General features: G+C 62.6%; 51 protein-coding genes and 1 tRNA gene (2 of these 52 running past the window's edge). 30 read left to right on the plus strand and 22 right to left on the minus strand.

Annotation, left to right across the window (positions count from 1 at the left end):
* Positions 1-506, minus strand: partial view of a MurR/RpiR family transcriptional regulator gene (locus tag AC0L26_RS05405; RefSeq protein WP_473631635.1) — the 5' portion only. Its footprint begins 448 nt before the window's first position; the window shows 506 of its 954 coding nt (coding positions 1-506); the start codon lies at positions 504-506; its stop codon lies beyond the left edge, outside the window.
* A 146-nt stretch (positions 507-652) separates the two neighbouring features.
* Here AC0L26_RS05405 and AC0L26_RS05410 point away from each other — a divergent pair, with 146 nt between their 5' ends.
* The 10 genes from AC0L26_RS05410 to AC0L26_RS05455 all read left to right on the plus strand — a co-directional run bounded on the left by AC0L26_RS05410 (position 653) and on the right by AC0L26_RS05455 (position 16,235).
* Complete coding sequence (locus tag AC0L26_RS05410) at positions 653-1,819, plus strand: NAD(P)/FAD-dependent oxidoreductase (RefSeq protein ID WP_473631636.1); 1,167 nt, start codon at positions 653-655, stop codon at positions 1,817-1,819.
* Positions 1,819-3,711 carry a branched-chain amino acid ABC transporter ATP-binding protein/permease gene (locus AC0L26_RS05415; RefSeq protein WP_473631637.1) on the plus strand — a complete coding sequence of 631 codons (1,893 nt, stop codon included), beginning with the start codon at positions 1,819-1,821 and terminating at the stop codon, positions 3,709-3,711. Before AC0L26_RS05410 ends, AC0L26_RS05415 begins: the two co-directional genes overlap by 1 nt.
* A 32-nt stretch (positions 3,712-3,743) precedes the next feature.
* Positions 3,744-4,910, plus strand: coding sequence for an ABC transporter substrate-binding protein (locus AC0L26_RS05420; protein ID WP_473631638.1), 1,167 nt, complete (start codon positions 3,744-3,746; stop codon positions 4,908-4,910).
* Positions 4,911-4,914: 4 nt separating this feature from the next.
* Positions 4,915-5,619: an ABC transporter ATP-binding protein gene (locus AC0L26_RS05425; protein WP_354493813.1), complete on the plus strand. Its 705-nt coding sequence runs from the start codon at positions 4,915-4,917 to the stop codon at positions 5,617-5,619.
* 3 nt (positions 5,620-5,622) lie between these two features.
* A complete protein-coding gene (locus AC0L26_RS05430) occupies positions 5,623-6,504 on the plus strand; it encodes a branched-chain amino acid ABC transporter permease (protein WP_352932808.1) in 882 nt (293 codons plus the stop codon).
* A 65-nt stretch (positions 6,505-6,569) separates the two neighbouring features.
* On the plus strand, positions 6,570-7,199 hold the full coding sequence (locus AC0L26_RS05435; protein ID WP_473631639.1) for an FMN-binding negative transcriptional regulator: 630 nt from the start codon (positions 6,570-6,572) through the stop codon (positions 7,197-7,199).
* 29 nt (positions 7,200-7,228) lie between these two features.
* Complete coding sequence (locus tag AC0L26_RS05440; RefSeq protein ID WP_473631640.1) at positions 7,229-8,296, plus strand: ornithine cyclodeaminase; 1,068 nt, start codon at positions 7,229-7,231, stop codon at positions 8,294-8,296.
* Between the two features lie 113 nt (positions 8,297-8,409).
* Positions 8,410-12,219 (plus strand): methionine synthase, encoded by a 3,810-nt coding sequence (gene metH / locus AC0L26_RS05445; RefSeq protein WP_473631642.1) that lies wholly within the window; start codon positions 8,410-8,412, stop codon positions 12,217-12,219.
* Positions 12,220-12,470: 251 nt separating this feature from the next.
* Positions 12,471-13,343 (plus strand): class I SAM-dependent methyltransferase, encoded by an 873-nt coding sequence (locus tag AC0L26_RS05450; protein WP_352932820.1) that lies wholly within the window; start codon positions 12,471-12,473, stop codon positions 13,341-13,343.
* Positions 13,344-13,655: 312 nt separating this feature from the next.
* The gene (locus AC0L26_RS05455) at positions 13,656-16,235 is read left to right on the plus strand and encodes a bifunctional diguanylate cyclase/phosphodiesterase (protein WP_473632132.1); all 2,580 of its coding nucleotides are present in this window, start codon (positions 13,656-13,658) and stop codon (positions 16,233-16,235) included.
* Positions 16,236-16,408: 173 nt separating this feature from the next.
* Here AC0L26_RS05455 and AC0L26_RS05460 read toward each other — a convergent pair.
* Together AC0L26_RS05460 and AC0L26_RS05465 are read right to left on the minus strand one after the other, a co-directional pair.
* Positions 16,409-16,482 (minus strand) — tRNA-Gln (locus AC0L26_RS05460).
* Between the two features lie 139 nt (positions 16,483-16,621).
* Complete coding sequence (locus AC0L26_RS05465) at positions 16,622-17,554, minus strand: lysylphosphatidylglycerol synthase domain-containing protein (RefSeq protein ID WP_473631643.1); 933 nt, start codon at positions 17,552-17,554, stop codon at positions 16,622-16,624.
* Positions 17,555-17,842: 288 nt separating this feature from the next.
* Between AC0L26_RS05465 and AC0L26_RS05470 the strand changes: the two genes are divergently transcribed.
* Positions 17,843-19,207, plus strand: coding sequence for a Ppx/GppA phosphatase family protein (locus AC0L26_RS05470; RefSeq protein ID WP_473631644.1), 1,365 nt, complete (start codon positions 17,843-17,845; stop codon positions 19,205-19,207).
* Positions 19,208-19,265: 58 nt separating this feature from the next.
* Positions 19,266-20,003 carry an RlmE family RNA methyltransferase gene (locus AC0L26_RS05475; protein WP_473631645.1) on the plus strand — a complete coding sequence of 246 codons (738 nt, stop codon included), beginning with the start codon at positions 19,266-19,268 and terminating at the stop codon, positions 20,001-20,003.
* A 197-nt stretch (positions 20,004-20,200) separates the two neighbouring features.
* Here AC0L26_RS05475 and AC0L26_RS05480 read toward each other — a convergent pair whose 3' ends face one another.
* A complete protein-coding gene (locus AC0L26_RS05480; protein ID WP_473631646.1) occupies positions 20,201-21,619 on the minus strand; it encodes a DHA2 family efflux MFS transporter permease subunit in 1,419 nt (472 codons plus the stop codon).
* A 482-nt stretch (positions 21,620-22,101) separates the two neighbouring features.
* Here AC0L26_RS05480 and guaB point away from each other — a divergent pair, with 482 nt between their 5' ends.
* Entirely contained in the window at positions 22,102-23,604 is a 1,503-nt protein-coding gene (gene guaB / locus AC0L26_RS05485) for an IMP dehydrogenase (RefSeq protein ID WP_473631647.1), read from the plus strand.
* Between the two features lie 25 nt (positions 23,605-23,629).
* Positions 23,630-24,175: a hypothetical protein gene (locus AC0L26_RS05490; RefSeq protein ID WP_473631648.1), complete on the plus strand. Its 546-nt coding sequence runs from the start codon at positions 23,630-23,632 to the stop codon at positions 24,173-24,175.
* An 18-nt stretch (positions 24,176-24,193) separates the two neighbouring features.
* Here the strand turns inward: AC0L26_RS05490 and rnd are convergent, their stop codons facing one another.
* The 3 genes from rnd to AC0L26_RS05505 all read right to left on the minus strand — a co-directional run bounded on the left by rnd (position 24,194) and on the right by AC0L26_RS05505 (position 27,356).
* Complete coding sequence (rnd, locus tag AC0L26_RS05495; protein ID WP_473631649.1) at positions 24,194-25,345, minus strand: ribonuclease D; 1,152 nt, start codon at positions 25,343-25,345, stop codon at positions 24,194-24,196.
* A 94-nt stretch (positions 25,346-25,439) separates the two neighbouring features.
* Positions 25,440-26,687, minus strand: coding sequence for an MFS transporter (locus AC0L26_RS05500; RefSeq protein WP_473631650.1), 1,248 nt, complete (start codon positions 26,685-26,687; stop codon positions 25,440-25,442).
* 162 nt (positions 26,688-26,849) lie between these two features.
* On the minus strand, positions 26,850-27,356 hold the full coding sequence (locus tag AC0L26_RS05505; RefSeq protein WP_354493798.1) for a DUF3280 domain-containing protein: 507 nt from the start codon (positions 27,354-27,356) through the stop codon (positions 26,850-26,852).
* Between the two features lie 251 nt (positions 27,357-27,607).
* Here AC0L26_RS05505 and AC0L26_RS05510 point away from each other — a divergent pair, with 251 nt between their 5' ends.
* Together AC0L26_RS05510 and aspS are read left to right on the plus strand one after the other, a co-directional pair.
* Positions 27,608-28,402 (plus strand): GNAT family N-acetyltransferase, encoded by a 795-nt coding sequence (locus AC0L26_RS05510; RefSeq protein ID WP_473631651.1) that lies wholly within the window; start codon positions 27,608-27,610, stop codon positions 28,400-28,402.
* Between the two features lie 192 nt (positions 28,403-28,594).
* Entirely contained in the window at positions 28,595-30,391 is a 1,797-nt protein-coding gene (aspS, locus tag AC0L26_RS05515) for an aspartate--tRNA ligase (RefSeq protein WP_473631652.1), read from the plus strand.
* Positions 30,392-30,471: 80 nt separating this feature from the next.
* Here the strand turns inward: aspS and AC0L26_RS05520 are convergent, their stop codons facing one another.
* Complete coding sequence (locus AC0L26_RS05520) at positions 30,472-31,662, minus strand: hypothetical protein (protein WP_473631653.1); 1,191 nt, start codon at positions 31,660-31,662, stop codon at positions 30,472-30,474.
* Between the two features lie 286 nt (positions 31,663-31,948).
* On the opposite strand from AC0L26_RS05520, the gene parC reads away from it, so the two are divergent.
* Positions 31,949-34,201 (plus strand): DNA topoisomerase IV subunit A, encoded by a 2,253-nt coding sequence (parC, locus tag AC0L26_RS05525; RefSeq protein WP_473631654.1) that lies wholly within the window; start codon positions 31,949-31,951, stop codon positions 34,199-34,201.
* 251 nt (positions 34,202-34,452) lie between these two features.
* Positions 34,453-35,673 (plus strand): AI-2E family transporter, encoded by a 1,221-nt coding sequence (locus AC0L26_RS05530; RefSeq protein ID WP_473631655.1) that lies wholly within the window; start codon positions 34,453-34,455, stop codon positions 35,671-35,673.
* Here the strand turns inward: AC0L26_RS05530 and AC0L26_RS05535 are convergent.
* The 3 genes from AC0L26_RS05535 to AC0L26_RS05545 form a co-directional block, all read right to left on the minus strand.
* Entirely contained in the window at positions 35,661-36,557 is an 897-nt protein-coding gene (locus AC0L26_RS05535) for a DMT family transporter (protein ID WP_473631656.1), read from the minus strand. The two genes, AC0L26_RS05530 and AC0L26_RS05535, sit on opposite strands and share 13 nt — an antisense overlap.
* A 126-nt stretch (positions 36,558-36,683) precedes the next feature.
* A complete protein-coding gene (locus AC0L26_RS05540) occupies positions 36,684-37,448 on the minus strand; it encodes an arginyltransferase (protein WP_354493793.1) in 765 nt (254 codons plus the stop codon).
* A 138-nt stretch (positions 37,449-37,586) separates the two neighbouring features.
* Positions 37,587-38,057 carry an RDD family protein gene (locus tag AC0L26_RS05545; protein WP_473631657.1) on the minus strand — a complete coding sequence of 157 codons (471 nt, stop codon included), beginning with the start codon at positions 38,055-38,057 and terminating at the stop codon, positions 37,587-37,589.
* 264 nt (positions 38,058-38,321) lie between these two features.
* On the opposite strand from AC0L26_RS05545, the gene sthA reads away from it, so the two are divergent.
* The gene (sthA, locus tag AC0L26_RS05550; RefSeq protein WP_473631658.1) at positions 38,322-39,710 is read left to right on the plus strand and encodes a Si-specific NAD(P)(+) transhydrogenase; all 1,389 of its coding nucleotides are present in this window, start codon (positions 38,322-38,324) and stop codon (positions 39,708-39,710) included.
* Between the two features lie 12 nt (positions 39,711-39,722).
* On the opposite strand, the gene AC0L26_RS05555 is transcribed toward sthA, so the two are convergent.
* Positions 39,723-40,394 (minus strand): alpha/beta hydrolase, encoded by a 672-nt coding sequence (locus AC0L26_RS05555; RefSeq protein ID WP_473631659.1) that lies wholly within the window; start codon positions 40,392-40,394, stop codon positions 39,723-39,725.
* A gap of 255 nt (positions 40,395-40,649) precedes the next feature.
* Here AC0L26_RS05555 and AC0L26_RS05560 point away from each other — a divergent pair, with 255 nt between their 5' ends.
* Positions 40,650-41,858, plus strand: a complete 1,209-nt coding sequence (locus AC0L26_RS05560) for an OpgC family protein (RefSeq protein WP_473631660.1) — start codon at positions 40,650-40,652, stop codon at positions 41,856-41,858.
* 10 nt (positions 41,859-41,868) lie between these two features.
* Here AC0L26_RS05560 and AC0L26_RS05565 read toward each other — a convergent pair whose 3' ends face one another.
* Positions 41,869-42,951: a LacI family DNA-binding transcriptional regulator gene (locus tag AC0L26_RS05565; protein ID WP_473631661.1), complete on the minus strand. Its 1,083-nt coding sequence runs from the start codon at positions 42,949-42,951 to the stop codon at positions 41,869-41,871.
* Between the two features lie 142 nt (positions 42,952-43,093).
* On the opposite strand from AC0L26_RS05565, the gene AC0L26_RS05570 reads away from it, so the two are divergent.
* Complete coding sequence (locus AC0L26_RS05570) at positions 43,094-43,237, plus strand: hypothetical protein (protein ID WP_473631662.1); 144 nt, start codon at positions 43,094-43,096, stop codon at positions 43,235-43,237.
* 57 nt (positions 43,238-43,294) lie between these two features.
* Positions 43,295-43,459 (plus strand): hypothetical protein, encoded by a 165-nt coding sequence (locus AC0L26_RS05575; RefSeq protein ID WP_473631663.1) that lies wholly within the window; start codon positions 43,295-43,297, stop codon positions 43,457-43,459.
* A 72-nt stretch (positions 43,460-43,531) separates the two neighbouring features.
* Here the strand turns inward: AC0L26_RS05575 and AC0L26_RS05580 are convergent, their stop codons facing one another.
* Entirely contained in the window at positions 43,532-43,906 is a 375-nt protein-coding gene (locus tag AC0L26_RS05580) for a DUF423 domain-containing protein (RefSeq protein ID WP_473631664.1), read from the minus strand.
* Between the two features lie 41 nt (positions 43,907-43,947).
* A complete protein-coding gene (locus AC0L26_RS05585) occupies positions 43,948-45,207 on the minus strand; it encodes a multidrug efflux MFS transporter (RefSeq protein ID WP_473631665.1) in 1,260 nt (419 codons plus the stop codon).
* A 177-nt stretch (positions 45,208-45,384) separates the two neighbouring features.
* Between AC0L26_RS05585 and AC0L26_RS05590 the strand changes: the two genes are divergently transcribed.
* Positions 45,385-46,050 (plus strand): GntR family transcriptional regulator, encoded by a 666-nt coding sequence (locus tag AC0L26_RS05590; RefSeq protein WP_473631666.1) that lies wholly within the window; start codon positions 45,385-45,387, stop codon positions 46,048-46,050.
* An 85-nt stretch (positions 46,051-46,135) separates the two neighbouring features.
* Entirely contained in the window at positions 46,136-46,369 is a 234-nt protein-coding gene (locus tag AC0L26_RS05595) for a DUF982 domain-containing protein (RefSeq protein WP_435528775.1), read from the plus strand.
* A gap of 54 nt (positions 46,370-46,423) precedes the next feature.
* On the opposite strand, the gene AC0L26_RS05600 is transcribed toward AC0L26_RS05595, so the two are convergent.
* Positions 46,424-46,582, minus strand: coding sequence for a hypothetical protein (locus tag AC0L26_RS05600; protein WP_023798419.1), 159 nt, complete (start codon positions 46,580-46,582; stop codon positions 46,424-46,426).
* Positions 46,583-46,787: 205 nt separating this feature from the next.
* On the opposite strand from AC0L26_RS05600, the gene AC0L26_RS05605 reads away from it, so the two are divergent.
* The gene (locus AC0L26_RS05605; protein WP_473631667.1) at positions 46,788-47,759 is read left to right on the plus strand and encodes a glycosyl transferase family 90; all 972 of its coding nucleotides are present in this window, start codon (positions 46,788-46,790) and stop codon (positions 47,757-47,759) included.
* A gap of 33 nt (positions 47,760-47,792) precedes the next feature.
* On the opposite strand, the gene AC0L26_RS05610 is transcribed toward AC0L26_RS05605, so the two are convergent.
* Positions 47,793-48,836, minus strand: coding sequence for an aldo/keto reductase (locus AC0L26_RS05610; RefSeq protein WP_473631668.1), 1,044 nt, complete (start codon positions 48,834-48,836; stop codon positions 47,793-47,795).
* A 277-nt stretch (positions 48,837-49,113) separates the two neighbouring features.
* On the opposite strand from AC0L26_RS05610, the gene ppk2 reads away from it, so the two are divergent.
* Positions 49,114-50,034, plus strand: a complete 921-nt coding sequence (gene ppk2 / locus AC0L26_RS05615) for a polyphosphate kinase 2 (protein ID WP_352938840.1) — start codon at positions 49,114-49,116, stop codon at positions 50,032-50,034.
* Between the two features lie 184 nt (positions 50,035-50,218).
* On the opposite strand, the gene AC0L26_RS05620 is transcribed toward ppk2, so the two are convergent.
* The 5 genes from AC0L26_RS05620 to AC0L26_RS05640 form a co-directional block, all read right to left on the minus strand.
* Positions 50,219-50,863 carry a dihydrofolate reductase family protein gene (locus AC0L26_RS05620; protein ID WP_473631669.1) on the minus strand — a complete coding sequence of 215 codons (645 nt, stop codon included), beginning with the start codon at positions 50,861-50,863 and terminating at the stop codon, positions 50,219-50,221.
* Between the two features lie 160 nt (positions 50,864-51,023).
* Positions 51,024-51,305 carry a HepT-like ribonuclease domain-containing protein gene (locus AC0L26_RS05625; RefSeq protein WP_473632133.1) on the minus strand — a complete coding sequence of 94 codons (282 nt, stop codon included), beginning with the start codon at positions 51,303-51,305 and terminating at the stop codon, positions 51,024-51,026.
* Positions 51,306-51,375: 70 nt separating this feature from the next.
* On the minus strand, positions 51,376-51,672 hold the full coding sequence (locus AC0L26_RS05630; RefSeq protein WP_473631670.1) for a nucleotidyltransferase family protein: 297 nt from the start codon (positions 51,670-51,672) through the stop codon (positions 51,376-51,378).
* A gap of 53 nt (positions 51,673-51,725) precedes the next feature.
* The gene (gene hemB / locus AC0L26_RS05635; RefSeq protein WP_473631671.1) at positions 51,726-52,757 is read right to left on the minus strand and encodes a porphobilinogen synthase; all 1,032 of its coding nucleotides are present in this window, start codon (positions 52,755-52,757) and stop codon (positions 51,726-51,728) included.
* 92 nt (positions 52,758-52,849) lie between these two features.
* Positions 52,850-53,422 carry a pyridoxamine 5'-phosphate oxidase family protein gene (locus AC0L26_RS05640; protein WP_473631672.1) on the minus strand — a complete coding sequence of 191 codons (573 nt, stop codon included), beginning with the start codon at positions 53,420-53,422 and terminating at the stop codon, positions 52,850-52,852.
* Positions 53,423-53,562: 140 nt separating this feature from the next.
* Between AC0L26_RS05640 and AC0L26_RS05645 the strand changes: the two genes are divergently transcribed.
* From AC0L26_RS05645 to AC0L26_RS05660, 4 genes are all read left to right on the plus strand, one after another.
* Positions 53,563-54,606 (plus strand): enoyl-CoA hydratase/isomerase family protein, encoded by a 1,044-nt coding sequence (locus AC0L26_RS05645; RefSeq protein ID WP_473631673.1) that lies wholly within the window; start codon positions 53,563-53,565, stop codon positions 54,604-54,606.
* The gene (locus tag AC0L26_RS05650; RefSeq protein ID WP_354493490.1) at positions 54,603-55,025 is read left to right on the plus strand and encodes a DUF6163 family protein; all 423 of its coding nucleotides are present in this window, start codon (positions 54,603-54,605) and stop codon (positions 55,023-55,025) included. The genes AC0L26_RS05645 and AC0L26_RS05650 overlap by 4 nt, the downstream gene beginning before the upstream one ends.
* 252 nt (positions 55,026-55,277) lie before the next feature.
* Positions 55,278-55,793, plus strand: a complete 516-nt coding sequence (gene ldtR / locus AC0L26_RS05655) for a transcriptional regulator LdtR (protein WP_095485756.1) — start codon at positions 55,278-55,280, stop codon at positions 55,791-55,793.
* Between the two features lie 335 nt (positions 55,794-56,128).
* Positions 56,129-57,267, plus strand: partial view of a L,D-transpeptidase family protein gene (locus AC0L26_RS05660; RefSeq protein WP_473631674.1) — the 5' portion only. It continues 115 nt past the right edge of the window; only the first 1,139 of its 1,254 coding nucleotides appear in the window; its start codon is at positions 56,129-56,131; its stop codon lies off the right edge, out of view.

The raw sequence follows: 57,267 nt of genomic DNA on the forward strand, positions 1-57,267 counted from the left end.
GCCGACAACGTGCCGAGGTCGCACACCTCAGGCCTGAACTGCAGCATGTAGCCGGCGAACATGCTGGCGATGTGACGGCTGAAACGGCCGCCGAGCATGACCACCTCGCCCTTGGTCTCCATCAGCAAACGGGCGGCGCGCTCATAGCTCTGCAACGGCGTCAGGCTGATAGATTTCTCGAGCGCGGCACCGACGGAGCCGAGATAGGCGAGGATGGCGCTGTCTTCCGCGCCTGTCGGCCGCTTGGCCTCCATCATCAGCAGCGGCGAATGCAGCCTGGCCTCGACTTCGGCCAGAAGCTTGGCCTGGAAGTCCGGAAAGCCATCATAGCCGAGCTTCACCACCAGCCTAACCACGGTCGGGTCGCTGACGCCGGCGCGCCGGGCGAGTGATGAAGCGGTGCCGAGGCCGGAGGTCGGATAGTCGGTCAGAAGCAGCCGGACGATCTTTTCCTCCGACGGCGTCAACGCAAGATCCCCGCGCATCAGAACGTCGCGTATCGCCATTGGCCTCCCCGAAATCCGTGTTCTCTCGTTGTGTGGAGTTTATTACAGAGATTTTAATTTCGGTCAACAATGAAGAGATGTTGACATAGCCAGACGACTGGTCTTAGCTTTGACGGAAAGCAGCCAAGAGACTGTGGGGAACAGCCATGCGGAATGGAAACGACGTCATTGTCGTCGGTGCGGGTATCGTTGGATCGAGCGCTGCCTATCATCTGGCCGCGGCCGGCGTGGCGGTGACGCTTGTCGAGCAGACGCATCCCGCCGGCGGCCCGTCCGGCAAGTCTTCTGCGCTGCTGCACGCCTTCTATCTGATACCGGAACTGTCGCAGCTTGCCATCCGTGGCCGCGAGATATTGGTGTCACTGCCGGAGATCGCTGGCGAAGGCTCCTTCGTCACCGAAGTCGGCATGATGTGGGTCTGCGGCAACGACAATGAAGCGAGCTGGAAGGCTGCCGCCGAACGGATTCGCGGCGAGGGCGCATTGATCGAGACGCTGTCGCCGCAAGCCTTCGCCGATGCCGCGCCGGGCTTTGCGCTGGACAATGTCGCGCTGGCGCTATGGGAGCCAGAATACGGCTATGCCGACGCCTTCGGCGCCACCAATGCAATTGCCCGCGCCGCCAAGGCACGCGGTGCCAGGATCATGCAGAACAGCCTCGTCGAACGGCTGGTGAAAGAGGACGATCGTATCAGCGGCGTCGCGCTGGCCGACGGGACCGTGCTGAAGGCCGATGCCGTGGTGCTTGCCGCCGGACCATGGACGCGCCGCTTGCTGGCGACGGTCGGTCTCGATCTGCCGCTCCATGTCGAGCGTCATCCGATGGCCGTGCTCGACGCCGCCGGCAAGGCGCGCCAGGTCATGCCTTTCGCCTGGTGCGACGACATCTCCTGCAATTATGCACGGCCCGACAATGACGGCGTCATCCTTGCCGGCACCTGGGCCGGCGGCGGCACCGGCTTGCGTCATGAGCACGCGGGCCGTCCGCGTTTCGTCGAAAATCCCGACGACTACATGGAAGGCGTCGAGGAATCGGAATCGGTCGAGATCCTCGAGACCTTTGCGACGCGCGTGCCGGCGATGGCCGATCTCGGCATCCGCCCCGGCTATGCCGGGCTTTACGACATGAGCCCCGACGACCTGCCGGTGATCGGCGCCATGCCTGATATCGACGGGCTGTTCGTTTCGGCCGGCTCCTCGGGCCACGGCTTCAAGACCGGCCCGGCGGTCGGCGAGGCGGTGGCAAGACTAGTCACCGAAGGCGCCCAGCCGATCCTGGCGCCGTTTTCGCCCAGCCGCTTCAAGGCCGCCTGATGGCATCGGCGGCGATGAGCGAGGGCAGGGCGCGGTCGTTGATGCCGGCCGCGTTTCGCAACGCCTCAGCCGATGCCCTCTGTATGGTGGCGGTGTTGCTGCTGGGGGCGCTCATTGTCTTCTTCTTCAGTGGCGTCGCCATGCAGCGCGTCGTCACTTATGCCGCGATCATGCTGACGGCGGTGCTCGGCCTGCAGATATTTTCCGGCAACAGCGGCATCGTCTCCTTCGGCCACGCGGCCTTTGTCGGTCTAGGTGCCTATGCCACCGGCATCCTGACCATGCCGGCCGCACTTCAGCGCACCGCGCTGCGCGATCTGCCGCAGTTTCTCGCCGGTTATGAACTCTCCTTCTTCGCTGCACTCGCCGTCGTCATTGTCCTTGCGATCGTCATCGGCCTGCTAACCGGCACGCCTCTGCTCAGGCTGTCCGGGTCGAGCGCCTCTATCGCCACGCTTGCCATGCTGATCATCGTCTACACGCTGCTGGTTGCCGGGCGCGAGATCACTCGCGGCAGTCAGCCCTTCTACGGCGTACCGCGCGAGGTCGGGCTGTGGACCGCTATCGGCGTCGCTTCGGTGACGCTTGTGGCGGCAAGGCTTTTCCGGGAAACCGGCTTTGGCCTTGCCACCCGCGCCGCTGCCAATGACGAGCGGGGTGCCGCCGCTGTCGGCATCGACCAGCGCACCTCGCGTCTGGCCGCCTGGGTAGTGGGCGCGGTCGCCGCCATGGCCGCCGGCGCCATGATGGCGCAGTTCCTCGGCGCCTTTTCGCCGCGCGACTTCTATTTCGACCTCGGCTTCACCTTGCTTGCCATGCTCATCGTCGGCGGCATGAGCTCCTCGCTCGGCGCTTTTGCCGGTGTTGTCGTCACCATCGTCGTGATCGAGGTGGTGCGTCGCTTCGAGGGTGGCGGCGAGGTGTTCGGCCTGCATCTGCCGGTGCTGTTCGGTCTGACCCAGGGCGTGCTCGCCATCGCCATGATCCTGGTCATCTGGCGGCGGCCGACCGGCCTGTTCGGCGAGCGCGAGCTGAACCTTTTGCGCCGGCCCGGCCGCCAAGCCGCAACGGTCCCGGCTGCGCCTCTGGTATACGCCAAGCACGACCGGCTGTCTGCCGACCATCTGTCGCGGCGCTATGCCGGCGTTGTTGCGGTAGACGACGTCACGCTCGCTTTCGAAACCGACAGCATCACCGGCATCATCGGCCCAAATGGGGCCGGCAAGACGACCCTGCTCAACATGCTGGCCGGCGACGTCGAGCCGAGTGCCGGCAGCGTGTCGATCGGCGGCTCGGTGAAACGAGCCTCGGCCTTCCGCTTCGCCCGCTCGGGCGTTGCTCGCACCTTCCAGAACATCCGCGTCTTCCCGCAGATGACCGTGCTGGAAAATGTCGTGGTCGCCGCCCGCTCGGTCGAGCCCGACCTTGCCAGTGCCGAGGCAGCCGCCATGCGCGAGCTTTCGCGCATGGGCCTGGAAAAATTTGCCGACCAGCCCGCGGCCAGGCTCGCCTATGGCCAGCGCCGCCGGCTGGAGGTGGCGCGGGCGCTGGCATTGAAGCCGCGCTTCCTGCTGCTCGACGAGCCCGCCGCCGGCATGAACGCGGTCGAAACCGCCGAGCTGGTTTCGATTCTCTCTGCCGTCCGCACCGAGCGGCGCATCGGCGTCGTCCTGATCGAGCACGACATGCGGCTGGTGATGAACCTGTGCGAACGCATCGTCGTCATCGACCATAGCCGCGTCATCGCCGATGGCACGCCGGCCGAGGTGCAGAAGAACCCTGCCGTCATCGCCGCCTATCTCGGCAGCCGCACCGCCCGCGCCAAGACCGGAAAAGAAACGCCTGCCAACGAAACGCCTGCCAACGAAACGCCCACAAGTGAAACCGCATAGCCAACGATAACAAATCCAGAAGGAGAACCGACATGCCAAAGCTTTATCGCCTTCACCGCGCCGCCCTCTATGCGGCCGTGTTCGGCATCGCCGCCATTTCGACCGCCAGCGCCGAGGAGATCATCATTGGCGCCGCAACCGCGCAGACCGGCGGCCTTGCTCCCTACGACCAGCCGGCGCTTGCCGGCCTGCGCATGGCACTGGACGAACTCAACGCCAAGGGCGGACTTGGCGGCAAATACACCGTCAAGCTGATGATCAAGGATACCCGCTCCGACACGGCGCAGACCGCCACCGTCGCCCAGGAGCTGATTGACGCCGGTGCCAAGATCATGATCACGCCGTGCGACGCCGATCCGTCGATTTCGGCCGGCCAGCTCACTCAGCCGCTCGGCATTCCGACATTGACGCTGTGCGGCTCCGCTCCGGTGCTGACTGGCGCTGTCGGCGACGTCATGTTCGGCACCTATCCGGCCGACAATGTGCAGGCCACTGCGGTCGCCGACTTTGCCATCGCCGAGGGCAAGAAAAAAGTCTTCCTGCTGACCTCGCCGGATTCCACCTACACAGCCAATTTGCCGGAATATTTCGGTAAGGTGTTCGAGAAAAAGGGCGGCGCCATTGCCGGCCGCGGCACCTACACCGTGGGCCAGCCGGACTTCTCTGCCGAGATCACCAACATCAAGGGCCTCGCCGACCAGCCAGACCTGATCATGACGGCCGCCTACGAGCCTGATTTCCCGGCGTTCATTCAGCAATTGCGTGGCGCCGGCGTCACCATTCCGGTCTATGGCGCCGATGCCATCGGCACGCCGACCATCAAGGGATTGGGCAAGCTGGTCGATGGCGTCGTCTACACGGCGGCCGGCTATGCCGAGCCGGGCAGCAAGCTGGAGGCTTTCAACGCCGCCTTCACCAAATTTGCCGGCCACGCGCCGGAATCGACCTATGAGGTGAACGGCTACGAGATCGGGCTGATCCTTGATCAGGCGGTCAAGACGGCCGGTTCCGACGACCCGAAGGCGATCCGCGACGCGATTGCCGGCCTCAAGGATTTTGAAGGCATCACCGGCAAGATCACCTATGCCGGCACCGATCGCATGCCGCTGAGGCCCGTGGCGCTGATGCGCTATGAGGGCGGCGAGGGCAAGCATATCAAGACCATGATTCCCGACGCAGCCGACGTGCCGGCGCCGTGACATCATGCTGAGCGTCGAGGCCCTGAAGATACGCTATGGCGAAGTCGAGGCGGTGCGCCGTGTCGACCTCGCCGTCGACAGCGGCGAGATCATCGCGCTGGTCGGCGCTAATGGCGCCGGCAAGAGCTCGACGCTCGGTGCCATCGCCGGGCTGGTTCCTGCAGTATCAGGCAAAGTGGTCTTCGACGGCGTCGACATCACTGGCATGGCGCCGGAGGCGATCGCCCGCAAGGGCGTGTCGCTGGTGCCGGAAGGCCGGCGCATCTTCGCCGGCCTGACCGTTGCCGACAATCTGCGTCTCGGCGGTGCGATGCACCTGCCGGCGGTGGAGGCGAGGGCGCGCGAAGAGGAGATGCTGGAGCTGTTCCCGATCCTGCGGCGCTATCACCGCGTCAAGGGCGGCAATCTCTCCGGCGGCGAGCAGCAGATGCTGGCGATTGCCCGCGCCCTGATGGGCAAGCCGCGCATGGTGCTGCTCGACGAGCCGTCGCTCGGCCTCGCGCCGCAACTGATCGACACGGTCTTCGACCTGATCGCCGAACTGCGTCGCACCGGCCTCACCATCCTTCTGGTCGAACAGAACGTGGCGCTTGCGCTGGAGATCGCCGACCGCGCCATCGTGCTTGCCAATGGCGAGGTGGTGCTGTCGGGCACCGCTAGGGAACTCGCCAGTTCGGACCTCGTCCGCCAAGCCTATCTTGGAGCCTGAACCATGATCGCGCAGCAGATCATCAATGCGGTGAGCCTCGGCGGCGTCTATGCGCTGCTGGCGCTGGGGCTGGCGATCGTTTTTTCCATCGTCGGCCTGATCAACTTCGCCCATGGCGAGCTGATGACGCTGTCGGGCTATGCCTTGCTTGCCGCGCTGGTTTTCGGCCTGCCGTTTCCGGCGGCGGTGCTCGTTGCGGTGTCCTGCGGTGCGCTGGCAGCGGTTGCCATGGAGCGCGTCGCCTTCCGGCCGATGCGCGGCGCCAGCGTCACCAGCCTGCTTCTGACCAGCTTCGCCGTTTCGAGCCTGCTGAAGGTCGTCTTCCAGAACGGCATCTCGGCCCGGCCGCAGGCCGTCGCCATGCCCAGCTGGATGACCGGCGCCTTCTCGTTCGGCGACTTCACCATCGGCGTCGGCCCGAGCATCTCCATCGTCGTCTCGGCATTGGCCCTGATCGCGCTGGAACTCTTCCTGCGCCGCACCGTCACCGGCACGGCGATGCGCGCGGCCGCGGAGGATTTCAACGTCGTGCGCCTGATGGGCATTCCGGCGAGCCGCATCATCGCCACCGCCTTCCTGCTGTCCGGTCTGCTGGCCGGACTGGCGGCGATGCTGTGGGTGGCGCAGCGGGCCTCCGTCGATCCGCTGATGGGTTTCACGCCGGTGCTGAAGGCCTTCATCGCCGCTGTCGTCGGTGGACTGGGCAGCCTGCCGGGTGCCGTTGCCGGCGGTTTCCTGCTCGGCATCATCGAGGTGCTGCTGCAGGCGACGCTGCCTGGGGCAGTCGCACCCTATCGCGACGCCATCGTGCTGTCGGGCGTCATCGCCGTGCTGCTGATACGGCCGCAAGGTCTGATCCCGGCGGTTCGCGTGCAGAGAAGTTAGAGCATGATCCCGAAAAGTGGGAACCGGTTTTCGGAAAAAGATCATGCTTAAACAAGAAGGATAGAATGTATAGCAAGCCCGAATTCGCACCGTTGTCCCTAAGCGAGGTGTTCGGCCTGATCGAGGCGGCGGCCTTCGCCACGGTGGTGACATCGGGTCCGCAGGGGCTGGTCGCCTCGCATCTGCCCTTCGTGCTCGACCGTGAACGGGGACCGAACGGCACGCTGGTGTCGCATCTTGCCAGGCAGAACCAGCACAGTGCGCTGATAGCAGAGGGCAGGGAGACGATCGCCATCTTCCACGGCCCGCATGGCTATATCTCGCCGTCCTGGTATCCGCGCAACCCGGTGCGCGACAGCGCGCCGACCTGGAATTTCGCCGTCGTCCACTGCCACGGCCGGCCGGTTCAGCTCGACGATCACGCCACCGCCCGTCATCTCTTGCAGCTCGTCGACGTGCTGGAAAAGGACCGCGACGACCGTTGGCGCATGCGCGAGCTCGGGCCGGGCGGCATGGAGCGGCGCGTGCCGCACATACTCGGCTTCGACCTGCCGATCGAGCGGCTCGAGGCCAAGTTCAAGATGGGGCAGGACGAACGGCTCTACGACACCAATGCGGCGATTGGCATGTTGGAGCAGAGCGATCCTGCGCTGGCGACGATGATGAAGGCGCACAACGCGCATCGCAAGGACTGACCATCGCAGGAATGCGGGCAAGGACAAAAATGATCCCCAATCTCAACATCGTCCCTTTCGTCAGCGTCGACCACATGATGAAGCTGGTGCTGAAGATCGGCGTCGAGCGCTTCCTCACCGAGCTCGCCTTCTACATCGAGGACGATTTCCGTCGCTGGGAGCTGTTCGACAAGTCGCCGCGCGTCGCCTCACACAGCGCCGAGGGCGTGATCGAGCTGATGCCGACCAGCGACGGCGAGGTCTATGGCTTCAAATATGTCAACGGCCACCCGAAGAACATGCGCGAAGGTCGCCAGACGGTGACCGCCTTCGGCATGCTCGCCGACGTCCACAACGGCTACCCCGTGCTGCTCTCGGAAATGACCATCCTGACCGCGCTGCGCACGGCGGCGATGTCGGCGCTGGCGGCCAAGCACCTGGCGCCGCCAGGCGCCGACTGCATGGCGCTGATCGGCAATGGCGCTCAGGCCGAATTCCAGGCGCTGGCCTTCAAGGCCTTGCTCGGCGTGCGCAAATTGCGGTTCTTCGACATCGACCGTTCGGCGACGGAAAAATGCATCCGCAATCTGGCTGGCTTTGGCTTTGATATGGTTGCCTGTCGCGCTACCGAAGAAGCCGTCGAGGGCGCTCAGATCATCACCACCGTCACCGCCGACAAACAGTATGCCACCATCCTCACTGACAACATGGTCGGCTCGGGCGTCCACATCAACGCGGTCGGCGGCGACTGTCCGGGGAAGACCGAACTGCATCGCGACATCCTGCTGCGCTCCGACATCTTCGTCGAATACCCGCCGCAGACCCGCATCGAGGGCGAGATCCAGCAGCTTGCACCGGACCATGAGGTGACCGAGCTGTGGCAGGTCATCACCGGCGTCGCACAAGGCCGGCGCGACCCGACCCAGATCACGCTGTTCGATTCCGTCGGCTTCGCCATCGAGGATTTCTCGGCGCTGCGCTATGTCAGGGATCAGTTGCGATCGACCGGCCTCTATCAGGAACTCGACATGCTGGCCGATCCCGACGAACCGCGCGACCTATTCGGCATGCTGCTGCGGGCTGCGGTGGTGGCGAACACAGGGCGGGTGGCGGTGTAGTGCCAGCAGGCACTGCCCCATCGACAGGGGTGACAGCAGCAGCCGAATAGCGTATATTGACATAAAGATGTCTTTATGTGACTTAGGCGCGACTGTCGCGCCGAGGACGAAATATGTCGCAAAAACCATCATCGCTGGACGACCTGTTCGGCCCCGTCGCGGCCAAGCCCGACGGCTCGGAAGTCCTTGCGGCGCTCACGGCGGCGGCGCGCGAACGCATCCTCATCCTCGACGGCGCCATGGGCACGCAGATCCAGGGCCTGGGCTTCGACGAAAACCACTTCCGTGGCGATAAATTCGCCGAGTGCGCCTGCCATCAGCAGGGCAACAACGACCTTTTGATCCTGACGCAGCCCAAGGCGATCGAGGAGATCCACTATCAGTACGCCATATCAGGCGCGGACATCCTTGAAACCAACACCTTCTCCTCGACCGCCATCGCCCAGGCGGATTATGGCATGGAGGACGCGGTCTATGCGTTGAACCGCGACGGTGCGCGGCTGGTGCGCCGGGCAGCGCTGCGGGCCGAGCAGGAGGACGGCAGGCGTCGGTTCGTCGCCGGTGCGCTGGGGCCGACCAACCGCACCGCCTCGATGTCGCCGGATGTCAACAACCCGGGCTACCGCGCCGTGACCTTCGACGAATTGCGCCTTGCCTATGGCGAGCAGCTGCGCGGTCTCATCGACGGCGGCGCCGACATCATCCTGATCGAGACCATCTTCGATACGCTGAACGCCAAGGCGGCGATCTTCGCTTGCAACGAGATATTCATCGAAAAGGACGTGCACCTGCCGGTGATGATATCCGGCACGATCACCGACCTGTCCGGCCGCACGCTGTCCGGCCAGACGCCGACGGCTTTCTGGCACTCGGTTCGTCACGCCAACCCGTTCACGATAGGCCTTAATTGCGCGCTGGGCGCCAAAGCCATGCGCGCGCATCTGGACGAAATATCAGGCGTCGCCGACACCTTTGTCTGTGCCTATCCGAATGCCGGCCTGCCCAATGAATTCGGCCAGTATGACGAGAGCCCGGAATTCATGGCCGCGCAGATCGAGGATTTCGCGCGTGACGGTTTGGTCAATATTGTCGGCGGTTGCTGCGGCTCGACGCCGGACCACATCCGCGCCATCGCAGCGGCGGTGAAGAAATATCCGCCGCGCGCCATCCCCCACATCGAGCCGAAGATGCGCCTGTCGGGGCTCGAGCCGTTCACGCTGACCGACGAGATTCCGTTCGTCAATGTCGGCGAGCGCACCAATGTCACCGGCTCGGCCAAGTTCAGGAAGCTGATCACGGCGGGCGACTATGCCGCCGCGCTCGATGTCGCGCGCGACCAGGTCGCCAATGGCGCGCAGATCATCGACATCAACATGGACGAAGGCCTGATCGATTCGAAGCAGGCGATGGTCGAATATCTCAACCTGATTGCCGCCGAGCCTGACATCGCCCGCGTGCCCGTGATGATCGACAGCTCCAAATGGGAGATCATCGAAGCCGGCCTGAAATGCGTGCAGGGCAAGCCGCTGGTCAACTCCATCTCGATGAAGGAGGGCGAGGACGCCTTTCTGCACCATGCGAAGCTCGTCCGCGCGTATGGCGCGGCGGTGGTCGTCATGGCCTTCGACGAGGACGGCCAGGCCGACACCAAGGCGCGCAAGGTCGAAATCTGCACCCGCGCCTACAAGCTTTTGACCGAGCAGGCCGGATTCCCGCCCGAGGACGTCGTTTTCGATCCGAACATCTTTGCCATCGCCACCGGCATCGACGAGCACAACAATTACGGTGTCGACTTCATCGAGGCAGCCAGGCAGATCACTGCGACGCTTCCCCATGTCCACATATCGGGCGGCGTGTCGAACCTGTCCTTCTCGTTCCGCGGCAACGAGCCGGTGCGCGAGGCCATGCATGCCGTGTTCCTCTATCATGCCATCCAGGCCGGCATGGACATGGGTATCGTCAACGCCGGACAGCTTGCCGTCTACGACACCATCGATGCGGAACTGCGCGAAGCCTGCGAGGACGTCGTCAACAACCGCCAGCCGAAGGGTGGCGGCACCGCGACCGAACGCATGCTGGAACTTGCCGAACGTTTTAAGGGCACGGCGGGCAAGGAGGCGCAGGAACGCGATCTGGCCTGGCGCGACTGGCCGGTCGAGCAGCGCATCTCGCACGCACTGGTCAACGGCATCACCGAATTCATCGACCAGGACACGGACGAAGCGCGACTTGCCGCCGAGCGCCCGCTGCATGTCATCGAAGGTCCTTTGATGGCAGGAATGAATATCGTCGGTGACCTGTTCGGCGCGGGAAAAATGTTCTTGCCGCAAGTCGTGAAATCCGCCCGCGTCATGAAGCAGGCCGTTGCCGGACTGCTGCCGCACATGGAGGCGGAGAAGCTGGCGAACGCCGCCAACGGCGTCGACACCGGCGAACGCCAGACCGCCGGAAAGATCCTGATGGCGACGGTCAAGGGCGATGTCCACGACATCGGCAAGAACATCGTCGGCGTGGTTCTCGCCTGCAACAATTACGAGATCATCGACCTCGGCGTCATGGTGCCGGCGGCGAAGATCCTGCAGACGGCGCGCGAGCAACAGGTCGACATTATCGGCCTGTCCGGCCTGATCACGCCCTCGCTCGATGAAATGGCGCATATGGCCGCCGAGATGGAGCGCGAAGGCTTTGACATTCCGCTGTTGATCGGCGGTGCGACGACCAGCCGCGTGCATACGGCGGTCAAAATCCATCCGCGCTATTCGAAAGGCCAGACGGTCTACGTCACCGATGCCAGCCGTGCGGTCGGCGTGGTGTCGGCACTTTTGTCGAACGAAACCAAGGGCGGCTATGTCGACAATATCCGTGCCGAGTACAAGAAGGTTGCCGATGCGCATGCACGCAGCGAAGCCGATAAGCAGCGGCTGCCGCTCGCCAAGGCGCGGGCCAACGCCCACAGGATCGACTGGTCGGCCTACGAGCCGCCAAAACCGTCCTTCCTCGGCCTGAAAACCTTCGAAGGCTGGGACTTGGCCGAGCTCGCCCGCTATATCGACTGGACGCCGTTCTTCCAGACCTGGGAGCTGAAGGGGCGCTACCCCAAAATCCTCGACGACGAGGCGCAAGGGCCGGCGGCACGCCAGCTCTTCGAGGACGCCCAGGCGATGCTGAAAAAGATCATCGCGGAAAAATGGTTCGCGCCGAAGGGCGTCATCGGCTTCTGGCCGGCGAATACCATCGGCGACGACATCAGGCTGTTCACCGACGACGCGCGCTCGCAGGAATTGGCGACCTTCTTCACGCTGCGCCAGCAGCTGACCAAGCGCGACGGCAAGGCCAACGTCGCGCTGTCGGATTTCGTAGCACCCGCCGACAGCGGCAAGGCCGACTATCTCGGTGGCTTCATCGTCACTGCCGGAATCGAGGAAGTGGCGATCGCCGAGCGCTTCGAGCGGGCGAACGACGATTATTCGTCGATCATGGTCAAGGCGCTGGCCGACCGTTTCGCCGAGGCCTTCGCCGAGCGCATGCACGAGAAGGTGCGCAAGGAGTTCTGGGCCTATGCGCCGGACGAAGATTTGGCCCCGGATGACCTGATCGGCGAACCCTATCGCGGCATCCGCCCCGCGCCCGGCTATCCGGCGCAGCCCGACCACACCGAGAAGGCGACGCTGTTTCGCCTGCTCGACGGCGAGCGCAATGCCGGCGTCAGCCTGACCGAGAGCTTTGCGATGTGGCCGGGCTCCTCCGTCTCCGGCATCTATCTGTCGCATCCCGAAAGCTATTATTTCGGCGTCGCCAAGGTCGAACGCGACCAGGTCGAGGACTATGCGCGGCGCAAGAGCATGCCGCTTGTCGAGGTCGAGCGCTGGCTCGGGCCTATACTCAACTATGTGCCGGCGCAGGGGCTGGACGCAGCGGCGTGAAATCGCGCCGCGACCAATGGGCGAGAAGCCGGCGCCTCAATGACAGCAGCCTTACCCTGATTGCACATTCGTTCTGCACAGACAGGACGAACTGATTGGCACGTCCGCCTTGGCCAGGGCAATGATGAGCCTCGTCTACGGCAGTGATGCGCCGGCCCCCGCCTCGGATTGACGCGCGACCCTTTAGCTGCAAAGTATATTAACGTTCTGTTTACCAAGAATGGTCTCGACAGGGACTTTGAGGGGGCAATTTGGAAGCGTTTCTGGGTGCGAACCGCCTCAATTGGGATGATCGGGCCGAATTGCATTCGACCGACACGACGGGCAGTTACCACATCGAAAATGTACTGGCCGGTGGATCCAATCTCTATGAACTGGAAACGCGCGAGGTCGGTGACATCATCGGCAAGGATATCGTCCATTTGCAATGTCATATCGGGCTCGACACGATCAGCTTGAAGAACCTGGGCGCGGGCAGCGTGACCGGCCTCGACTTTTCACCGACGGCGATCGCAGCGGCGCGGGATTTCGCTGCGAAGGCGGGCACCGGCACCGATGTACGCTTCGTGGAAGCGCCATTGTTCGAGGCGGTCGAAGCGCTCGGCCGAACCTTTGACATCGCTTACGTTACCTGGGGTTCTGTAAACTGGCTGGACGACGTCTTCCGCTGGGCGCGCGTGGTTTCCGATCTCCTGCGGCCCGGCGGCCGGCTCTATCTGGCCGAGGGCCACCCGTTGATGTTCCAGTGTGACCGCAAGGCTGCGGCGCTGGAGTTCAAGCACGACTGGCGAACGCCAATTGCCCGGCCACTCGCGTGGAACGAGGAGCGGACCTATACCGGCGACGACCGCATCCTGAAGCACCCTCGCTACTATGAGTGGATTCATCCGATCAGCGACGTGGTGAACGCGCTGATTGCAGCCGGGCTGACGCTTGATTTTCTCAATGAGCATGACACGGTTTCGTGGCAGCACTTTTCGTTTGCCGTGAGGGCCGGCAAGGATATGTACCGCTTGCCGGAGAACTCTCCGAAGATTCCAATGGCCTATTCCATTGGCGCGACGAAGCGTAGCGTCGGCAAGATACCATATCTTGTTACGCCCAAGGCGATTGAGAGCCACTAGTCCTTCTAACACCTACTCCGGCAAGACGACCGATCTGCCGGCCGGCTTTTTCTGCTCGCAGCGGCGGTGCCGTCGATCGCCCGAAGGCAGCGTGCCGGTCCAGCCGCTCCAGCGGCAGGCATCAGGCGCTCGGAAGGGCAAAAATTTTAGGACCCGTGAAGGTCAAAATTAAATATTGACAGCTAATATTCCGTCGTCGGGTTGGCCCGAGGACCTGAATGGCAGCTGAGGAATCGCCTATTGGCTCTTTTCCGCGCTAGGTTCGGCGGTATTAAGAAGGCTGTTTTTTCGTCGGCAAATATCCCGGCGGCGATGGCGGTTGTCGTTATTGCCATTGGCGCGGCGTTCGCGGACCACCAGAACAAAGTCGTCTCGGACCAAGCCGCCCGTGCGGATGTGCTGGCCAAGGTCAATCTTATCCGCGCCAAGCTTGAAGGCAACATCAACGGAAACCTTCAACTCGTGCAGGGACTGGTCGCGACGGTCGTGACTGAACCCTATATGGGACAGCAACGCTTCGCCTCGCTCGCGAGGAACCTGTTTGGCGGGGACTCGCAATTGAACAATATTGCCGGCGCGCCCGATCTGGTCATTTCCCTGATGTACCCGATGGAGGGGAACGAGAAGGCATTGGGGCTCGATTACCGCAATGACGAGCGGCAGCGCGCGGCCGCGCTAAGGGCGCGAGACGAGCGCAAGCTGATTATTGCCGGTCCCGTCGACTTGATGCAGGGAGGACAAGGCTTCGTCGGTCGTATTCCGGTTTTTGTACGGAGTGCGGGCAACACTGAAAGGTTCTGGGGCATCATTTCGGCCGTTGTCGACGTGCAGCGCCTGTATAAGGCGAGCGGTCTGCTCGACGATGATCTCGGGATTGATGTAGCGCTGATCGGTAAGGACGCTCTCGGTGCAAGTGGAGATCAATTCTTCGGCAATAAGGGGGTCGGCAAAAGCAATCCGGTGACGGCCGACGTTCTGCTCCCGTCCGGTTCGTGGCGGATCGCCGCCATCCCCAAAAACGGCTGGCCTTCGACGCCCGACAACGCGTGGTTGTTGCGCGCGATCATGGCGGCGGCCGGGGCCTTGGTTGTGATCCCCATCCTGGTTACGGGCCGCCTGATTGGCGAGAGACAGCGCAACTATGCGGAACGGAGTCGGTTGTCGAGACGCCTGGAACTCGCTCTGGAAGCGTCGGCTATTGGCGTTTGGGAACACGATCTCGCGACCAACAAACTTACCTGGGACGATCGCGTCAACGAAATATACGGCAGACAAGCTGGGGAGCGCCGCGGCTATTTGGACTGGGCCGGAGCAATCCACCCGGATGATGTGGCTGGCGCCCACGCCGATTTCGACAGCGCGATGACCGGCGGCGAACCATATTTGTCGGAATACCGGATTATTCGGCCGGATGGCGAGATTCGTCATGTCCGATCCAAGGCAACAATTTACCGGATCGCAAACGACACCCCGAAAATGATCGGAGCCGAATGGGATGTCACAGCCGATGTCCTGCTGAACAAGGATCTGGTTCGCGCAAAACAGCTTTCCGAGTCGAAAAATGCAGAACTCGAGTTGGCCAAGGCGCGCATAGAGCACATTGCGCTCCACGATTCGTTGACCGGTTTGCCCAACCGGCGTTATCTGGACCAGGTGCTGGAAGACTACGCAGCAAACGCCCGGCGCGTCGGCGGGCATGTGGCACTGCTTCACATAGATCTGGATCGGTTCAAGCACATCAATGATACGCTTGGCCATGCCGCGGGCGACGCAATGCTTGTTCATGCGTCGGCTGTCCTCCGGTCCAAGGTCGACGGCGAGGGGTTCGTCGCTCGGATCGGAGGAGACGAATTCATCGTCCTTTGCGTGGTGCATGACGTTATCAGGCAACTGACGCAGCTTGCTGACCGCGTCATCAGCCAGATGCGAGAGCCCGTCTACTATCAGGGCCATCGATGCCGTTTTGGCGTGAGCGTGGGAATTGCAGTCGACAATGGAAAAGATGTCGAAGCCAAACACCTGCTGGTCAACGCTGACATCGCACTTTATCGGGCAAAGAGGCGTGGGCGCAATCGATACGAATTCTTCACCGAGGCGATGCAAAGCGAAATCGTCGACACAAAACGGATTGCCGACGAAATTCTCGGCGGCCTTGAGCGCAACGAGTTCATTCCCTTCTACCAGCCGCAATTTGACGCAAAAACGCTCGAAATTGTTGGGGTCGAGGCGCTGGCGCGATGGAGACATCCGGAGAAGGGTATTTTGGCGCCCGATGTCTTCCTGAGGATTGCGGAAGAACTGAATGTCGTCTCGATCATCGATCGAACCATTCTGGAGCAATCGCTTTTGGATCTCGAAGGGTGGTCTGCTGCGAATGTTCACATTCCGCGGGTATCAGTCAACGTTTCTGCACGACGCCTTCAAGATGAAGAACTCATTAAGAGTCTGAAGAAACTAAACATCAAGAAAGGTACAGTTTCATTCGAGCTGGTCGAGTCAATTTTCCTCGACGACAATGATGATCTTGTTACATGGAATGTTGAGCAGATAAAAGAACTCGGCATTGATGTGGAAATAGACGATTTTGGTACTGGCTATGCCTCCATAGTCAGTTTGCTCAAATTACAGCCTCGCCGGCTGAAGATAGATCGCCAGCTGGTCGCCCCAATTGTCAAATCGCCGCAACGAAGGCAGGTCGTCTCGTCGATCATTGAGATCGGCAAAGCCCTGGGTATCGAGGTCGTGGCGGAGGGTGTCGAGACGATGGAGCACGCAAGGATACTCAAGCGCTTGGGCTGCGATATGCTGCAGGGTCACGCCTTCGGGCATGCGTTGGATTCCGAGGGGCTAAAGGCCTTTGTTCGATCTCGGCGTCTGCGCACGGCCAGCTGACTGTTGACATCAGCCTCAGGGCCTCCGGCAGCGAAGCGGCCCGATCGAAGTTCGTACCACTGCAGTACAGACGCTGCCAAACAGCCTACCACCATTGGCCTCGACGACTGTCCTGGACGGCCATCTTGGGAAGCGGGCTGAGCTAAATCATTGGTTTATAAAAGATAAATGGATGGCTGGGGAACCTGGATTCGAACCAGGACTAACGGAGTCAGAGTCCGTGGGTCTACCGTTAACCTATTCCCCAGCAGGCGCGGCTGTTGAAAACCACGCGGCAGGGCGACGATGTCGCCGCGCGTGCCTTGTAGCCGCCGCCGGAAAATAGTCAAGCCTGCCGATGCTCTCAATTCACCACGTTTCGATCGTGGTCTTTCAGGCGCGGCATCTCACTTCTCACCCCGGCCAAGCTGCGAGTGCTCGAAATACAGCACGACGCCGAGCGCTATCACCAGCGGGATGATCAGGTAGAACAGCCGGAACACCAGCAGTGCGGCCAGCACGCCGACCGGGTCCATGTGCGACAGGCCGGCGAGGAAGACGACCTCGAACACGCCGAGCCCGCCCGGTGCATGCGAGATCTGGGCGATCGAGAACGACACCAGGAAGACGCCGAGCACGACGAAATAGCCGGGATTGCCAGCTGCGGGCAGGGCGAAGAAGATGATCGCTGCCGCCGCCAGGAGCTCGATCGGGCCGATCAGCAATTGCCGTGCGACGATCGGCAGCGCCGGATAGTGGACCTGGAAGCTGCCGATCTTCAGCGGTCTGAGATGCAGCCAGCTGCCGAAGACATAGGCCGCCACCAGCAGCAGCATGGCCACGCCCGCGGCTACGGTCAGGCCATGATGCGGTACGCCGGAGAACCGGTCGATGATTTCAGGCTCGAAAACCAGCACGAGGCCGGAGACGAGGATCGTCGACAGCACGAAGGTGATCCAGCAGATCGCCACCAGGACGCCCACATCCTGCCCGGTGAGCCCCCTTGTGCCATAGGCGCGGTAGCGGATCACGGCGCCTGAAAATACCGAGCCGCCGATATTGTGCGACAGCGCGTAGGTGGTGAAGGAGCACAGCGTGACGAACAGCCAAGAAACTCGCTTGCCAATATGCAGGAGCGCGATGTGGTCGTAGCCGGCCAGCGACGCATAGGCGATGACCGAGCTTAGCGCAGCAAACACCCAGCCACGGGCCGGGATGGCGACGATGCCGTCCCAGACGTCGTCGAGCGAAATGCCGCGCAGCTCATGCAGCAGCAGCCATAGCGAGAAGACGACCGCCGCAACGCCGACGACCGGCCAGAAATAGCGCCTCCAATTCATCGTGTGACGATCATGCGTTGCAGCCCCGTTGCCCTTTCCGGTTCGCGTCAGGAAAACCGTCCGCCGTTCCGGATGTTCCATCCCCTCATTTCAGAAATGCCTTATTGAAGCCGGCTATTCAACCGCGAAGGCGCGGCTCTTCTGCCGCCACCTCATGCCGACGGGAAAATTCGGCTCCTGCGCTCTTGGTGATCCGGCCCGGCGCTGCTAGTCTGGCGGCAACTTAGAACATTTGACAGCGCCTGCTGCGTCCGGTCTCCGGTTCGCGCGGCGCCGGAAGGAACTGAAGTGGAAGACCACGATACCGGCGCCGGCGCGCCGGAAGTGGGCGTGTCCAGGGCTTCGCCGCCGCCGTCCGGTCAGGCAAGCCCATCCGCCGGCCGGCAGAATGGCCGCCCGGTGCAGGCTTGGTCCGGCCAGGCCGGCGACACGTCCCAGCACCAGAATGGCCAGAAGGCCAAAACCAGGAAGCGGCGCAAACGCCGGCGCGGCCGCAAGGTTTTTGTGCGCGATGACGCTCAGCTCGCAGCGACCGGACTGTCGGCGCCCGTCGCTACCGGCGCTCCAGCCAGTCATCCGCCCGAGGCGATCGTCGTGCCTTTGCCTCCGCAGGCAAGGCCGGAGCAGGGCATTCGCCGCCCGCCGGCACAGGAACTGCCGGTGTTTGCCGCACTTGACCTCGGAACCAACAATTGCCGGCTGCTGGTGGCAGTGCCGACGCGCCACGGCCAGTTCCGCGTCATCGACGCGTTTTCGCGCATCGTCAGGCTGGGCGAGGGCCTCACCGCCAATGGCCGGCTCGGGCAGCCGGCGATGGACCGCGCGGTCGAGGCGCTGAAGATCTGCGGCGACAAGTTGCGCAGCCGCAAGATCAGGAAGGCCCGGCTGATCGCCACCGAAGCCTGCCGCACGGCCGCGAACGGCGCCGAGTTCCTCGACCGCGTCGAGCGCGAGGCGGGCCTGAAGCTCGAGATCATCGACCGCCAGACCGAGGCGCGGCTGGCGGTTTCGGGCTGCGGCTCACTGGTCGACCGCGACACGCAAGGCGTCGTCCTATTCGACATCGGCGGCGGCTCCTCGGAAATCGCGCTGATCGATCTTACCGGCCACCGCTCGCCAAGGCTTGCCAACCATATCGTCTCCTGGACGTCGCTGCCGGTCGGCGTGGTCTCGCTGGCCGAGCGCTTCGGCGGCCGCACCGTCACCCGCGAGATCTTTGCCGCCATGGTCGAGGATGTGGCCGTGCGCCTGCACGCCTTTGACGGGCGTGACCGGCTGAGCCATGTGCTCGCCAGCCCGAAATTCCATCTCCTCGGCACCTCGGGCACGGTAACGACGCTGGCCGGCGTTCACCTTGACCTGGAACGCTACGACCGCCGCCGGGTCGACGGGCTGTGGATGGACCGCGACAGCGTCGACCGCATGGTTGAAAAGCTGGTCGGCTGGGACTTTCAGCAGCGCGTCGCCAACCCTTGCATAGGCGCGGATCGCGCCGATCTGGTGCTGGCCGGCTGCGCCATCCTGGAAGCGATCCGTGCGGTGTGGCCGTCGGAGCGGCTGCGCGTAGCCGACCGCGGCCTGCGCGAAGGCATATTGAGCGAATTGATGGCCGATGACGGTGTCTGGCGCAACAGTGGGCGTGGCAGAGCATGATCCCGAAAAGTGGCAACCGGTTTTCGGAAAAGATCATGCTCAAACAAGTAATTAAGCAATGACCAAGAAACCGGAAAAACCAGGCTCTGCCAGCATTCGCGTGCTGAAGACGCGGATCAAGAAGAAAAGCGGCCTGAAGGAATCGTCGCGCCGCTGGCTGCAGCGTCACATCAACGACCCCTATGTTCAACGCTCCAAGGCCGACGGCTACCGCTCGCGCGCGGCCTACAAGCTGATCGAGATCGACGACAAGCACCATCTGCTCAAGCCCGGCATGAAGGTCATCGACCTTGGCGCGGCACCCGGCGGCTGGTGCCAGGTCGCCGCCGCGCGCACGAAGTCGACGGCCGAACACCCGCATGTCGTCGGCATCGACTATCTCGAAATGGACGCGGTGCCGGGCGCGCCGGTGCTGCTGATGGATTTTCTCGACCCGCAGGCGCCGGAAAAGCTCGCCGAAACGCTGGGTGGCCAACCGGATATCGTCTTGTCTGACATGGCGGCGCCGACCACCGGTCACAAGCGGACCGACCACATCCGCACTATGTATCTGTGCGAGGTGGCGGCCGACTTCGCCCTGTCGGTGCTCAAGCCGGGCGGTCATTTCCTCGCTAAGACGTTTCAGGGCGGCGCCGAAAACGAGCTGCTCTCGAGGCTCAAGCAGAATTTCCGCTCGGTTCATCACGTCAAGCCGCCAGCCTCGCGGGATGAGTCGGTGGAGCTTTACTTGCTGGCGAAGGATTTTAAGGGGCGAGAACTCCCACCTTCGTCATCCCAGGGCGGAGCAGGAGCGTAGCGACGTCGCGGAGACCCTGGGATCCATGCCGTTACATCAGCCGAAGGGCACTGGCGAGCAGAAAGAGGCCTTCAGCGATCGGTCATTCCATGTAATCCATTCTGCACCGCAGCAACGCTCTGATGTCACGGCATGGATCCCAGGGTCTGCGCTCCCGCTTCGCGGTCACTCCGCCCTGGGATGACGAAGCTGGGGGATCAACTCCCCGGTGGGTCCACCTCCAGCGCCTTGGGCGCGGTCAGCCCGCCATAGCCCGACACGGCGTTGCCGGCGTCCGGCGCCAGCCGCATGAACGACAGCGATGCGGCCGCCGATACGGCCGCGACGATGAAGAACGCGATGTGGAAGTCGCTCAGCGTCAGCGGCCCGCCATGGATTGTCGTCGACACTTCCAGGATGCCGCCGGCCAGCGCCACGCCGAGCGCGATCGACAATTGCTGGAAGACCGCGGCGATCGGCGTTGCCCTGCTGGTGTCGGCGGTCGAGATCTCGGCATAGGCGAGCGCGTTGATGCCGGTGAAGAACATCGAGCGGATGAAGCCGCCGACGAGCAGGGCGGCGAGGATCAGCAGATAGGGTGTCTCCGGCGTGAACAGGCCGTTGATGGCGATCGTCGCCGCCGCGATCAGCGAGCCGAAGATCAGCACACGGCGGAACCCGGCGACCCTGAAGATCAGCGCAGTGACGAATTTCATGCCGATGGCGCCGATCGCCGCCACGAAAGTGATCATTCCCGATTGGAACGGCGTCAGCCCGAAGCCGATCTGGAACATCAGCGGCAAAAGGAACGGCACGGCGCCGATGCCGATGCGAAACAGTCCGCCGCCGAGGACCGAGGCGCGGAACAGCTGGTTGCGAAACAGCTCGAGCGCCAGCAGCGGGTTCCTGGCGCGGCGCGCATGCAGAAGGTAAAGCACGGCCGACACCAGCCCGACCGCCACGGTAAGGAAGCCGGCAATCGGCGGCAAGGCGGGCAGGCTGACCACCGACAGGCCGAACACGATGCCCGATGCCGCCAGCCCGCTCAGCACGAAGCCGATGAAGTCGAGCGGCGGCGTTTGCGCCGCTTCGGTTTCCGGCAGGAAACGCGTGGCCAGCCAGATGCCGATCAGCCCGATCGGCACATTGATCAGGAAAATCCAGTGCCAGGTGAAGTAGGTGGTGATGAAACCGCCGACCGGCGGGCCGACGAGCGGCCCGACCAGCGCCGGAATGCTCAGCCAGGACATGGCCGCGACAAGCTCGCTTTTCGGCGTGGCGCGCACCAGAACAAGGCGTCCCACCGGCGTCATCATGGCGCCGCCAATACCTTGCAGGAAGCGCGACATCACGAAATCCGGCAGCGAATTGGACACGGCGCAAGCGACCGAGCCGACGATGAACACGGCGATCGCCGCACGAAACACGTTCTTGGCGCCAAAGCGGTCGGCCATCCAGCCGCTGATCGGAATGAACACCGCCAGCGACACCAGATATGCGGTCAGCGCCAGCTTGAGCGCGACCGGGCTGGTCTGCAGGTCGATGGCGATCGCCGGCAGCGAGGTCGCGATGACGGTCGAATCCATGTTCTCCATGAAAAGGGCGACCGCCAGGATGAGCGGAATGGTGCGGTTCATGGAGCACGTCCGGATTTGAATGTTCGCCGCCGATTGCTTGGCAGTCCCTCGGGGCAAAGGGGGCAAGCCGACACGCAGGGCGGTTACCACGGGTCAGGTCGGATGTCGCCTTAATTTGCCGTCACATTTGCGCGACGCTTGGCAAACGTGCCGGTTCGGAGCCTGCGGAAAATGGCGCCCAAATAAAACCCGCCTCGGCGGCAGGTCGATGGCGCAAATCAGCACCATGAATAAATTCCTAGCATAACTGCCGTCACAAAGCAAGGCCAGATGTGCTAGTCACTTCAGCAAAAGCTGGCGTCCCTGCAAATTCTCGCCGTCGGCACCGCCCTCATCGCCCTGCCGATCCTGCCGTGCACAACCAATCGGCTTTTCATCGGCGACGGGACGTGTTACGAGCCAGCGCCAATCCTGAAAGGGAAGAAGACGAGTCGGCGCTGTCCATCCGGTCCAGCGCTTTTCATGCATTCCGAGGGCTGGCCATGGCAAAAATTATCGAAACGTCCACGGGCGCATTGGCGCTGACCTTTGACGACGTGCTGCTGCAGCCGGGTCATTCCGAGGTCATGCCCGGCGAGACCGATATCCGCACCCGCATCGCCGGCGACATCGACCTCAACGTGCCGATCCTCTCCGCCGCCATGGACACCGTCACCGAGGCGCGCCTTGCCATCGCCATGGCCCAGGCCGGCGGCATCGGCGTCATCCACCGCAATTTCTCGCCGGCCGAACAGGCCGAGCAGGTGCGGCAAGTGAAGAAATTCGAATCCGGCATGGTGGTCAACCCCGTCACCATCGGCCCCGATGCGACGCTCGCCGACGCCTTGGGCCTGATGCGCACCTACAGCATCTCGGGGATTCCCGTGGTCGAGAATGGCGGCGCCGGCGGGCATACGGTCGGTCGGCTGGTCGGCATCCTGACCAATCGCGACGTGCGCTTCGCCTCCGATCCGGGGCAAAAGGTCTACGAGCTGATGACCCGTGAGAACCTGATCACGGTCAAGGAGAACGTCGATCAGGACGAGGCCAAGCGGCTCCTGCACCAGCACCGCATCGAAAAGCTGGTCGTGGTCGACAGCGACGGCAATTGCGTCGGGCTGATCACCGTCAAGGACATCGAGAAGTCGCAGCTCAACCCGCACGCCACCAAGGACGTACAGGGGCGCTTGCGCGCGGCGGCCGCCACCAGCGTCGGCGATGACGGCTTCGAGCGCGCCGAGCGCCTCATCGACGCCGGCGTCGACCTTCTGGTGATCGACACCGCGCACGGCCACTCGCAACGCGTGCTCGACGCGGTGACGCGGGCCAAGAAACTGTCCAATTCGGTCCGCATCCTGGCCGGCAACGTCGCCACCGCAGAAGGCACGCTGGCGCTGATCGATGCCGGCGCCGACGCGGTCAAGGTCGGCATCGGGCCGGGTTCCATCTGCACCACCCGCATCGTCGCCGGCGTTGGCGTGCCGCAGCTTTCGGCAATCATGTCGGCGGTCGAGACGGCGCAGAAATCGGGCGTCTCGGTCATTGCCGATGGCGGCATCAAATATTCCGGCGATCTCGCCAAGGCGCTCGCCGCCGGCGCCAGTGCCGCCATGATCGGTTCGCTGCTGGCCGGCACCGACGAGAGCCCGGGCGAAGTCTACCTGCACCAGGGCCGCTCGTTCAAAGCCTATCGCGGCATGGGCTCGGTCGGCGCCATGGCCCGCGGCTCAGCCGATCGCTATTTCCAGGCCGAGGTGCGCGACACGTTGAAACTGGTGCCGGAAGGCATTGAAGGGCAGGTGCCTTACAAAGGACCTGTGTCCGGCGTACTGCACCAGCTTGCGGGCGGCCTGAAAGCCGCTATGGGTTATGTCGGCGGTCGCGACCTTGCCGATTTCCGCGACCGCGCCACCTTTGTACGCATATCCAACGCCGGACTTCGTGAAAGCCACGCCCATGACGTCACGATCACCCGCGAAAGCCCGAATTACCCCGGCGGAGCCTGACCAGCTTGCGCGAAGCCTGACGGCAATGATGCTGCGGCTGTCGCGCCACGCTGCAGCACTTTGTTTTGCCTGCGTGGCGGTTTTCATCGCCATGACGGCGATGGAGTTCCTCTATTTCCGCCAGTTGAGTGATGGCCTGCCGTCGCTCGATATGCGCTGGACCGGTTTCACCCCGGATGAGGGCATGGCTTGGCTGACGGCGCTCGGCCGGCGCGGCAGCGAGATCATTCTGGTCTGGCACTATCTGACCTTCGACCTCTTGTTCCCGGCGCTGCTGTCGCTGACATTGGTCAGCCTGATCCTGGCCACGGGACGGCGGCTGAAGAATTTTCGGGCGCTGCCCGCGCAGCTCCAGTCGCTGTTCGCGCTTGTCCTGGTGCTGCCCTATACGCTTGCTGATTATGCGCAGAACTTCGCGGTCGCCCGCCTGCTCTCGGATTTCCTGTCGGCCAATCCGGATTCGCTGTCCTTAGCCTCGGCGCTGATCGTCACCAAATTCGCGCTCCTGGCGATACCGGTGATCGTCATCGCGGTTTTTCTTCTGGTGGGGCAGAAACAGCGCCGAACTTAAGGCCAAACAGGCTCAAGCCTACAAATCGAACACTGCGATCTTGCGCTTGTCGAACTTGATCGCGATCTCGCCGCGCACCAGCTTGAGGGCGGCCTCGCCGAACACGGCGCGTCGCCAGCCTTGCAGGGCCGGCACGTCGGCGTCCTCGCCCTCGGCCGCGATGCGGTCGATGTCGTCGCTCGAGGCCAGCACTTTCGAAGCGACGCCCTCCTTTTCAGCGACGATCCGCAACAGCACTTTCAGCAGTTCCGCGGCGGCATTGGAACCTTCGGGCGGCTGAAAACTTTTCGGCAGCTTCGGCATGCTCTCCCTCGGCAAGGCAAGCGCTGTGTTGACCGCGCCAAGTAGCGCCGTTGCCGTCACTGAGCGCTCCCAGCCTTTCGGAGTGGTACGCAGCTTGCCGAGTGCTGCCGCATCGCGCGGCGCCTGCTGGGCTATCTCGTAGATGGCATCGTCCTTGAGCACCCGGCCGCGCGGCACGTCGCGTTCGCGCGCCTCGCGCTCGCGCCATGCCGCAACTGCTTGCACGATCGCCAGCTCCTGCGGCTTGCGCAGTCGCATCTTCAGCCGCTTCCAGGCGTCCTCCGGATGCGGATCGTAGGTTTCGCGCGCGGTCAGCACCTCCATCTCCTCGTTCAGCCAATGGGCGCGGTTTTCCCGCACCAGTTCGGCGCTGAGGTGCTGGTAGACCTCGATCAAGTGGGTGACGTCGGCAAGTGCGTAGTCGAGCTGCTTGTCGGAAAGCGGCCGATGGCGCCAGTCGGTGAAACGCGAGGACTTGTCGAGCCGAGCGCCGGTGATCTTCTGGACAAGCTGGTCATAGGAGACGCTGTCGCCGAAGCCGCAAACCATCGCCGCCACCTGGGTGTCGAACACCGGATGCGGGACCAGATCGCCGAGATGAACGATGATTTCGATGTCCTGGCGCGCCGCATGGAAGACTTTGACGACGGCCTCGTTGGCCATCAGCCTGAAGAACGGCTTCAGGTCGATGTCGGGTGACAGCGGATCGATCAGCGCCGTCACGCCGGGCGCCGCCATCTGGATCAGGCAGAGGATCGGCCAAAACGTCGTCTCGCGAATGAATTCGGTGTCGACGGTGACGAAATCCGACTTTTCGAACGCGGCAACAGCGGTCTCGAGTTCTTCTTGGGTGGTGATGACGTGCATCAAATCGCTTTTGGCAAAGGGTAAGGTCTCCTTCAATTTCAGCCGCGCGGGCTTTCGTCAAGCCGCAGCCCCGGGTTCAAGACATATGGGGCCGTCATCGGTGCTTCCCGGGCCCGTCGGGATCGTCGTTGCGTTTGGCCAGCCGGGCGAACACCGTCGATGTGCGCAACAGGCCGATGAAACGGCTGCGATGACCTGCCGGCACGCCGGATCGTACCTGCATCCGGTACACGATGACGACGATAAAGATGGCGTAGACGATGGCGGTGAACACGAACAGCGCGCTTGGCCCGAAATACTGCATCGCCGTCGAGGCCGCGAACGGCCCGCCAATGGCGCCGAAGGAATAGAACAGCATCAGCGCCGCGTTGATCAGCACGAACTCGCCCTTGTCGGCGCGGTCGTTGGAGTGCGCCGCCGACAGTGAGTAGAGCGGCATGGCGAAGCTGCCGAAGATGAAGACGATCAGGAAATTGAGGAATGGATTGCTGCCCGCCATGAAGCCCAATGCCAGCGCGGCAAACATCGCACAGCACGTCGTGATCAGCAGCACGGAACGCCGGTCCCAGCGATCCGACAGATAGCCGAGCGGGTACTGGATAATGGCGCCGCCGAAGATACCGACGCTGACGAAAGTGACGACGTCGGCGACCGACATGCCGATCTGCTCGGCATAGACCGGCGACAATGTGCGGAAGGCGCTGTTGGTGACGCCGACGGCGATGCAGCCGAAGCAGCCGAGCGGCGAAATCCGCCAGACGCGGGCCAGGTCGAGCTTGACGTCTTCCGGCGGGGTCGGGTTGGAGCGGTCGCCGAGCGAGACCGGCACCAGCGAGAGCGTGATCATGATCGACATTATGGCGAAGATGGCGAAACCGCCGGCGCCGAAGATCGGGATCAGGAACTGTGCGCCTGTGACCGAACCGATGTCGACCATCCGGTAGATGGCCAGCACCCGTGCGCGGTCCTTGTTGGCGACCCCGGAATTGAGCCAGGCTTCCATGATGGTGAACAGACCGGCGAAGCAGAACCCGCCGGCAAAGCGCACCGCGCACCACATGACCGGGTCGACGACCAGCACCAGAAGCAATGTTCCCGCCGAAGCGATCGCCGCCAGCGCGGAAAAGGCGCGCACGTGGCCGACCGCCTTCATGATACGGGTGACGGCGAGGCAGCCGAGCAGGAAGCCAGCGAAATAGAACGTGCCCATCAGGCCGATGGTCGAGGCCGAAAACCCTTCCTGGGCGCCGCGCAGTGCGATCAAGGTGCTTTGTAACCCATTGCCGCCGAGCAGGATGCCGGCGGCAATAAGAAGCGGGATCAGCGGGCGCATGGAGGACATGAAGGAAGGCCTGTCGTTGATCCTTCTTGAACCATCGTCCGCGCCAATGCCAGCGACAATTCCCGGCGATTAGCGGGCCAGCACCGGCAATCAGTTTCTCAGCTTGAGTTTTGGCTTGGGAGCGGTCTTTCGCACTCCCGAGGGCGCACTGGGTGGCTGTCCCTACCGCAGAATTCTGTTTGTCATCAGCCATTTCACCGAGCGGGGCCACGCGTAGTTCGGACCCATGCGAAGATCGGTAAAGCCTTGCAAAACAGGTTTCCCGGTTTCGGCGTCAAGAATGCGAATGAACATGGTATGCTCTGTTCGATTGACGCGCGTTACGACGCCAAGCAAGGCAAGAGACGCGCCGTGCTCTTTGGCAATTTTGCCTTCACAGCCCCCGCAGTTGCGCAATCCGTGCGGTGCACCCGGCTGCTCGCCCTTCGCTGGCACATCGACGATTGTGAAACGCCCGGACTTGGAAAGCATGTCCTTCGCCATTTGTGCCGACTCGGACAGATAGCGCTTATCGTGTTCGTCAGGAGGAATTATCCCCGCCCCAGCGCTCTTGTCCTCCAATTCGAAAGGAAATACCTCGATTGATGCCGGCTTTGTCTGCTGGGCGTGGGCAAATGTGCAGGTGCCGACAAGCAGCGTCATCAGGACAGTCAATGTGCGAATGCGCATGGCAGTCCTCCCATCAATGTGACGGCCATTGTACACGGCTTGACCAGCCTAATCACGATCAAAGCAGAAGAAATGCTACGCTTTGGCTGTGGCGTGGAGTTTTTACACAGTTACTGGGACGAGATCGCCAGAGGAAAAGGAGCGAGGCAGTAAAATAGCCGGCGATCGTCGGACTTACATAGAGGCTCCGATCACCTGTATATTCCATCGTGCTTTCTATACCTCATAGGCACGTCACGCGGGGACTTCCCATGTCAGGCTATTTCGGCACAGAGGTTCAGCAACGCCTGCAAGCTCAGGCTGAGGCGAGTGTCGACTTCATCAATGCGACCCCCGGCGCGTGCCAGACCGGGCGCACCATGGGGTGCGATGATCCCGATCGGTTCGGGTGGGAGCTGATCGACAAGATCCTCAATCGCGACGGCATCTGCGGCTTTCGTATGATACCAGCAAGCAAGGCGGATGAGCTGAAGTCGAGATTGGCCAAAGGGGGCTTCCGCTTCGATACCTGGGACGTTTTCTTGGCCGACCGGGCAAGTGCCTTGGCGGCGTCGGAGGCAATTATCGATCGGGGGCTGCCCGACGGACTTCTCGATCAAGGCAAGCCGACCGAGCCGGATGATGAGTATACGGCCCGCATCCAGGCGTTCATGGCGGCGTCGGGCGTAGTGCCATTTTCGGGGTCGCTGCTGGCCGGAATGCTGGGACCGGCGACGACGGTAGTGGCGGGCGACAAGACGGGTACCGTCGCGGCAACCGCGCATGGCTACTTGGCTCACAATCTCTACAGCGCCTATCACCGATATGCGTGGGGTGGACTGGTTGCGGTCGCGCAATCGCAGAGGGGCCGAGGGCTCGGCAACTACATCAACGCTCGCATGATCGTCAGTGTGTTTCGCGATCTGCATGCGACGCACATCTACGAGCTCGTGTCAGCCTCGAACGTACCATCCCGGCGAATGGTGGAATCATGCGGGCTTCGTCGCGATCCCGCTGTCGTGTGTGGGGTTGCTACGCCTGGCGATAGTGCGCGCTTCACCCGCTGACCGCCATGGGCGGTCGATGTTGGATCGCGGCTTATTCCGAGCGATGATCGCCTAGGGCGAGAGCCGAAGTCCAACCTGAGATGCTGCCCTAGCGCCGTCCGCCTTGACAAAGGCGGCCTCTCATGTGCTTTTCGCGCAAATTTTCGGGCCTGGCCATCATGCCTTGGCCGCAATCAACATCCGGACTTACCAATGACAATGCATCGTTACCGCAGCCATACCTGTGCCCAATTGAGGAAGAGCGACGTCGGCTCTTCGGTTCGCCTGTCGGGCTGGGTTCATCGCGTGCGCGATCATGGCGGCCTGCTGTTCATCGATTTGCGCGATCATTATGGCCTGACCCAGATCGTCGCTGACCCGGATTCGCCGGCGTTCAAGGTTGCCGAGACGGTGCGCGGCGAATGGGTCATCCGCGTCGACGGCGAGGTCAAGGCGCGCCTGGCCGAAACCGCCAACGCCAATTTGCCGACCGGCGAGATCGAGGTTTTCGCACGCGAGATCGAAGTGCTGTCGGCGGCCAAGGAGCTGCCGCTGCCGGTGTTCGGCGAGCCGGACTACCCGGAAGACATCCGCCTCAAATACCGCTTCCTCGATCTGCGCCGCGACACGCTGCACAAGAACATCGTGGCGCGCACGAGAATCATCGCCGAGATGCGCAAGCGCATGGGCGAGGTCGGCTTCACCGAATTCTCGACGCCGATCCTGACCGCCTCGTCGCCTGAGGGCGCACGCGACTTCCTGGTGCCGTCGCGTATCCATCCCGGCACTTTCTACGCGCTGCCGCAGGCGCCGCAGCAGTACAAGCAGCTGATCATGGTGTCGGGCTTCGACCGTTACTTCCAGATCGCACCCTGCTTCCGCGACGAGGACCCGCGCGCCGACCGTCTGCCGGGTGAATTCTATCAGCTCGACCTCGAAATGAGTTTCGTCGAGCAGGACGACGTGCTGTCGACCATGGAACCGGTCATGCGCGGGGTCTTCGAGACCTTCGCCAACGGCAAGCCGGTGACGCAGGAATTTCCGCGCATCGCCTACGACGTCGCCATGCGCAAATACGGCACCGACAAGCCGGACCTGCGCAACCCGATCGAGATGCAGGCCGTCTCCGATCATTTCCGCGATTCCGGCTTCAAGGTGTTCGCCAACATTCTTGCCAACGACCCCAAGGCTGAGGTCTGGGCCATTCCGGCAAAAACCGGCGGCAGCCGTGCTTTCTGCGACCGTATGAATTCCTGGGCGCAAGGCGAGGGCCAGCCCGGTCTCGGCTACATCTTCTGGCGCAAGGAAGGCGAGAAGCTCGAAGGGGCGGGGCCGCTGGCCAAGAATATCGGCGAGGAGCGCACCGAGGCGATCCGCCTGCAACTCGGCCTTGCCGATGGCGATGCTGCCTTCTTCGTCGCCGGCGACCCGAAGAAATTCGTGTCCTTCGCGGGTGCGGCACGCACTCGCGCCGGCGAGGAGCTGAACCTCGTCGACCGCGAGCGCTTCGAACTGTGCTGGATCGTCGACTTCCCCTTCTTCGAATGGAACGAGGACGAGAAGAAGATCGATTTCGCCCACAACCCGTTTTCGATGCCGCAGGGCGGCATCGAGGCGCTCAAGGGCGAGGATCTGCTCGGCATCAAGGCATTCCAGTACGACATGGTCTGCAATGGCTTCGAGATCGCCTCGGGCGGCATCCGCAACCATCTGCCCGAGACCATGGTCAAGGCATTTGAGACTGTCGGGCTGGATCGCGAAACGGTCGAGGAACGCTTCGGTGGCCTCTACCGGGCTTTCCAGTATGGCGCGCCGCCGCATGGCGGCATGGCGGCCGGCATCGACCGCGTCGTCATGCTGCTGGTCGGCGCCAAAAACCTGCGCGAGGTGACGATGTTCCCGATGAACCAGCAGGCCTATGATCTGTTGATGAGCGCGCCGTCGGAAGCCAGCCCGCAACAGCTTCGCGAATTGTCGCTGCGCGTGGTGGCGACCAAGAAAGAGGTTTAAGAACCTCTCGCAACCGAACCTGTTGATTCAAAAAACCCGGCAGCGTTGCCGGGTTTTTCGCTTTCAACAGATCGCTCCGCTCAGTCCTCGTTCGCCTTGACTGTCACGCCAAGCGTCTTTGTCAGGTCCACCGGGTTGGACATGGCACCCGCCATGATCAGCGCGAACGGCACCGCTGCCGGCGGCTTGGCCAGGATCTCGAGGCTCTTTGGATCGTCGAGAAATTTGCCGACCGCAGCCGATACTTGCGCCGTCAATTCGGGATTGTTGAGCTGCGCCATGCCGAAGGGCACGATCGCCTTGGCCTGATTGGCGATATCCTTGCCGGACATGCCTTGCTGCTTGCCGACATAGTCCAGCACCTTGTTGGTCAGCGAATCGTCTTCGAAGCGGATCGAAGCGCTGTTGAACGAAAGCTGCTGCAGGACGCCGAGCATGGCCATGCCTTGCGCCGAATTGTCGGCCCCTTCGGGCTGGGCCGCCAACTTCTTCTGCATCTCCTGCAGCGACTTCATGACGTCAAGCGTGTAGCCGCCGAGACCGAAGGTCATGCCGAGCGTTCCGGCATTGTCGACGGAGATGTCGTATTTCGACAGCTCCATCTTGCCGTCCGCAGGCTGCCAGGTGCCCGCCATTTCGAGGTTCCCTGATATGTTCTGGTAGCCGAGTGCGTTGATCACGTCCTTCGACTTCGGGTCCTCGACCAGCGTCAGGTCGGCATTGAACTTTTCCGTGGTTCCCGAAAATTCCATCGCTTTACCGTCGGCCGGCGGCGTGATTTCGATGGCAAGCCCGTCCATCGAGAAGGCGGTCTTGTCGGCGACCTTGACCGTCATCTTGTCGAGCTCTGCCGATTTGTACATCATCAGCGAGCCCAGCGGACCCGTGGCGCCGTCAGCCGGAACCGTCATGTCGTGGATGATAAAGGGGCTGAGGTCGAGTGTGATGCCGTCCTCGCTGTGCTGGAACGCCGCAGTCGAGACCGTTTTGATTTCATAACCGCCATTGGCTTCGGTCACCCCTTCAAGCGTGACGTCGCCGAGCTTGAGCGCCTCCTTTTCGGCCGCCGGTTTGACGGCGACGCCTTGCAGCACCATGCTGGAGGCATCGCCCGTCACCCCCGTCCATGAGATCTCGACGCCCTGGGCGGCGAGAGCCGCCTTCAGCCGGTCGGCGACCGCAGCATCCTGCGCGAAGGCCGCGTTCAGCGGCAGCGTCAGCAGGAAGGTCGAAAAAGCGAGCTTGTTGAGTGTCGAGCGTCTGATCGTCATCGCGGTTCCCTGAGCGTGTCCTGAAGATTGTTTTCAATTCTTTGCGCCGTCACCCTTCCGTGACGAACTGGACGGGAAAAAGGCGTTCTCCAGCACAATGGTCGAAAACCAGGGCGAAAGGCAAATCCCATCCATTGCGGCCCCGATCTATCGCGCTTGCCATAGAAGCGGGATGTAACCGGTTGATGTTGGCCGATGCTGCAGTACGTCCAGTTCGTGTTGCAGGAGGCGCCTCGCAATTCAAGCGCCTCTTGCCGCGAATCACCCGCTCGGCTAGTTCCAGCCCATGGGAAAAAGGCTTTTGCCGCCTGGAGATGGCGGCGGCGACAATATCGAGCCGGTCGATCTGAAGAAAGCGCTGGAAGAGCGCTATCTCGCCTATGCGCTGTCGACCATCATGCACCGGGCGCTGCCGGACGTGCGCGACGGGCTGAAGCCGGTCCATCGCCGCATCATGCATGCTATGCGGCTGCTGAGACTGAACCCCGACCAGGGCTTCGCCAAATGCGCCCGCATCGTCGGCGAGGTGATGGGCAAGTTCCATCCGCATGGCGACCAGTCGATCTACGACGCGTTGGTGCGGCTGGCGCAGGATTTTTCGATGCGCTATCCGCTGGTCGACGGCCAGGGCAATTTCGGCAATATCGACGGCGATAACGCTGCCGCCATGCGCTACACCGAAGCGCGTATGACCGACGTGGCGACCGAGCTGCTGTCCGGCATCACCGAAGATGCGGTCGACTACCGGCCAACCTACAATGAAGAGGACGAGGAGCCGGTCGTGCTGCCCGGCGCCTTCCCGAACCTGCTTGCCAACGGCTCGTCCGGCATTGCCGTCGGTATGGCGACTTCGATCCCGCCGCACAATGCCGCCGAGCTTTGCGACGCCGCCCTACACCTGATCGAGCATCCGGACGCGCCGGTGGCCAAGCTGATGGACTTTGTCCAAGGTCCCGACTTCCCCACCGGCGGCATCATCGTCGACAGCCGCGCCTCAATCCTCGAAGCCTACGAAACAGGCCGCGGCGGTTTCCGCGTCAGGGCGAAATGGGGCCAGGAGGACCAGGGCAGGGGCACCTGGAGCATCGTCGTCACCGAAATCCCCTACGGCGTCCAGAAGGCGCGGCTGATCGAAAAGATCGCCGAGCTTCTGATGGCGCGCAAACTGCCGCTCCTCGAGGACATCCGCGACGAGAGTGCCGAGGACATCCGCGTCGTGCTGGTGCCGAAGAGCCGTTCGGTCGACCCCGGCATCCTGATGGAATCGCTGTTCAAGCTGACCGAGCTCGAAAGCCGCTTTCCGCTCAACATGAACGTCCTGTCGCGCGGTAAGATACCCAACGTGCTGTCGCTGAAAGGCGTGCTCAAGGAATGGCTGGAGCACCGCCGCGAGGTGCTCATCCGCCGCTCGAAGCATCGGCTCGGCGAGATCGAAAGGCGGCTGGAGATCCTCGCCGGCTATCTGATCGCCTATCTCAACATCGACGAGGTGATCAGGATCATCCGCGAGGAGGACGAGCCCAAGCAAGTGATGATGGCGCGCTGGTCGCTCACCGACAACCAGGCCGAAGCCATCCTCAACATGCGACTCAGGGCCCTGCGCAAGCTCGAGGAATTCGAGATCCGCAAGGAATTCGACGGCCTCACCACCGAGAAAAAGCAGATCGAGGCGCTGCTTGCGTCGGACGCCAAGCAGTGGGCGACGATCAAGTGGGAAGTCACCAGCATCCGCGACCAGTTCGGACCGGAGACCACGCTCGGCAAGCGCCGGACCCAGTTCGCCGACGCCCCCGAACATGATCTGACCGACATTGCGCACGCCATGATAGAGCGCGAGCCGGTCACCGTGGTCGTTTCGGAAAAGGGCTGGCTCAGGGCGATGAAAGGTCACCTGACCGATCATTCATTGCTGACTTTCAAGGAGGGGGACAGCCTCAAGCTCGCCTTCCACGCCCAGACCACCGACAAGGTGCTGGTCTTCACCACCGGCGGCAAGTTCTACACGATCGGCGCCGACCGGCTGCCCGGCGGGCGCGGCCATGGCGAACCAATCCGCATCATTGTCGACATGGACAACGACCAGGACATCGTCACCGCCTTTGTCCACGATCCCAAGCGCAAGCTGCTCTTGGTGTCGCATGACGCCAATGGGTTCATCGTGCCGGAAGAAGAGGTCGTCGCCAACACCCGCAAGGGCAAGCAGGTGATGAACGTCAAGGCACCAGACGAGGCTCAGCGCTGCGTGCCGGTCGACGGCGACCATCTCGCCATCGTCGGCGAGAACCGCAAGATGCTGGTCTTCCCGCTCGCCGAGATTCCGGAGATGGGGCGCGGCAAGGGCGTTCGCCTGCAGAAATACAAGGATGGCGGCGTCCTCGACCTCAAGACCTTCACGCTTGCGGCGGGTCTCTCCTGGCAGGATTCGGCCGACCGCACCTTCGTCAAGTCGCGCGAAGAGCTGATCGAATGGATCGGCGCCCGAGCCTCGGCCGGCCGCATGGTGCCGAAGGGATTCCCGAGGACCGGGAAATTCGGGTAGCCGCTAATCTCCCCCCTCCAGGGGGAGATGTCGCCGAAGGCGACAGAGGGGGTCGGCACGACCTGACGCGACCTCTTCGACCTCTATAGTGGACTGGGGACCGGCGCTTCACGCGCGGCTACCCCCTCTGGCCTGCCGGTCATCTCCCCCTCAAGGAGGGAGATACCTAGACATTTGGACTATCGTCACGATTGCTGCACTATATCAGTGCATAAGTATCGCTACATAAGCCGTTTGGGAGAAATGGGCATTTGAAGGACGCTGGGATTCACAAACCGGAAAGGCAGCAACGCCTGTTTGGCTTGTCGACGCCGCTCAGATCCGCCGTCATTCCGCCGTTGTCGGCGGCGCGCTGGCTTTTGGTGCTGATCGTCGCCGCAGGGGTCTATTTCTTTCATGGTTTCCTGGTTCCCGTGCTGGCCGCGCTCGTCATCGCCTTTGCCAGCTGGCCGCTCTATCGGCGGTTGCTCGCTGGTGTCGGCGGCAACCGCACGATCGCTGCGACATTGGCGATCCTGTTCATCCTTACGTTCCTGGTGGTGCCGATCGCTTTCGCCGGCGCCTACGCCACAAACGAAGTCCGCGAATGGGTGGGCTGGGCGATCGAGACCAATCGCGAAGGCGCGGTAACGCCGCACTGGATCGCCACGCTGCCCGTGGTGGGCGAGTGGCTGAACGAGCAGTGGACGCGCAATCTCGGCCATCCCGGTGGTATCGGCGAACTGATCCAGCTGATCAGCGGCGCCAACATCGGCAGCATCTATCGCGGCGTTCTGGCCGCCGGTGGCAGCGCCTTCGGCCTTCTGCTGGCGCTGCTGTTCATGATGATCGCGCTGTTCTTTGCCTATCGCGACGGCGAGCATTTCGCTGGGCAGATCGACCGTCTCGGCGAGCGCATCCTGCCGGCAAGGTGGGAGCGGATTTCACGCGTCGTACCGGCGACGATTTCCTCGACGGTGACCGGCATGACCATCATCGCCATCGGCGAGGGGGTGGTGCTGGGCGTGGCCTACTGGCTGGCCGGCGTGCCGTCGCCGGTGACGCTCGGCGCGCTGACCGGCATCATGGCGCTGATCCCCGGTGGCGCCCCCCTGTCGTTCACGCTTGTCTCGATCTATCTCGCCGCCAGTGGCTCGCTGATGGCGGGGCTGGCGCTGTTCATCTGGGGCTCGGTGGAGCTGTTCATCGTCGACAAGACATTGCGCCCGAAACTGGTCGGCGGTCCGATAAAGCTGCCGTTCCTGCCGACCTTCTTCGGCCTGATCGGCGGCGTCAAGACGATGGGCTTTCTCGGCCTGTTCATCGGTCCGGTGCTGATGGCATTGCTGGTCGCGATCTGGCGTGAATGGCTGCGCGAGGTGGAGTTGGCCGACGAGCTTGCTCCAGCAGCGCCGGCGGACATGGAAGGTGCTCCGGCGCAGATCGACATCGTCGCTGAGCACCCTGCCGCGAGGAAGACTCAGGCCGGGTGACTGACCGCAAGGGTTGCGCTGCGCTTGCGCCCCTCATGCAGCTGCCATAGCGAATGGGCGATCAGCGCGACGGTGAGGATCGCGCCGCCGATCAGGCTGTTGCGCGACGGCGTTTCGGCAAAGATCATCCACATCCAGACCGGCGCCAGCACGGTTTCGAGCAGATAGAACATCGCCACTTCCGGTCCCGAAATATATTTCGGCCCGTTGGCGAGACAGAAGAACGAGATCGGCATGATGACGGCGCCGTTGAAGATGATCCACCACGGCGCGTTCACCTGAAGGCCTTCGCCTGAGACCATGAACACCGCGACGGCCAGGGGCAGGACGACGCCGATCAGCGATGTGAACCCCATGTCCTTGCCGCTGGCGCGCGAGATGGTGATAGCCAGAGCGATGAAGAAAGCCGAGCACAGCGCCATCAGATCGCCAAACAGGTGCCCGGTGCCGATCGAATCGCCGACGATGATCGCAACACCGAGGATCATGACCAGCATCGCGGCCACGGTGACCAGTCGCGGCCGCTCCTTCAGGAACACCCAGGACAGCAGTGCCGCGAACACGGTGTTGAAGGCCAGGATGAAGACCAGATTGGCGGTCGTGGTGTAATAGATGCTGGTGACGAAGGTAACCGAAGTCAGTCCGTAGCATATGGCGACAATCAGCCCCGACCAGCCGGGGATGAGCTGCGGCGCGTTCCGGCTCAGCGAGCGCCAGACTGCCCAGATGATCAGCGCTGCGACCAAGGTAGTGCCGGTGCGCAGCAGGAGGATCGTCCATGCGCCGCCGTCTGCGAGGCGGATCAGTGGGATGTCGATGGTCAGGGTCAGCCCGCCGATGGCGGTGATAAGAAGGCCCTTCTGGTGATCGTTGTGGGACGACATGCGGCAATTCTCGCAATGATGTGGAGGCGGCGCAAAATTGGCCAAGCGTCTGTGCTTCCAGCCAAGCGGCCGAAAACCAGCAGCATCCTCCTTGAAAGTCTTAAGGGTGATTGGCGAAAGAGTGGATCAGCGCGAAACCGCTTCGTGGTCGTAGCGTTCCCAACCCTTCGGGCCGAGATGCTCCTGAGGCATGAAGCGCATCTTATAGTTCATCTTGCGCGAGCCGTTGACCCAGTAGCCCAAATAGACATGGGGCAGGCCCATCGCCCTGGCGCGGGCGATGTGGTCGAGGATCATGAAGGTGCCGAGCGAGCGGTCTTCGAAGTCCGGATTGAAGTAGGAATAGACCATCGACAGGCCGTCGGCCATCTTGTCGGTGAGCGCCACAGCGATCAGCTCGCCCTGGCCCTTGCCGGTGATGAAGCTGTCGGGGCCGCGGCGCCGGTATTCGATGACCTTGGTGTCGACATGGGTGTCCTCGACCATCATGGCGTAGTCGAGCACCGTCATGTCGGACATGCCGCCGCGGCGGTGGCGGGCATCGAGATAGCTGCGGAACAGCGAATACTGCTCGGTGGACGGTTGCGCGTCGTGCATGGCGCCGATGAGGTCTGAATTGTGCTGTATCACCCGCCTCATGTTGCGGCTGGCGGTGAACTCCTGGGCCAGGATGCGTACCGAAACGCAGGCGCGGCAGGTCTCGCAGGCCGGCCTGTAGGCGATGTTCTGCGACCGCCGGAAACCGCCTTGCGTCAAGAGGTCGTTCATCTCCGGCGCCTTGTCGCCGACCAGATGCGTGAACACCTTGCGCTCGAACTGGCCCTCAAGATACGGGCACGGCGACGGCGCGGTCAGGAAGAACTGCGGCGACTGGGTCGGATGCTGCGTCATCGAACCTTGGAAACACTCCTACGAATCGCTCTACCTTTGGCGCGCCCGGCGAAAAATTCAACAGGATTGTGAAGGCACCGACGATCGGATGCCTTCACTTCGCAGATAAACGCTCGCGGGAGCTCGTGAAACGCCGTCTCAGCGGTCACTGCGGTTGACCACGGTGCCAAGCAGCAGGTCGTGCAGCGTGCGCTTGCGGTCGGCAAACAGCGATACCAGAAGGACCAGCGGCGTCAGGATGACGTTGCCGGCCCAGAACAGCACCGAATGCACCACGGCCGTGAGCCCGTCGATGCTGGTGCCGTCGAGGCGGTCGAGCCGGATGCCCATCATCTTCATGCCTGTCGTAGCTTGGTCGGCGCTGCCAAGCGTGTTCCAGATGTAGAGGATGGCGACGGCCGGCACGAGGACGGAAAACAGCATCCAGCCGAGGCCGAGCGTCAAAATCCCGAGGAAGAACACCAGGATCGCAAACGGGATGGTGAGCAGCGCAACGATGCAATAGTCGATGATGAAGGCGAAAACACGCCGCGTGCGCACGCCGTCATAGGCCCTGACGTCGTCGAGCCTGGTGGTGATGATTTCGCCGTCGAGAACGCGCGCGTTCATGTCATTTCCTCGTAATCAGGCCCGGAATAGTGTGCGGGCCGCCTGGTGTTGAAATGGTGAAGTCTTGCGGCGGAATCAAGATCGAACCGTTTTCGGCAGGCGACTGCAAGAAGCGTCGAACGCAGCCAGGATCGGTTGAATTTGCAACGCGGATGGCGTTAGCTTGCTGCGGTGCAACATAGTGTGCCTGGAGCGCCGGCATGTCCCTTTGGACACGCAAGGGGCGCTCTGGCATTTTGAACGACGAGGGGCAGGGCGGGCGACATGGACTACGACATGCTGGTCATCGGCAGCGGACCTTCCGGGCGCCGTGCCGCGGTGCAGTCGGCCAAGCTCGGAAAATCCGTGCTGGTGGTCGACCGGGGCCGGCGCCTCGGCGGCGTTTCAGTGCATACTGGAACCATCCCGTCGAAGACGCTGCGGGAAACCGTGCTCAACCTCTCTGGCTGGCGCGAGCGCGGCTTCTACGGGCGCGGCTACCGGGTCAAGCAGGACATTTCGGTCGGCGATCTGATCCAGCGCCTGCATAAGACCCTCGATCACGAGGTGGAGGTTTTACAACACCAGTTCATGCGCAACACGGTCAAGAGTGCGCGCGCCACAGTCAAGTTTATCGGTCCCAACAAGGTCAGCCTGACGGCGGACAATGGCGACTACAGCGAGGTGGGTTTTGCCAACGCGCTGATCGCGGTCGGCACCCGCCCGCATCGGCCGCGCGACGTACCCCTCGACAAGACCCGTGTCTTCGACAGCGACGAGATGCTGGAGCTCGAGCGCCTGCCGCGGACATTGACGGTGATCGGCGGCGGCGTCATCGGCGTCGAGTACGCGACGATCTTTTCGGCGCTCGACGTTCCGGTGACGCTGGTCGAGCCGCGCAACACTATTCTCGATTTCGTCGACCGCGAGATCGTCGACGATTTCATCCATCAGATGCGCGACCGCGGCATGACGATCCGGCTCGGCAGTGCGGTCAAGGAGATCGCCTCGAAACCCGATCATGCCGAGGTGACGCTTGCCGACGGCCGCACCATACGCTCGGAGATGGTGCTTTATGCTGCGGGGCGCACCGGCAATGTCGGCGCGCTCGGCCTTGACGTGGTCGGCATCGAGGCCGATTCCCGGGGCCGCATCAAGGTCGATCCGCAGACCTTCCGGACCAGTGCGCCGAATATTTATGCCGCCGGCGACGTCATCGGCTTTCCGAGCCTCGCCTCTACCTCGATGGAGCAGGGCAGGGTGGCCGCCTGCCATGCCTTCGGCGTGCCCTTGCCGCCGCCGCCGGAAACCTTTCCGTACGGCATCTATGCCGTGCCGGAAATCTCGACGGTCGGCCAGTCGGAGGAGCAGGTGCGCGAGAGCGGCGGCGCGTATGAGGTCGGCGTGGCGCGTTTCCGCGAAACCTCGCGCGGCCATATCATGGGCGTCGACACCGGCTTTCTGAAGCTTCTGTTCTCGATCGAAACGCGCCGGCTGCTCGGCGCGCATATCGTCGGCGAGGGCGCGACCGAACTCATTCACATCGGCCAGGCGGTGATCAATCTCGGCGGCACCGTCGATTTCTTCGTCAACAACACCTTCAACTATCCGACGCTGGCCGAAGCCTACAAGATCGCCGGGCTGGATGCCTGGAACCGGATGGGGCGAGCGTAAAACCTCGGCTCATCAATTCGCCTGCGCGATGGCGATCGCCGGGTCGGCCAGCCATTGCCTGACGATTTCAGCATCGCGATCGCCGATTTCATGGCCGGAGGCGATGGTGCGGGCCTCGATCTTGGCGCCATGTGCTTCGAGCGCTGCGATCAACGCCGGCGCGAAGGGGGCATAGGTGAGGTCGGTGGCGCCGGCGATGATCAGCACGCGCGCTTTGGACAAATCGGCCGGGGGCACCTCGTCGAGCACCGGCATCGGGCGCAGCAATGCTGCCCGTTCGATGAGGCCCGGATGCAGCAGCATCACGCTCGAAACCAGGTTGGCGCCGTTCGAATAGCCGAGGAAAACCGTTCGGGAGAGATCGAGACCGTGGCGCTTCGCGGCCTCGCTGATGAAGCCGGCGAAAGCGTCCGCCTCCGTGCGGATGCTCTGCTGTTCGAAGCGCGTTGGCGTGATCCGCGCGAACCAGCGGAAACCGTCCTCCTGGGCGATTCGGCCACGGACCGCCACCAGCACGGCGCGCGGTGCGATTTGCCGCGCCAGTGCCACCAGCGTCGTCTCGTCGACACCGGATCCATGCAGCAGAAAAAGGCATTCCCCGCTGGACTCCACAGGTCGATAGAGACGGTAGCAAAAGGCCAGGTCGCGCCGCAAAAAGCCATCTTCCGGTAGTTTTTTCACCATAGTGCATCCTTTTGATTTCGTACCGTTTTTGTTCATTTGCCGGCTTCAAAACGGAATATTTTCGGGCTGCTTCAAAGTTGATTGAACCGGGCGCATTTCAGTCCGTTTCTTCGCCGATATGCTCCTGCGGGAGGAATCGAGTTGGTGCGCCGGGCGGCCGCATCGAATGCCGGCATGAACAACCAGCTTTGAGGCCTTTTATCGATGACCCTGCCAATTTCATCGGATCGGGATACGCGTATCCCGGATCGCGATATGCGTATCCCGGATCGCGATATGCGTATCCCGGATCGCGATATGCGTATCCTGGAGCGCGATACGCGTATTGACGTGTTCCGTGCGCTCGCACTGCTCATCATATTTGTCGACCATGTCCCGGGCACGGTTTTCGAAACCCTGACCTACAAGAATTTCGGCTTTTCGGATGCGGCGGAGGCCTTCGTACTGATCTCCGGCATGTCAGTCGCGCTTGCCTACGGCTCAAAATTCCAACCGGGAAGCCGGCTCATGGCGACACTGAAATTGTGGCGCCGCGCCGGTGTGCTCTATGTCGCCCACATCGTCACGACGATGGCGGTGGTGGCCATCTTCTGCGCGGCGGCGGTGTTCGAGAAGCGGCCGGACATGCTGACGCTGATCAACATCGAGCCGTTGATCAGGAACCCGCCGCAAGCGCTGATCGGCATCGCCACGCTTGGCCATCAGCTCGGCTATAACAACATCCTTCCGGTCTACGCGGTGCTGCTGCTGATGGCGCCGACATTCCTGCTGTTCATCAGCTACAGGCCCGTGGCGGCGCTCGCCCTGTCGGGTACTCTGTGGCTGGCTGCCGGGATTTACCAGATCGCCCCGCCGAACTATCCGGAGCCCGGCTTCTGGTTCCTCAATCCGCTGTCGTGGCAGTTCCTCTTCAACATCGGCCTGGCAGGCATGCTGCATGTCAGGCGCGGCGGCACCATTCCGGTCAATTGCTGGTTGGTCGGCGCGGCGGCGGCCTATGTCGCGGCGGCATTGGTCTGGGTGCACAGTCCGCTATGGGGGCACGTGTCGTGGCTGAACCTGCCCGTAGTGCTGACCGGCTTCGACAAGACGTTCCTGTCGCTGCCGAGGCTGCTGCACATCCTGGCGGTAAGCTACCTGATTGTGGCGTTTCCTTCTTTCTCGAACCTGTTCCGCACCAGCCGCGACCATCCGCTCGCCATATTGGGCAAACGGTCGCTGCCGGTTTTCATCGCCGGCACGGTGACCGCCATGGCGGCGCAGGTGATGAAGCTGATCAACCCGGGCGGGTTTGCCTATGACAGCTTGCTGATCGCCGCCGGCATCGCCATGCAATTCGCGCTCGCTTATTACCTTGAATGGCTGTCGGGTATTGGACAATCCGGAAGGAGCAAGCCAGCCCGTAGCGAGGCGCCGCCTGTCCATACGTCCTTCGGAGCCATGGCGGCAGGCATCAACCGGTAAGCGTCCGGGCTCAAGCTGTTTTGGGCGGCGGCCCGGAAGATGCCCTGACGACGAGTTCGACGCCGAGCGTCTCGCGCCGCACCGTGCCGTCGAAATCGAGGATCATTCGTGCCGCCCGGCGGCCGATCTCGGCGATCGGCTGGGCGATCGTGGTGAGCGCAGGATCGCAAAGTGCGGCTTCAGGCACGCCGTCGAAGCCGACGATGGAAACGTCGCCGGGAACCGCGATGCCCCGCGCCGTCAACCACTCGATCGCGACCATGGCCATCCGATCCGACATCGCCAGGATAGCCGTCGGCGGTTCTGCCGAGGCGAAGATCGTTTCGAGACCGGCTCTTGTGCTGGCTTCGTCGTTTTCGGTCTCGTATACCGGAATCCCGGCGGTATCGACGCCGAACCGGGCAAGCGCCTCGAAATAGCCGACGACGCGATCGCGCGTGCCGGTGTAGGCGGCCGTCCGGACCTGGCTCGGTGTGACAAGACCGGTGCTGTCGTCGGCGAAAGGCAGCGCCAGAACGGCGAAGCGCCGGTGCCCGAGCTCGGCAAGATGCTGCGCCGCCAAGCGGGCGCCGGCAACATTGTCGACGCCGATCGCCGAAACGGTGTCATCTTCCGAGCCGAGTTCGAGCGCGACGAAGGGGAGCTTTCGTTCGCGTGTCAGCTCGACGAGGCGCGGACCTCCCTCAATGCAGAACAGGATAAAACCGTCGACCAGCGCGCTCTGGATGTTCCAGGCAAGCTTCTCCTCATTGCCGGCCGATACCAGCGCGATGCCGGCGCCGGTGGCGTCGCATGCCTCGGAAATCCCGGCCATCATCGCGCGGGCAAAAGGGTCGTCGAAGAAATAGGACAGCGGCTCGGTCGTGGCGACGCCGATCGCGTTGACCTTGCCGGCGCGCAGCAGTCGGCCCTTCGGGTCCGGACCCGCATAGCCCATCGCCTCGGCCGCTGCCTTGACCCGTTCGCGGACTTCCTCGCGCACGATCTCGGGGCGGCTGAACACATTGGAAGCGGTGCCGTGCGAAACCCCGGCCGCCCTAGCGATGTCGGCCAGTCGGATGGGTCTTGCATTGCCTTCGGTGGATGACGCCATTTTTCTGCCTCCGGGCAGCTATCTAGCACCTTTGTTGGATCGATTCAAATTTTTGCTTGACATCGGGTGAGTTGGGTGTATCTTTGAATCGATCCAAATTGGCGTCAGCTGCCGATTGGATCGATTCAGGAAGGAGACAGCCATGCACCCTGTCAATTATCTGTTCGAAGACATCTATCGCAACGACTGGAGCATCACCTCCAACGCGGCGACCCGGAAACGTCGCGGCAACACCGGTCCGTGGGTCCGCGATCTGCGTTTTTTCGTGGAGCGCAAGCGGAGCTGATCGGCACGGCATTTTGGGCCTGTCGATTGAATCGATTCAAGATGAAGGAGCCTAGCTATGCATCCGATCCATCATCTGTTTGAAGACATCTATCGCAACTATTGGGGCATCTCGCCGGCCACCGATAGTCCGGAGCGCCGCCGCCTGACCAAGCCGGCTGCACGCAATCGCGACCTGCCGGTCCGGCCCGAAAGCCGGCAGGATAGGCCATCGTCCGACTGACCGTCGTTTGACCGGAACGAACCCGGTCGTTGCCCGCAAGCGCTGCACTTTGAGGCGGGGAGGGAACGCCCCTCAGGAGCGCGGACGCACCAGAGCCGAGGCGGCGATCGCCAGCCAGCCGGCGATGAGCAAGGTGCCGCCGATAGGCGCCGACATCGGGAAAAGCCGCCCGCCGAGGAAGTCGCGAGCGAGGAGATCACCTGCGAACAAGACCAGCCCGGCGAGCAGGACGAGGCTTCCGCTCCGCAGCAGCCGGTTTGCGCCGAGCAGTCCGACAGCCAGGAAAACCGGCGCATGCATGATGAGGAAGGATGCGGCCGTGCCGACGAATGCACCGCCCAGATGCGCCGCTGCGGCGGACAGCGCCACGCCGGCCGCGCCGCACAAGCCGCCGGCGAAAACGAGGATGCGGCCGCTGCCGCTTGCTGATTGCTCGGCCGTGCTCATGTTTCTGGTCTCCGTGAAGTAATGATGGCCCGCAAACGGTGTCACGCCTTTCCAGTCTGCACCAGAATGTCGCGCGCGCGGCGCGACTGGACCAGCCAGTTATACGCAGCTCCGCCCGCCAGCAGCACGGACGTGCCGAGAAACACTGCGCGCATGCCGAAATGACCGCCGACGAAACCGCCGAGCAGTGGCCCGGCGACCTGTCCGACATACTGCGCCGAGATCGATAGGCCGAGCACATTGCCGCCGACGCCGTCTGGAACATTGTGGCGGATGACGCTGGTGATGCAGGGCAAGAGACCGCCAAGCGCCAGCCCCATCAGGAAACGCAGGCCGACGAGCTGCCAGCCCTGGGTGACGAAGGCTTGCGGGATCAAAAGCAGCGCCGAGACGGCAAGCGCCCCGATGACGACGTTCCAATGGCCGACGCGGTCGGCGAGCTTGCCGAGGCGCGAGGCCGACAGGATGGCGCCGAGTGCCGTCGCGGACATGACGACGCCGGAGGTCAGCGTTAACAGGCTTTGATCCTCTATGAGCTGCTGGACATAGACCGTGATGATCGGCTCGATCGACATGGTGGCGAAACTCAGCAGCATGCCGGTCGCCAGCATGGCGATTATGGGGCGCTTGTCCTCGATTTGCGACCAGCCGCCTTGCGGCTTCTCAGTCGAAGCAGCCTTGTCGGCTGCCGGGTGAGGGTTCTCCTTGATGAGAAAGGTCGTTGCCAGGAACGCCAGGAAAATGACGCCGCCGGCGAGCAGGAAGGTGGCGCGGATGCCGATCAGGGGCGGCAGCGCGCCGCCGAGCAGGGGACCGACGAGAGCGCCGGCGGTGATGCCGGCCGACAGCACACCGAGCGCCCAGCCGGACCGGTCCTTCGGCGTCTGCATGGCGACGAGAATGGTCGAGCCTGAGGAATAGCCGCCGGCGAAACCGATCAGCAGGCGCAGCAACACCAATTGCCAGACAGTCTCCACCATGCCGGTCAGCGACATGCAGATGGCCATGCCGAAACTGGCGCGCATCAGCATCAGTTTGCGGCCGTAGCGGTCGCCCAGCCGTCCCCACAGCGGCGCCACCAGCGCGGCGGCGAAGAAAGTGGCGCCGTAGGCGATGCCGGACCACTGCACAACAGCCGCATGGCCCTCGGCGCCCAGCTGCTCGACATAGAGCGGCAGGAAGGGCAGTAGCAGCGTCATGGCGACGAGTGTGCTGAACGAGCCGGCAAAGCACACGGCGAGATTGCGGCGCCAGTGGATGTTGTAGGCGTCTTGCGCGGCGAGAGTGGCTTCTTGCGGCATGTCGTGTCCTATCCGGCAAGCCAGTCGACAACTTGCTGCGGATACCATTTTGGGATACCAAACTGGTATCCGTCATGAACGCAAGCCCGGCCGCTGTCAATGCGGCCCTCTCAAACGTGATCGGCAACGCTGGCCAGCGACCGGATCGCCTGCACAAATGGCCGGAACGGAGCCGCCATGTCGCAAATGCAGAATGTCGAAATTGGGCTTCGCGAGATGATCCTCGGCCTCGAGGTCGGTCCGGGCGAGCGGCTGACGGAACGCTGGATCGAAAGCCGCTTCGGCGCCTCGCGCACGCCGGTCAGGGCAGCATTGCTGCGGCTCGAGACGGAAGGCTTGGTCTGCCGCGACGGTCGCGGCTGGACCGTTTCACCCATCAATCTCGCCGAGATCGAGCAGATCGCAGTGTATCGCGAGGCGGTCGAGGTCGCGGCGGTCAAACTGACTTGTGCCCTGGAGGACAGGAGCGCCGTCGAAATCATTGAGGCGATGCTGGACTCCTGCGACGCCGGCACCCCGCGCGAGGAATGGCACCGCGTTGGCATGGATTTCCACATTGAGTTGGCACGGCTGTCCGGCAACGAGTTCCTGTACAGGGCGGTCCGCGGTGCGATGACGCGCTTGTCGCGCGCCCGCTGGCTGGAGGTGCGCGACGAGGCGGCACTCGGCCGTGCCTGGGCCGAGCACCACGCTATCCTGGCAGCGGTGCGGGCCGGCGATGCCGGTGAGGCGGCACGGCGGCTTTCGGCCCATATCGTCGGCAGCCGCGACCGGCTGGTGACATCGCTGCACAATGACCGGCGTGGCCTGCGGGCCAGGGGATTTGCCGTCGTCGCGGCCTGACTGCGGAGGCAATCACTTTCGCCCTCGCTTCGCGCGCGCCGATGGCGTAAGAGCGGCGATGGAAAACAACCGATTTGAAACACCCGTGACCGTCAAGTCGGGCGCGGCGGGAACTACTCAGCTCTTGCGGACCGTCCGGGAGGCTTCCGATTACCTCCTCAACAACTGGCCCGGCAAGCGCAGTCCAAAACATCGCGAAGCGCTACAGGCCTGCCATGATGCGCTGGCCGGCGACAAGCCGGCCATGATCGCAAGGCGCGCCTTCATAGCCGCCGCGCGCGAAGTGAATGTTTTCGTCAGCGACAAGGCGCCGGTCTGAAGACGCAGCGAGGTGCTTAGGCCAAATCCGATCCGCCTCGCGGCCCGGATGCGTTTACTCTGCGGTTTCCGTTTCGGTTTCGGACGTGGTCTCGTCTTCGGGCTTCGAACGCTCCTTGGCTGCAACCTTGGCCGCCTGCTTTTCCGCCTTCTTGGCGGCCTTCTGCCGGTCGCGTTCCTTGCGTTCCTGGCCGTAATTCGGTGCTCGCGCCATATCTCTTCCTTTCGCCATCCTGAAGGCTGTTAGCCCTGCCTAGGAGCATTGGACTGCAAATACAACACCGCAAAGGCCGATCTGCTCCATAGACAGCCGGCAAGCCGGCTGCACGCGGTTCCGGGCTTGCAAGATGGCTGGCACAATGGTGTAGGAGAGACTGGGGTACAGATAACAAGCTCACCTGTTTTTTACCAAGTGACTGATGGCCACGCTTCGAAGAAACGCACAGAGGCTTTTCTACTATGCGCGCAATGCCATGCGCGATATTGCGCCGCAGGCGCTGTTCCGCCGCAGGCTCGCCGGGCTGCTCGACCGGGCCAAGCTTTCGGACGGATCGGTCCGCGCGCGTCTCAACTATTATAACAGATTGCAGGACGCCTTCGCGCCGAGTGCCGATGCGGTGCCGGTCAGCCGGCTGCCGACAGACCGGAGCATGTATTATTACGATCTGAAGGAATTCACCCGCTACTTCGATCCCGATTTGCGCATCGACCTCGAATTCGGCGACGTCATCGAAGTGCCTGCGATGCCCTCTATCGTCAAGGATCGGCCGATCGCCGGAGACAACAGGAACGGGGTCCTGTTCAAGCTCAACAAGTTCCGCCACTTCCACATGCCCGCCGACGATGTTGCCTTCGCGGACAAACTGCCGGTCGCCGTCTGGCGCGGCGAGCTCAACAATCCGATACGGACCTTGCTTCTGGAGGTCGCGCGCGATCTGCCCTCTTGCGATGTCGGCACACCCAGGCCGACGGCTGCGCCGGAATACCGCAAGCCATATCTGAGCATCGATCAGCAGCGACGCTATCGCTACATCATTTCGCTCGAAGGCAATGATGTGGCGACCAACCTCAAATGGATAATGAGTTCGAATTCGCTGTGCTTGATGCCGCCGCCGACATACGAGACATGGTTCGCCGAAAGCGAACTCGTGGCTGACGTGCACTATGTGCCGCTCGCGCCGGATTTTTCGGATCTTGCCGAGCGGGTGCAGTATCTCGAACGGCATCCGACCGAGGCCGAACGCATTGTTGCCGCGGCCAACGCCTATTGCCGCAAGTTCGCCGACGAGCGGGCCGAGCAGGCGATCTGCTTGCTCGTACTCTACAAATATTTCGTGCTCAGCGGCCAGATCAAGCCTGATCCCGAGGTCTGGCGATTTATCTCGGGCTAGCTCGCGGCGATCTTCGATCTGATCCGCCCCTTGTCAGATAGCATCCCGGTCGAGAACCAGATCGGCCGGACCGAACCGGTCTTTTGCCGTGAACTGCTGGTGCCAATAGGGGTAGAGCACCGGAGGCCTGCTCACAGCATCCAGGCGTGCGCGCTCATCGTCGGTAAGCACCAGGCTTGCAGCGGCGATATTGTCCTTGAACTGGGCTTCGGTCCGGCCGCCGATCACTAGCGAGCTGACCGCGGGCCGGCCGAGCAGCCAGGCAAGCGCCACCTGCGCGGCCGACACGCCATGGTTCTTGCCGACATAGGCAAGCACGTCGACGATCCTCCACAGCCGGTCCTCGTCGCGGATCGGCGGTTCCTTCCAGCCGCTGAGCTGGCGGGAGGTGGCCTGGTCGCGATGGTATTTGCCCGACAGCAATCCACCGGCGAGCGGGCTCCACACCAGCACGCCGAGCCCCTGGTCGACCGAGATCGGCAGCAGTTCATATTCGGCTTCGCGCGCTTCCAGCGTGTAGTGGATCTGCTGGGTGACGAAGCGCGGCTGGTGCTGACGATCGCTGATCCCCAGCGCCTTCATCACTTGCCAGCCGGAATAGTTGGAACAGCCGACATAGCGGATCTTGCCCTGAGTGACGAGCGTGTCGAGCGCGGCGATGGTCTCCTCGAGCGGCGTCGTGCCGTCCCATTCGTGCAGGAAATAGATGTCGATGACATCGGTCCTGAGGCGCTTCAGGCTTTTTTCGCACTCGCGGATCAGATGGTAGCGCGACAGTCCTTCGTCGTTGGGGCCTGTGCCGATCCGCATGCGCGCCTTGGAGGCGATCAGCACATCGCCCTTGCGTTTGCCGCCGAGCGCTTCGCCGATGATCTCTTCCGAAAGCCCGTTCGAGTAGACATTGGCGGTGTCGATGAGATTGACGCCGGAATCGATGCAGAGGTCGATCATCCGGCGCGCCTCGTCGAGATCGGTCTTGCCGACCGCCGAAAATGCGCCGGCGCCGCCAAAGGTCATGGTGCCCATGGTCAGCGTCGAAACCTTCAGCCCTGAACGGCCGAGAGTGCGGTATTCCATGTCAGATCCTCGCAATTGCGTTGAGAAGGGCTGGCTCGAAGATAGCCCGAAATGAGCTGGCATTTGTAGGACAACTTGCAAGGCTTGTCGCCCATGCCGTGGCGGGCGGGTCGATCAAATCTCACGGATTTGGCCGGCCGACGCACAGGCCGACTGCAATAAAACCGTCATTGCGGGTCTATATCAAGTCGGCTCAGGGTTCCGTCTCCGGCTCGGTTGACCGGGAGGCAGGCGCCCGGCCAGAAGCCGACATGGGCTCGCACGCGGAGCAGCGCAAATGACCGAAGCTAAACAGAATTCTCCTGCCAAGGATTGGCTGGAGGCGGAGCTAGCCGACACGCTCGACGAAGACTACGAGCTGGAAATGTCGGAACCGGCGCTGTCGCTGGAAATCGCCAAGATCTACAAGAAAGCGCATCCGCCCTCGATGGATCGCCAGCAGTATTTTCGCGACCTGATCACGCTGCAGTCCGAATTGATCAAGCTGCAGTCCTGGGTGGCTTACCACAAGAAGAAGCTGGTGGTGGTTTTCGAGGGCCGCGACTCGGCCGGCAAGGGTGGCGTCATCAAGCGCATCACCCAGCGGCTCAATCCGCGCATCTGCCGCGTCGTCGCCTTGCCGGCGCCGACCGAGCGCGAGAAGTCGCAATGGTATTTCCAGCGCTACGTCCCGCATCTGCCGGCAGGCGGCGAGATCGTGCTGTTCGACCGCTCCTGGTACAACCGCTCCGGGGTCGAGCGGGTGATGGGATTTGCCGAGCCGGATCAGGTCGAGGAGTTCTTCCGCGACGTGCCGGAGTTCGAGCGCATGCTTGTCCGTTCCGGCATCACACTGGTCAAATACTGGTTCTCCATCACCGATGAGGAGCAGCAGATGCGATTTCAGATGCGCATCCATGATCCGATGAAGCAGTGGAAGCTGTCGCCGATGGACCTGCAGTCGCGCGTGCGCTGGGAGCAGTACACCAAGGCCAAGGAAGAGACGTTCGCCCGCACCAACATTCCCGAAGCGCCTTGGTTCATCGTCGAGGGCAACGACAAAAAGCGTGCACGGCTGAACTGCATCGACCATCTCCTCAAGCAGATGCCTTATGAGGAAGTCCCGCACGAGGAAATCATATTGCCGGAGCGCGTCTTCAATCCCGAATACGAGCGCCAGGTGCTGCCGCGCGAGCTCTACGTGCCGGAGAAATATTGAGGAGCGGGGACTGCTAAAGGCTGGATCGGCGGCATTCCTTCGCGCCCCCGGCGCGATTCTTGCAACGCTGATGATTGGCGAAAGCCCGCGCGACATCGATCTCCCCCCGTGTGGGGGAGATGTCCGGCAGGACAGAGGGGGGCACGAAGGGTCACGGCGCCGAGGGCCGCGCCCGCAATGAGAACTAAGCGCGCTCAATAATGAAATGCGTGGCATTCGGCGTCGCGACCTGCTCGCTGCAGCGGTAGCCGAGCTTGAGCATGTCGATGCCGGCAAACAGGTTCTCGCCGGAGCCGAGCAGCATCGGCGAGATCGCCAGATGCATGTCGTCGACGAGCTTTTCCCTGAGATATTGCCGGATCGTGGCGACGCCACCGCCGAGCCGGATATCCTTGCCATTGGCAGCTGCTTTCGCCTTTTCCAGCGCCGAGTGGATACCGTCAGTCACGAAATGGAAGGTCGTGCCGCCCTCCATGACGATAGGATCGCGCGGATGGTGGGTGAGCACGAAGGCCGGCACATGGTAAGGCGGATTGTCTCCCCACCAGCCTTTCCAACTTTCATCCGGCCACTCGCCGCGGATCGGCCCGAACATGTTGCGGCCCATTATCCACGCTCCGACGTTTTCGAAGCTGCGCGCCACGAACCCGTCGTCCGTGTCGGTCGTCCCGCGATCGTCGCCGGACATGTTGCGGAAGGTTCGGGTGCCGAACATCCAATTGTGCAGGGCTTCCCCGCCGACGCCCAGCGGCTCTTTCAGGTCCTGGTCGGGACCGGCGCCGAAGCCATCGATCGACAGGGTGAAAGCGTTGACACGAAGTCTGGACATAGGTACCTCCTCGATAACCAGTTGTGAAATGCAAGCGGTATTGCTCTAGCTAAACTGATTGCATTTTGCAAGCGGTATTTTGAATCGCCGCCGAGCGATGGGCGGCTCGTTTGGGCCAGCCGCATTAGGACCGAGTCAAGACCGGTGATTGCAGCTGCAGTTACTCGCGCTGCGATGCCTCGAGGATACGCTCGACAGCTATGCGTAGCGGCGACAGACTGTCTGTCACCACGGTCCAGACGATAGCGTCGGAAGTCTTGTGGTATTCGTGGCGCAAAATATTGCCTACTCCACGAATCTGCTTCCGGGGAATTTCTGGAACAAGAGCGATCAAATCGTCCGGGATGTGCCGGGTGGCTTCGGAAATAATCTCGATTCCGCGCTCTACCCCGTGACGAAGCAGCCAGTCATCCCGAAAGTCGTCCAGAGTCTTGCCGGCGATGGCAGTGTGCCGATGCCATCCAAGGCCGCTATGATCTCGGTTAGGATCGGCTCAATCCGGCGGACTGCCATCAGAATACGCGCACGGCCGATTGTTCGATCTCGGCCTTCAGCATAGGATGAAGACTGTCGCGTGTGGTGATGTCGATTTCCGTTGACATCTTTTCTTCCAGAAATTGCTTGATGCCGACCAGATCGATCAGAGAGAAGCGCCGCGCCGGATCATAGTCGATGAACAGATCAAGATCGCTGTCCGGTTGTGCATCGTCCCGCGCCGCCGACCCGAACAGATAAAGCGAAGTCGCGCCCATGCCGTTGATCGCATCTGCGTTTCTCTGCAACCGTTCGATGACCTCATTCCTGCTCATGGGTCCATCCATTCTAGCGGATTGCATCAAAATCCCAAAATGATTGCGAGTATCTACCCCTTCAGCATTTCCGCCACTTCGGGCGCGAAATAGGTGAGAATGCCATCGCAGCCGGCGCGCTTGAAGGCTAGCAGCGATTCCAGCATCGCCTTGTCGCCGTCGATCCAGCCATTGGCGCCGGCCGCCTTGATCATCGAATATTCGCCCGACACCTGATAGGCGAAGGTCGGCATCCGGAATTCGTCCTTCAGCCTGCGGATGATGTCGAGATAGGGCAGGCCGGGCTTGACCATCAGCATGTCGGCGCCCTCGGCGAGGTCCTGCTCGGCCTCGCGCACGGCCTCGTCGGAATTGGCGTGGTCGAGATAGTAGGTCTTCTTGTCGCCCTTGAGCAGGCCGGCGGTGCCGACCGCCTCGCGATAGGGTCCGTAGAAGGCGGAGGCGAACTTCGTCGCATAGGACATGATCGCCACATCCTGAAAACCATTGGCGTCGAGCGCATCGCGGATGGCGCCGATGCGGCCATCCATCATGTCGGACGGGGCAATGATATCGGCGCCGGCCGCGGCCTGGATGACGGCCGCCGCCGTCACCTGTTCCACTGTCTCATCGTTGACGATGATACCGTCGCGCAAGATGCCGTCGTGGCCGTGCGAGGTGAAGGGATCGAGCGCTGCGTCGGTGATGATGCCGATCTCGGGCACCGCGTGCTTGATGGCGCGCGTGGCGCGGTTGATGACGTTTTCCGGATCGAGGATGTGCGAGCCGGTCTGGTCGCGCAAGCCGAGTTCGACATTGGGGAAGGTGGCGATCGCCGGGATACCGAGCTTTGCGGCGCGCTCGGCCTCCTTGACGGCAAGGTCGAGCGACAGGCGGAAGACGCCGGGCATGGCGGCGATCGGTTCACGGATATTTTTCCCATCGACGACGAAGATTGGCCAGATCAGATCGTCGACCGTGAGCCGCTTTTCCTGGACGAGGCGGCGCGACCAGTCGGCCTTGCGCATACGGCGCAAACGGCGGCTGCCGGTGATCTCGTCGACGCTGCGCGCGCCGGCAGGCTTTGCTGGGGTGAATTTGTTCATCGCCAAAACTCCGGATCGGGCGGCTTTTACCACGAGCTTCCGCCGCTGACCAATGCGACGATTGTGCCAGCGTGTCCGTGGCTCGCTGGCAGCTACAGATTTGGCGGCCATGCAAGGTCGGGACCCGTTCTGAAGAACGAGACGTTGTTGGTGAAAATGCTGGCCGGGGCAAGCCTGATCATGCGCCCATCCGGATGTTCGATCTGGGCCACGTTGTCGATGAACCATTGGTTCCAGCCAGATTCTGGACCGAGATATTTTCGAAGCAGCCGTTTGAAGCGATCTGGCGACATCGGTTCGATGGTGGCGGCGCCGCGCAGCCCGAGGTGGAGCAGAATACCGGCATCGTTGTCGAAGTGGACAATTTCGACCGCGCAGCGCGGGTCTCTTTCAAGATGCTTTACCGCGCTCCCATCTGACGACCCTAGAAGCCAGATCGCACCGTTCTCCCAGATGAACCATACGGGCGCGTTGCGCGGCGCGCCGTCGGCGGTAACGGTCGCCAAATTCGCCATCAGCGGGCGACTGAGGACATCGTCCGGGTCGAAATTTCGCGGCATCGTCAAATCATATTCTGACGCTCTGGGTTCAACGATCATGGGTTCGCCTTTGAGTTGACTGCTGCACAGCGGCCGCTGTGCTGTCGCTGACAATTTTGCGCCCATTTGATCCGGACGCAAAGGATGAGCTCTGTCCACTCCAGAATCCAAACTGACCCTCTACCGACTGAGCTTGGCATTGACGCACCCATGCGCCACGCTTTAGCACTTCAGTCCCGGCGGCGCGGGGGAGGGATTCTATCGCGATGGATTTTGACGGCGGCGACGAGATCCGCTTCGAACGATTGGGCAGGGCCGGTGTTGTCACGCTGACGCGGCCGCAGGCGCTCAATGCCGTCACCCATCGCATGGTCAAGGCGCTCGACAAAGCGCTGCGTGCCTGGGAGCAGGACGACGGCGTCGATGTCGTCGTCGTCAAAGCCGAGGGCAGGGCGTTTTCGGCCGGCGGCGACATCCTCCACGTTTACGAGGCCGCCCGGGCGGGAAAGCCGCCGGTCGATTTCTTCGCCGACGAATATCGGCTGAACGCCCGCATCGCGCGGTTCAGGAAACCCTATGTCGCGCTGATCGACGGCATCGTCATGGGTGGCGGCGTCGGCATCTCGTTCCACGGCTCGCAGCGGGTGATGACCGAGAATGCGCAATTCGCCATGCCGGAAGTCGGTATCGGCTTTTTCCCGGATGTCGGCGCCAGTCATCTCCTGCCGGACCTCGGCGGCAGCTTCGGCATGTATCTGGCCCTGACCGGCAACCGTATCCGCTATGGCGACGCTTTGTGGTCGGGCCTGGCGACGCACACGATCAAGGCGGAGGACCAGGCCGGATTTCTCGACCGGCTGGTGGCATCAGGCGATCCGGAATCGGTGCTGCGCGGGTTCTTCATCCCGGCTCGGCGCGAGACGGACAGCTCGACGCTGGAGGCGATCGCCCGCCATTTCGCGCAACCGTCGCTGGGTGACATCATCGGTAGCCTCGAGCGTGCCGCGCTCACCGATGCGTTCGCGGCCAAGACGCTGGCGACGATCCGCAGCCGCTCGCCGACCAGCCTGCATGTCGCCTGGCGCGAGATCGGCGCCGGGCTGACGCTGTCGATGGACGAGTGCATGCGGATGGAGTTCCGCATCCTCAACCGCATGCTTGCCGGCCACGATTTCTACGAAGGCATCCGCGCCGTCATAATCGACAAGGGCTCGACGCCGCTGTGGCGGCCGGCAGACATCGATAAAATCAACGCCGCCGACGTCGATGCCTATTTCGCTCCGCTCGGCGAACGGGAACTCGAACTGTGAGCGAGGTCACGTCAAGACGCGTCGTGCTCCAGCCCTCGACGGTCGAGATCGTCTTCGCCTGGTTTCAGCGCGTCGTATCAGCTTACTGCCTGCTGTTCGGGATTTTGTACTGGATCCGGCTGATCGGCTTCTACCCCGGCCCGTTGTGGCGCTTCGACCTGATGCCGGTGCATTGGCAGGTGGCGGCGGTGATGCTCGCCGTCTTCTTTCCCTTCGCCGCCGCCGGCCTGTGGATGCTGGCTTCCTGGGGGCCGGTGATCTGGTTCATCTGCGCGGTGACCGAGACCGTCATGTATGCCGGCTTTCCCGAGCTCTTCGGCCACCGCCTGCCGATCGTCGCCGCGCATGCGGCGGTGGCGCTGCTCTACATCGTCTTTCGCGTGGTGATCTGGCTGCAGAAGCGCCAGACCCGGCGATAGGGCATCGGATGATCAACAAGAAGAGCGCGGCGCGCCTCATGGACGGGTAAAATTTCCATCCGGAATCATTGGCTAAATCTTTAGGTTAATCATCCTTGTTCGGGTGACCCTTCGTTAAGCCTCTTTCGAAACCTCTTACCGGTAAGCTCTTGTTAGCCCTAGCGTTTAAGTCGAATTTTATGAGTATTCGATAGTGTCGCGATCAAGGTGAAAAGCAAAAAATCACCAGGCGACAAACGAGAGGCAAAGACAATGATCAATTCCCGTCCGGCGGCGAAGACCGCCAATGTATCCGATGACCGCCGCGAGGCAATCCGTTCGCTGTACATGGAATCGCTGCAGCTGGTGGAGCGGCTTCACCGCCGTCTGCTTGACGTGATCAAGGACGAATTCGACCGCAACGGCCGTTCCGACATCAACGCCATCCAGGCGCTGCTGCTCTTCAACATCGGCAATTCCGAACTGACCGCCGGCGAACTGCGCTCGCGGGGCTATTATCTCGGCTCGAACGTCTCCTACAATCTGAAGAAGCTGGTCGATCTCGGCTTCATCAACCACCAGCGCTCGCGCATCGATCGCCGTTCGGTGCGGGTCTCGCTGACGCCGAAGGGCAGCGAGGTGGCGGAAGTCGTCGGCGGCCTCTACGAGCGCCATGTCGGCTCGATCGAGCAGGTCGGCGGCATCAACACGGAAGAATTCAAGCAGATGAACCGCGCCCTGCAGCGGCTGGATCGCTTCTGGAACGATACGATTGCTTATCGGATGTAAGGTAGATCCGCCATGTGAAGGGGAACCGCGCCAAAAGAGGCGCGGTCGGGGAGCGACCTAAAGACCGGTGCCGAAAAGCACCGGTCTTTCCGTTTCGTGAGGGCCAGCCGATCCAAATCGCGGTCGGGGCCACGTTGCCGCCATATTCCCGGTGAAAGCGAGAATGCGGTGATGTGCGGCAAGAGCCAAGCGTCCCCCTGAAACGCGCGTCGCGCCCGGCGTGTTCTCACGAAGTGATGGGGGCCATGGTTGGTTAATTGTTAACAATGCCAATCCTAGAGTGCGGGCGGGATCGCCCGGTGAAGAGAATTGTTACAAGACTGTCTGGAGCGTACATGAGAACCAGTCGCCGTTTCTTCCTTTCCGGAGCCTCCGCGTTGGCAGCGACGATGCTTGCCGGTGGCGCCAGCGCGCAGGACGTGATCGGGGATATCCTGAAATCCTCGGGCCGCGGCAACTGGGACGACCAGTTCGACGCCCGCGCCAGCCAGGGCGGCAAGGTGGCCTCGACGCTGCCGATCGTCAGCGTGCAGACCGTTGCGTACACCGAGCAGGCGATCGCGCAGTATCAGAATATTGTCGCGCAGGGCGGCTGGGAGCCGGTCCCGGACACCAAGAAATTGCAGCTCGGCGTCATCGACCCCGACGTGGTGCCATTGCGCCGGCGCTTGATGGTTTCGGGCGACCTGGCGCAGAGCGCCGGTCTTTCGGAGGCTTTCGATTCCTATGTCGATGCGGCGGTCAAGCGTTTCCAGGCGCGCCATGGGCTGCCTTCCGACGGGACGCTGGGCCAATATACCTATGCGGCGATGAATGTTTCGGCGCAGGTCCGGCTTGGCCAACTGCAGACCAACCTGCAGCGGCTGAATGAGCGCGCCGGCACGCTGGGCAACCGTTATGTATTGGTCGACATCCCGGGCGCCCAGATCGAGGCGGTCGAGAACGACCGCGTGGTGCTGCGCCATACCGCCGTTGTCGGCAAGATCGACCGCCAGACGCCGATCGTCGATTCCAAGATCAACGAGATCATCGTCAATCCCTATTGGAACGCGCCGGTCTCGATCGTGCGTAAGGACATCATTCCGCTGATGCGGAAGGACCCCAACTATCTCAAGGACAGCAAGATCCGCCTGTTTGCACCGGATGGCAGCGAGGTCGATCCGCTGACTGTGGACTGGTCGACGGACGACGCCGCGAAATACCGCTTCCGCCAGGATCCGGGCGCCGGCAATGCGATGGCCTCGGTCAAGATCAATTTCCCGAGCCCGGACGGCGTCTACATGCACGACACGCCGCAGCAGAGCCTGTTCGGCAAGATGATGCGTTTCGATTCCTCGGGCTGCGTACGCGTCCAGAACGTGCGCGACCTCGTCACCTGGATCCTGCGCGACACGCCGGGCTGGAACCGCCAGCATTTCGAGGCATCGATCAAGAGCGGCGAGAACATCCCGGTGCAGGTCAACAATCCGGTGCC

Source organism: Mesorhizobium sp. WSM4823 (genome assembly GCF_055811195.1).

What these genes read in the sequence shown, in the direction of transcription:
- AC0L26_RS05455 (WP_473632132.1), top strand. Translation starts at nt 13,656, where the DNA reads ATGGCGGTTGTCGTTATTGCCATTGGCGCGGCGTTCGCGGACCACCAG.
- AC0L26_RS05410 (WP_473631636.1), top strand. Translation starts at nt 653, where the DNA reads ATGCGGAATGGAAACGACGTCATTGTCGTCGGTGCGGGTATCGTTGGA.
- AC0L26_RS05545 (WP_473631657.1), bottom strand. Translation starts at nt 38,057, where the DNA reads ATGAACGCGCGCGTTCTCGACGGCGAAATCATCACCACCAGGCTCGAC.
- aspS (WP_473631652.1), top strand. Translation starts at nt 28,595, where the DNA reads ATGACAATGCATCGTTACCGCAGCCATACCTGTGCCCAATTGAGGAAG.
- AC0L26_RS05505 (WP_354493798.1), bottom strand. Translation starts at nt 27,356, where the DNA reads ATGCGCATTCGCACATTGACTGTCCTGATGACGCTGCTTGTCGGCACC.
- AC0L26_RS05465 (WP_473631643.1), bottom strand. Translation starts at nt 17,554, where the DNA reads ATGAATTGGAGGCGCTATTTCTGGCCGGTCGTCGGCGTTGCGGCGGTC.
- AC0L26_RS05620 (WP_473631669.1), bottom strand. Translation starts at nt 50,863, where the DNA reads ATGTCCAGACTTCGTGTCAACGCTTTCACCCTGTCGATCGATGGCTTC.
- AC0L26_RS05480 (WP_473631646.1), bottom strand. Translation starts at nt 21,619, where the DNA reads ATGAACCGCACCATTCCGCTCATCCTGGCGGTCGCCCTTTTCATGGAG.
- guaB (WP_473631647.1), top strand. Translation starts at nt 22,102, where the DNA reads ATGGCAAAAATTATCGAAACGTCCACGGGCGCATTGGCGCTGACCTTT.
- AC0L26_RS05590 (WP_473631666.1), top strand. Translation starts at nt 45,385, where the DNA reads ATGTCGCAAATGCAGAATGTCGAAATTGGGCTTCGCGAGATGATCCTC.
- AC0L26_RS05540 (WP_354493793.1), bottom strand. Translation starts at nt 37,448, where the DNA reads ATGACGCAGCATCCGACCCAGTCGCCGCAGTTCTTCCTGACCGCGCCG.
- sthA (WP_473631658.1), top strand. Translation starts at nt 38,322, where the DNA reads ATGGACTACGACATGCTGGTCATCGGCAGCGGACCTTCCGGGCGCCGT.
- AC0L26_RS05490 (WP_473631648.1), top strand. Translation starts at nt 23,630, where the DNA reads ATGATGCTGCGGCTGTCGCGCCACGCTGCAGCACTTTGTTTTGCCTGC.
- AC0L26_RS05585 (WP_473631665.1), bottom strand. Translation starts at nt 45,207, where the DNA reads ATGCCGCAAGAAGCCACTCTCGCCGCGCAAGACGCCTACAACATCCAC.
- AC0L26_RS05610 (WP_473631668.1), bottom strand. Translation starts at nt 48,836, where the DNA reads ATGGAATACCGCACTCTCGGCCGTTCAGGGCTGAAGGTTTCGACGCTG.
- AC0L26_RS05600 (WP_023798419.1), bottom strand. Translation starts at nt 46,582, where the DNA reads ATGGCGCGAGCACCGAATTACGGCCAGGAACGCAAGGAACGCGACCGG.
- AC0L26_RS05435 (WP_473631639.1), top strand. Translation starts at nt 6,570, where the DNA reads ATGTATAGCAAGCCCGAATTCGCACCGTTGTCCCTAAGCGAGGTGTTC.
- AC0L26_RS05645 (WP_473631673.1), top strand. Translation starts at nt 53,563, where the DNA reads ATGGATTTTGACGGCGGCGACGAGATCCGCTTCGAACGATTGGGCAGG.
- ldtR (WP_095485756.1), top strand. Translation starts at nt 55,278, where the DNA reads ATGATCAATTCCCGTCCGGCGGCGAAGACCGCCAATGTATCCGATGAC.
- AC0L26_RS05430 (WP_352932808.1), top strand. Translation starts at nt 5,623, where the DNA reads ATGATCGCGCAGCAGATCATCAATGCGGTGAGCCTCGGCGGCGTCTAT.
- hemB (WP_473631671.1), bottom strand. Translation starts at nt 52,757, where the DNA reads ATGAACAAATTCACCCCAGCAAAGCCTGCCGGCGCGCGCAGCGTCGAC.
- AC0L26_RS05605 (WP_473631667.1), top strand. Translation starts at nt 46,788, where the DNA reads ATGGCCACGCTTCGAAGAAACGCACAGAGGCTTTTCTACTATGCGCGC.
- AC0L26_RS05520 (WP_473631653.1), bottom strand. Translation starts at nt 31,662, where the DNA reads ATGACGATCAGACGCTCGACACTCAACAAGCTCGCTTTTTCGACCTTC.
- AC0L26_RS05420 (WP_473631638.1), top strand. Translation starts at nt 3,744, where the DNA reads ATGCCAAAGCTTTATCGCCTTCACCGCGCCGCCCTCTATGCGGCCGTG.
- AC0L26_RS05560 (WP_473631660.1), top strand. Translation starts at nt 40,650, where the DNA reads ATGCGTATCCCGGATCGCGATATGCGTATCCCGGATCGCGATATGCGT.
- AC0L26_RS05440 (WP_473631640.1), top strand. Translation starts at nt 7,229, where the DNA reads ATGATCCCCAATCTCAACATCGTCCCTTTCGTCAGCGTCGACCACATG.
- AC0L26_RS05535 (WP_473631656.1), bottom strand. Translation starts at nt 36,557, where the DNA reads ATGTCGTCCCACAACGATCACCAGAAGGGCCTTCTTATCACCGCCATC.
- AC0L26_RS05555 (WP_473631659.1), bottom strand. Translation starts at nt 40,394, where the DNA reads ATGGTGAAAAAACTACCGGAAGATGGCTTTTTGCGGCGCGACCTGGCC.
- AC0L26_RS05510 (WP_473631651.1), top strand. Translation starts at nt 27,608, where the DNA reads ATGTCAGGCTATTTCGGCACAGAGGTTCAGCAACGCCTGCAAGCTCAG.
- metH (WP_473631642.1), top strand. Translation starts at nt 8,410, where the DNA reads ATGTCGCAAAAACCATCATCGCTGGACGACCTGTTCGGCCCCGTCGCG.
- AC0L26_RS05565 (WP_473631661.1), bottom strand. Translation starts at nt 42,951, where the DNA reads ATGGCGTCATCCACCGAAGGCAATGCAAGACCCATCCGACTGGCCGAC.
- ppk2 (WP_352938840.1), top strand. Translation starts at nt 49,114, where the DNA reads ATGACCGAAGCTAAACAGAATTCTCCTGCCAAGGATTGGCTGGAGGCG.
- AC0L26_RS05500 (WP_473631650.1), bottom strand. Translation starts at nt 26,687, where the DNA reads ATGTCCTCCATGCGCCCGCTGATCCCGCTTCTTATTGCCGCCGGCATC.
- AC0L26_RS05415 (WP_473631637.1), top strand. Translation starts at nt 1,819, where the DNA reads ATGGCATCGGCGGCGATGAGCGAGGGCAGGGCGCGGTCGTTGATGCCG.
- AC0L26_RS05630 (WP_473631670.1), bottom strand. Translation starts at nt 51,672, where the DNA reads ATGAGCAGGAATGAGGTCATCGAACGGTTGCAGAGAAACGCAGATGCG.
- AC0L26_RS05570 (WP_473631662.1), top strand. Translation starts at nt 43,094, where the DNA reads ATGCACCCTGTCAATTATCTGTTCGAAGACATCTATCGCAACGACTGG.
- parC (WP_473631654.1), top strand. Translation starts at nt 31,949, where the DNA reads ATGGGAAAAAGGCTTTTGCCGCCTGGAGATGGCGGCGGCGACAATATC.
- AC0L26_RS05425 (WP_354493813.1), top strand. Translation starts at nt 4,915, where the DNA reads ATGCTGAGCGTCGAGGCCCTGAAGATACGCTATGGCGAAGTCGAGGCG.
- AC0L26_RS05475 (WP_473631645.1), top strand. Translation starts at nt 19,266, where the DNA reads ATGACCAAGAAACCGGAAAAACCAGGCTCTGCCAGCATTCGCGTGCTG.
- AC0L26_RS05580 (WP_473631664.1), bottom strand. Translation starts at nt 43,906, where the DNA reads ATGAGCACGGCCGAGCAATCAGCAAGCGGCAGCGGCCGCATCCTCGTT.
- AC0L26_RS05575 (WP_473631663.1), top strand. Translation starts at nt 43,295, where the DNA reads ATGCATCCGATCCATCATCTGTTTGAAGACATCTATCGCAACTATTGG.
- rnd (WP_473631649.1), bottom strand. Translation starts at nt 25,345, where the DNA reads ATGCACGTCATCACCACCCAAGAAGAACTCGAGACCGCTGTTGCCGCG.
- AC0L26_RS05640 (WP_473631672.1), bottom strand. Translation starts at nt 53,422, where the DNA reads ATGGGCGCAAAATTGTCAGCGACAGCACAGCGGCCGCTGTGCAGCAGT.